Origin of the sequence: Traorella massiliensis (assembly GCF_900104665.1) — a bacterium.
GTDB classification, from domain to species: Bacteria; Bacillota_I; Bacilli_A; order Erysipelotrichales; family Erysipelotrichaceae; genus Traorella; species Traorella massiliensis.
Genome location: NZ_LT629967.1, coordinates 209,913 through 267,583, shown reverse-complemented (window position 1 = coordinate 267,583; position 57,671 = coordinate 209,913). Strand labels below are relative to the sequence as shown.

59 protein-coding genes, 1 pseudogene, 1 riboswitch and 2 other annotated features (1 of these 63 only partly in view) are annotated in these 57,671 nt (G+C 35.5%); of the genes and pseudogenes, 47 read left to right on the top strand and 13 right to left on the bottom strand.

Annotated features, from left to right (window positions below; translation table 11 throughout):
• The first annotated feature begins 120 nt into the window (after positions 1 to 120).
• From BQ5367_RS02430 to BQ5367_RS02415, 4 genes are all read left to right on the top strand, one after another.
• On the top strand, positions 121 to 474 hold the full coding sequence (locus BQ5367_RS02430; RefSeq protein WP_071440976.1) for an ArsR/SmtB family transcription factor: 354 nt from the start codon (positions 121 to 123) through the stop codon (positions 472 to 474).
• Between the two features lie 2 nt (positions 475 to 476).
• Positions 477 to 2,900, top strand: a complete 2,424-nt coding sequence (locus tag BQ5367_RS02425; RefSeq protein ID WP_071440975.1) for a heavy metal translocating P-type ATPase — start codon at positions 477 to 479, stop codon at positions 2,898 to 2,900.
• A 119-nt stretch (positions 2,901 to 3,019) separates the two neighbouring features.
• Positions 3,020 to 3,559 carry a rubrerythrin gene (gene rbr, locus BQ5367_RS02420; RefSeq protein WP_071440974.1) on the top strand — a complete coding sequence of 180 codons (540 nt, stop codon included), beginning with the start codon at positions 3,020 to 3,022 and terminating at the stop codon, positions 3,557 to 3,559.
• A gap of 143 nt (positions 3,560 to 3,702) precedes the next feature.
• Positions 3,703 to 5,199 (top strand): IMP dehydrogenase, encoded by a 1,497-nt coding sequence (locus tag BQ5367_RS02415; RefSeq protein ID WP_071440973.1) that lies wholly within the window; start codon positions 3,703 to 3,705, stop codon positions 5,197 to 5,199.
• 328 nt (positions 5,200 to 5,527) lie between these two features.
• Here BQ5367_RS02415 and BQ5367_RS02410 read toward each other — a convergent pair whose 3' ends face one another.
• The 4 genes from BQ5367_RS02410 to BQ5367_RS02395 all read right to left on the bottom strand — a co-directional run bounded on the left by BQ5367_RS02410 (position 5,528) and on the right by BQ5367_RS02395 (position 7,638).
• Positions 5,528 to 5,785, bottom strand: a complete 258-nt coding sequence (locus tag BQ5367_RS02410; protein WP_055157184.1) for a hypothetical protein — start codon at positions 5,783 to 5,785, stop codon at positions 5,528 to 5,530.
• Between the two features lie 99 nt (positions 5,786 to 5,884).
• Entirely contained in the window at positions 5,885 to 6,088 is a 204-nt protein-coding gene (locus BQ5367_RS02405) for a helix-turn-helix transcriptional regulator (RefSeq protein ID WP_015527881.1), read from the bottom strand.
• Between the two features lie 3 nt (positions 6,089 to 6,091).
• Positions 6,092 to 6,733 carry a DUF3796 domain-containing protein gene (locus tag BQ5367_RS02400; protein ID WP_015527882.1) on the bottom strand — a complete coding sequence of 214 codons (642 nt, stop codon included), beginning with the start codon at positions 6,731 to 6,733 and terminating at the stop codon, positions 6,092 to 6,094.
• A 269-nt stretch (positions 6,734 to 7,002) separates the two neighbouring features.
• Entirely contained in the window at positions 7,003 to 7,638 is a 636-nt protein-coding gene (locus BQ5367_RS02395; protein ID WP_055304083.1) for a helix-turn-helix domain-containing protein, read from the bottom strand.
• A 495-nt stretch (positions 7,639 to 8,133) separates the two neighbouring features.
• Here BQ5367_RS02395 and BQ5367_RS02390 point away from each other — a divergent pair, with 495 nt between their 5' ends.
• The 20 genes from BQ5367_RS02390 (at position 8,134) to BQ5367_RS02295 (ending at position 27,606) form a co-directional block, all read left to right on the top strand.
• On the top strand, positions 8,134 to 9,195 hold the full coding sequence (locus tag BQ5367_RS02390; protein WP_259317195.1) for a replication initiation factor domain-containing protein: 1,062 nt from the start codon (positions 8,134 to 8,136) through the stop codon (positions 9,193 to 9,195).
• Positions 9,195 to 9,398, top strand: a complete 204-nt coding sequence (locus BQ5367_RS02385; protein WP_002610247.1) for an excisionase — start codon at positions 9,195 to 9,197, stop codon at positions 9,396 to 9,398. Before BQ5367_RS02390 ends, BQ5367_RS02385 begins: the two co-directional genes overlap by 1 nt.
• 78 nt (positions 9,399 to 9,476) lie before the next feature.
• Entirely contained in the window at positions 9,477 to 10,670 is a 1,194-nt protein-coding gene (locus BQ5367_RS02380; RefSeq protein ID WP_009243571.1) for a site-specific integrase, read from the top strand.
• 285 nt (positions 10,671 to 10,955) lie between these two features.
• Entirely contained in the window at positions 10,956 to 12,161 is a 1,206-nt protein-coding gene (locus BQ5367_RS02375; protein ID WP_071440972.1) for an ABC transporter substrate-binding protein, read from the top strand.
• A gap of 66 nt (positions 12,162 to 12,227) precedes the next feature.
• Positions 12,228 to 14,027 carry an ABC transporter permease gene (locus BQ5367_RS02370; RefSeq protein WP_071440971.1) on the top strand — a complete coding sequence of 600 codons (1,800 nt, stop codon included), beginning with the start codon at positions 12,228 to 12,230 and terminating at the stop codon, positions 14,025 to 14,027.
• A gap of 1 nt (position 14,028) precedes the next feature.
• Positions 14,029 to 15,147 (top strand): ABC transporter ATP-binding protein, encoded by a 1,119-nt coding sequence (locus tag BQ5367_RS02365; RefSeq protein ID WP_071440970.1) that lies wholly within the window; start codon positions 14,029 to 14,031, stop codon positions 15,145 to 15,147.
• The gene (locus BQ5367_RS02360; RefSeq protein ID WP_071440969.1) at positions 15,147 to 15,788 is read left to right on the top strand and encodes a DUF624 domain-containing protein; all 642 of its coding nucleotides are present in this window, start codon (positions 15,147 to 15,149) and stop codon (positions 15,786 to 15,788) included. Before BQ5367_RS02365 ends, BQ5367_RS02360 begins: the two co-directional genes overlap by 1 nt.
• A gap of 58 nt (positions 15,789 to 15,846) precedes the next feature.
• Entirely contained in the window at positions 15,847 to 16,095 is a 249-nt protein-coding gene (locus BQ5367_RS02355) for a hypothetical protein (RefSeq protein WP_071440968.1), read from the top strand.
• A gap of 11 nt (positions 16,096 to 16,106) precedes the next feature.
• Positions 16,107 to 16,637, top strand: coding sequence for an SOS response-associated peptidase family protein (locus tag BQ5367_RS02350; RefSeq protein ID WP_071440967.1), 531 nt, complete (start codon positions 16,107 to 16,109; stop codon positions 16,635 to 16,637).
• A 53-nt stretch (positions 16,638 to 16,690) separates the two neighbouring features.
• Complete coding sequence (locus BQ5367_RS02345; protein ID WP_071440966.1) at positions 16,691 to 17,773, top strand: pyridoxal phosphate-dependent aminotransferase; 1,083 nt, start codon at positions 16,691 to 16,693, stop codon at positions 17,771 to 17,773.
• Positions 17,770 to 18,411, top strand: a complete 642-nt coding sequence (locus BQ5367_RS02340) for a diaminopimelate epimerase (protein WP_071440965.1) — start codon at positions 17,770 to 17,772, stop codon at positions 18,409 to 18,411. The genes BQ5367_RS02345 and BQ5367_RS02340 overlap by 4 nt, the downstream gene beginning before the upstream one ends.
• Positions 18,345 to 19,055, top strand: a complete 711-nt coding sequence (locus BQ5367_RS02335; protein ID WP_235858720.1) for a DapH/DapD/GlmU-related protein — start codon at positions 18,345 to 18,347, stop codon at positions 19,053 to 19,055. Before BQ5367_RS02340 ends, BQ5367_RS02335 begins: the two co-directional genes overlap by 67 nt.
• Before the next feature lie 113 nt (positions 19,056 to 19,168).
• Positions 19,169 to 20,464 (top strand): adenylosuccinate lyase, encoded by a 1,296-nt coding sequence (gene purB, locus BQ5367_RS02330; protein WP_071440964.1) that lies wholly within the window; start codon positions 19,169 to 19,171, stop codon positions 20,462 to 20,464.
• Positions 20,465 to 20,525: 61 nt separating this feature from the next.
• On the top strand, positions 20,526 to 22,196 hold the full coding sequence (locus BQ5367_RS02325) for a formate--tetrahydrofolate ligase (protein WP_071440963.1): 1,671 nt from the start codon (positions 20,526 to 20,528) through the stop codon (positions 22,194 to 22,196).
• Positions 22,197 to 22,316: 120 nt separating this feature from the next.
• Positions 22,317 to 23,192, top strand: a complete 876-nt coding sequence (locus BQ5367_RS02320) for an AAA family ATPase (RefSeq protein WP_071440962.1) — start codon at positions 22,317 to 22,319, stop codon at positions 23,190 to 23,192.
• Between the two features lie 139 nt (positions 23,193 to 23,331).
• Entirely contained in the window at positions 23,332 to 24,867 is a 1,536-nt protein-coding gene (locus BQ5367_RS02315; RefSeq protein WP_071440961.1) for a BglG family transcription antiterminator, read from the top strand.
• Positions 24,861 to 25,319, top strand: a complete 459-nt coding sequence (locus tag BQ5367_RS02310) for a PTS sugar transporter subunit IIA (protein WP_071440960.1) — start codon at positions 24,861 to 24,863, stop codon at positions 25,317 to 25,319. The genes BQ5367_RS02315 and BQ5367_RS02310 overlap by 7 nt, the downstream gene beginning before the upstream one ends.
• 1 nt (position 25,320) lies before the next feature.
• Positions 25,321 to 25,635, top strand: coding sequence for a PTS fructose transporter subunit IIB (locus BQ5367_RS02305; RefSeq protein WP_071440959.1), 315 nt, complete (start codon positions 25,321 to 25,323; stop codon positions 25,633 to 25,635).
• A 9-nt stretch (positions 25,636 to 25,644) separates the two neighbouring features.
• Positions 25,645 to 26,742: a PTS fructose transporter subunit IIC gene (locus BQ5367_RS02300; protein WP_071440958.1), complete on the top strand. Its 1,098-nt coding sequence runs from the start codon at positions 25,645 to 25,647 to the stop codon at positions 26,740 to 26,742.
• Positions 26,743 to 26,745: 3 nt separating this feature from the next.
• Positions 26,746 to 27,606 carry a ketose-bisphosphate aldolase gene (locus BQ5367_RS02295; RefSeq protein WP_071440957.1) on the top strand — a complete coding sequence of 287 codons (861 nt, stop codon included), beginning with the start codon at positions 26,746 to 26,748 and terminating at the stop codon, positions 27,604 to 27,606.
• 423 nt (positions 27,607 to 28,029) lie between these two features.
• Here the strand turns inward: BQ5367_RS02295 and BQ5367_RS02290 are convergent, their stop codons facing one another.
• Entirely contained in the window at positions 28,030 to 28,458 is a 429-nt protein-coding gene (locus tag BQ5367_RS02290; RefSeq protein ID WP_071440956.1) for a hypothetical protein, read from the bottom strand.
• An 8-nt stretch (positions 28,459 to 28,466) separates the two neighbouring features.
• Positions 28,467 to 29,033 (bottom strand): folate family ECF transporter S component, encoded by a 567-nt coding sequence (locus BQ5367_RS02285; protein ID WP_071440955.1) that lies wholly within the window; start codon positions 29,031 to 29,033, stop codon positions 28,467 to 28,469.
• Between the two features lie 58 nt (positions 29,034 to 29,091).
• Positions 29,092 to 29,189: riboswitch (THF riboswitch) on the bottom strand.
• A gap of 157 nt (positions 29,190 to 29,346) precedes the next feature.
• On the opposite strand from BQ5367_RS02285, the gene BQ5367_RS02280 reads away from it, so the two are divergent.
• The 6 genes from BQ5367_RS02280 (at position 29,347) to BQ5367_RS02255 (ending at position 35,127) form a co-directional block, all read left to right on the top strand.
• Positions 29,347 to 30,924: a hypothetical protein gene (locus BQ5367_RS02280; RefSeq protein WP_071440954.1), complete on the top strand. Its 1,578-nt coding sequence runs from the start codon at positions 29,347 to 29,349 to the stop codon at positions 30,922 to 30,924.
• 112 nt (positions 30,925 to 31,036) lie between these two features.
• Positions 31,037 to 31,891: a DegV family protein gene (locus BQ5367_RS02275; protein WP_071440953.1), complete on the top strand. Its 855-nt coding sequence runs from the start codon at positions 31,037 to 31,039 to the stop codon at positions 31,889 to 31,891.
• Positions 31,892 to 31,924: 33 nt separating this feature from the next.
• Positions 31,925 to 32,169: a binding site (T-box leader), on the top strand.
• Between the two features lie 54 nt (positions 32,170 to 32,223).
• Positions 32,224 to 33,027 carry a MetQ/NlpA family ABC transporter substrate-binding protein gene (locus tag BQ5367_RS02270; RefSeq protein ID WP_071440952.1) on the top strand — a complete coding sequence of 268 codons (804 nt, stop codon included), beginning with the start codon at positions 32,224 to 32,226 and terminating at the stop codon, positions 33,025 to 33,027.
• 1 nt (position 33,028) lies between these two features.
• Positions 33,029 to 33,520: a peptide-methionine (S)-S-oxide reductase MsrA gene (gene msrA / locus BQ5367_RS02265; protein WP_071440951.1), complete on the top strand. Its 492-nt coding sequence runs from the start codon at positions 33,029 to 33,031 to the stop codon at positions 33,518 to 33,520.
• 4 nt (positions 33,521 to 33,524) lie between these two features.
• A complete protein-coding gene (locus BQ5367_RS02260) occupies positions 33,525 to 34,499 on the top strand; it encodes a methionine ABC transporter ATP-binding protein (protein ID WP_071440950.1) in 975 nt (324 codons plus the stop codon).
• Complete coding sequence (locus BQ5367_RS02255; protein WP_071440949.1) at positions 34,492 to 35,127, top strand: methionine ABC transporter permease; 636 nt, start codon at positions 34,492 to 34,494, stop codon at positions 35,125 to 35,127. Before BQ5367_RS02260 ends, BQ5367_RS02255 begins: the two co-directional genes overlap by 8 nt.
• Positions 35,128 to 35,262: 135 nt before the next feature.
• Here the strand turns inward: BQ5367_RS02255 and BQ5367_RS02250 are convergent, their stop codons facing one another.
• Both BQ5367_RS02250 and BQ5367_RS02245 read right to left on the bottom strand, forming a co-directional pair.
• Complete coding sequence (locus BQ5367_RS02250; RefSeq protein WP_071440948.1) at positions 35,263 to 36,615, bottom strand: ISL3 family transposase; 1,353 nt, start codon at positions 36,613 to 36,615, stop codon at positions 35,263 to 35,265.
• Positions 36,616 to 36,740: 125 nt separating this feature from the next.
• Positions 36,741 to 38,171, bottom strand: coding sequence for a spore germination protein (locus BQ5367_RS02245; RefSeq protein ID WP_071440947.1), 1,431 nt, complete (start codon positions 38,169 to 38,171; stop codon positions 36,741 to 36,743).
• A gap of 298 nt (positions 38,172 to 38,469) precedes the next feature.
• Here BQ5367_RS02245 and BQ5367_RS02240 point away from each other — a divergent pair, with 298 nt between their 5' ends.
• A complete protein-coding gene (locus BQ5367_RS02240; RefSeq protein ID WP_071440946.1) occupies positions 38,470 to 39,102 on the top strand; it encodes an ATP-binding protein in 633 nt (210 codons plus the stop codon).
• Positions 39,103 to 39,128: 26 nt separating this feature from the next.
• Here the strand turns inward: BQ5367_RS02240 and BQ5367_RS02235 are convergent, their stop codons facing one another.
• From BQ5367_RS02235 to BQ5367_RS02225, 3 genes are read right to left on the bottom strand one after another with little or no spacing between them, the layout of a single operon-like run.
• Entirely contained in the window at positions 39,129 to 39,896 is a 768-nt protein-coding gene (locus BQ5367_RS02235; RefSeq protein WP_071440945.1) for a TatD family hydrolase, read from the bottom strand.
• Positions 39,897 to 39,898: 2 nt separating this feature from the next.
• Complete coding sequence (mnmE, locus tag BQ5367_RS02230) at positions 39,899 to 41,227, bottom strand: tRNA uridine-5-carboxymethylaminomethyl(34) synthesis GTPase MnmE (protein ID WP_071440944.1); 1,329 nt, start codon at positions 41,225 to 41,227, stop codon at positions 39,899 to 39,901.
• Positions 41,228 to 41,284: 57 nt separating this feature from the next.
• Positions 41,285 to 42,799: a bifunctional metallophosphatase/5'-nucleotidase gene (locus BQ5367_RS02225; protein ID WP_071440943.1), complete on the bottom strand. Its 1,515-nt coding sequence runs from the start codon at positions 42,797 to 42,799 to the stop codon at positions 41,285 to 41,287.
• Positions 42,800 to 42,912: 113 nt separating this feature from the next.
• Between BQ5367_RS02225 and BQ5367_RS02220 the strand changes: the two genes are divergently transcribed.
• The 16 genes from BQ5367_RS02220 (at position 42,913) to BQ5367_RS02145 (ending at position 55,658) form a co-directional block, all read left to right on the top strand.
• A complete protein-coding gene (locus BQ5367_RS02220) occupies positions 42,913 to 43,686 on the top strand; it encodes an inositol monophosphatase family protein (RefSeq protein ID WP_083383135.1) in 774 nt (257 codons plus the stop codon).
• 2 nt (positions 43,687 to 43,688) lie between these two features.
• The gene (locus BQ5367_RS02215) at positions 43,689 to 44,210 is read left to right on the top strand and encodes a DUF5662 family protein (RefSeq protein WP_071440942.1); all 522 of its coding nucleotides are present in this window, start codon (positions 43,689 to 43,691) and stop codon (positions 44,208 to 44,210) included.
• A 7-nt stretch (positions 44,211 to 44,217) separates the two neighbouring features.
• Complete coding sequence (locus BQ5367_RS02210) at positions 44,218 to 44,787, top strand: ECF transporter S component (RefSeq protein WP_071440941.1); 570 nt, start codon at positions 44,218 to 44,220, stop codon at positions 44,785 to 44,787.
• Between the two features lie 207 nt (positions 44,788 to 44,994).
• Complete coding sequence (locus BQ5367_RS02205) at positions 44,995 to 45,591, top strand: uridine kinase family protein (protein WP_083383134.1); 597 nt, start codon at positions 44,995 to 44,997, stop codon at positions 45,589 to 45,591.
• A gap of 17 nt (positions 45,592 to 45,608) precedes the next feature.
• Entirely contained in the window at positions 45,609 to 46,481 is an 873-nt protein-coding gene (locus BQ5367_RS02200) for a DUF362 domain-containing protein (protein ID WP_071440940.1), read from the top strand.
• A gap of 228 nt (positions 46,482 to 46,709) precedes the next feature.
• Complete coding sequence (locus BQ5367_RS02195) at positions 46,710 to 47,528, top strand: 3D domain-containing protein (protein ID WP_071440939.1); 819 nt, start codon at positions 46,710 to 46,712, stop codon at positions 47,526 to 47,528.
• Positions 47,529 to 47,580: 52 nt separating this feature from the next.
• On the top strand, positions 47,581 to 48,117 hold the full coding sequence (rnmV, locus tag BQ5367_RS02190) for a ribonuclease M5 (protein WP_071440938.1): 537 nt from the start codon (positions 47,581 to 47,583) through the stop codon (positions 48,115 to 48,117).
• The gene (rsmA, locus tag BQ5367_RS02185; RefSeq protein WP_071440937.1) at positions 48,114 to 48,980 is read left to right on the top strand and encodes a 16S rRNA (adenine(1518)-N(6)/adenine(1519)-N(6))-dimethyltransferase RsmA; all 867 of its coding nucleotides are present in this window, start codon (positions 48,114 to 48,116) and stop codon (positions 48,978 to 48,980) included. Before rnmV ends, rsmA begins: the two co-directional genes overlap by 4 nt.
• On the top strand, positions 48,952 to 49,788 hold the full coding sequence (gene ispE / locus BQ5367_RS02180) for a 4-(cytidine 5'-diphospho)-2-C-methyl-D-erythritol kinase (RefSeq protein WP_071440936.1): 837 nt from the start codon (positions 48,952 to 48,954) through the stop codon (positions 49,786 to 49,788). The genes rsmA and ispE overlap by 29 nt, the downstream gene beginning before the upstream one ends.
• Positions 49,789 to 49,877: 89 nt before the next feature.
• The gene (locus BQ5367_RS02175) at positions 49,878 to 50,531 is read left to right on the top strand and encodes a DapH/DapD/GlmU-related protein (protein ID WP_071440935.1); all 654 of its coding nucleotides are present in this window, start codon (positions 49,878 to 49,880) and stop codon (positions 50,529 to 50,531) included.
• Positions 50,532 to 50,544: 13 nt separating this feature from the next.
• Positions 50,545 to 51,504 (top strand): ribose-phosphate diphosphokinase, encoded by a 960-nt coding sequence (locus BQ5367_RS02170; RefSeq protein ID WP_071440934.1) that lies wholly within the window; start codon positions 50,545 to 50,547, stop codon positions 51,502 to 51,504.
• On the top strand, positions 51,501 to 51,899 hold the full coding sequence (locus BQ5367_RS02165) for a DUF1622 domain-containing protein (RefSeq protein ID WP_071440933.1): 399 nt from the start codon (positions 51,501 to 51,503) through the stop codon (positions 51,897 to 51,899). Before BQ5367_RS02170 ends, BQ5367_RS02165 begins: the two co-directional genes overlap by 4 nt.
• 118 nt (positions 51,900 to 52,017) lie before the next feature.
• Positions 52,018 to 52,220 (top strand) — a binding site (T-box leader).
• 112 nt (positions 52,221 to 52,332) lie between these two features.
• Positions 52,333 to 53,085, top strand: a complete 753-nt coding sequence (locus tag BQ5367_RS02160) for a transporter substrate-binding domain-containing protein (protein ID WP_071440932.1) — start codon at positions 52,333 to 52,335, stop codon at positions 53,083 to 53,085.
• A 26-nt stretch (positions 53,086 to 53,111) separates the two neighbouring features.
• Positions 53,112 to 53,813 carry an amino acid ABC transporter permease gene (locus tag BQ5367_RS02155; RefSeq protein ID WP_071440931.1) on the top strand — a complete coding sequence of 234 codons (702 nt, stop codon included), beginning with the start codon at positions 53,112 to 53,114 and terminating at the stop codon, positions 53,811 to 53,813.
• Positions 53,806 to 54,534 carry an amino acid ABC transporter ATP-binding protein gene (locus BQ5367_RS02150; RefSeq protein ID WP_071440930.1) on the top strand — a complete coding sequence of 243 codons (729 nt, stop codon included), beginning with the start codon at positions 53,806 to 53,808 and terminating at the stop codon, positions 54,532 to 54,534. Before BQ5367_RS02155 ends, BQ5367_RS02150 begins: the two co-directional genes overlap by 8 nt.
• Entirely contained in the window at positions 54,534 to 55,658 is a 1,125-nt protein-coding gene (locus tag BQ5367_RS02145; RefSeq protein ID WP_071440929.1) for an aminotransferase class I/II-fold pyridoxal phosphate-dependent enzyme, read from the top strand. Before BQ5367_RS02150 ends, BQ5367_RS02145 begins: the two co-directional genes overlap by 1 nt.
• Before the next feature lie 103 nt (positions 55,659 to 55,761).
• On the opposite strand, the pseudogene BQ5367_RS13620 reads toward BQ5367_RS02145, so the two are convergent.
• Positions 55,762 to 56,405: pseudogene (locus tag BQ5367_RS13620) on the bottom strand (DUF4143 domain-containing protein).
• 736 nt (positions 56,406 to 57,141) lie between these two features.
• On the bottom strand, positions 57,142 to 57,671 hold the 3' end of the coding sequence (locus tag BQ5367_RS02135) for a UvrD-helicase domain-containing protein (RefSeq protein WP_071440928.1). The gene runs 2,653 nt beyond the window's last position; 530 of the gene's 3,183 nt are visible here — the last part of the coding sequence; its start codon lies off the right edge, out of view; it ends in the stop codon at positions 57,142 to 57,144.

Below are 57,671 nucleotides of genomic sequence, written 5' to 3'. Positions count from 1 at the left end.
TGTTAAATTTACATAAAATTTCACATTATTTCAGAAATTTTCATTGAAATAAAACTTGACATAATGAGAATCTTTACATATTATATATATGAACAAATGTTCATATGAAAGGGTGTTAATATGGAAATTGAAAAATGTGAAATAACAGTTATCCATGAGGATGTTGTAAATAAGGTGAAAAAAGAGATGCCGGATGAAGAGAAATTAGTCGCAACGGCAGAACTTTTGAAAGTGTTTGGAGATCCGACAAGAATCAAGATCATTTGTGCACTTTTAAAAGCTGAAATGTGTGTTTGTGATCTATCTGCTTTATTAGATGTGTCTCAGTCAGCGGTTTCTCATCAGCTCAAAACACTAAAACAAGCTCGTCTTGTTAAATATCGCAGAGATGGCAAGGTCATCTATTATTCATTAGATGATGATCATATCGGAAGAATTTTTGAAGCTGGATATGAGCATGTGATGGAGGATTAATTATGGAAAAGAAATATATTCTTGAAGGGCTGGATTGTCCAAATTGTGCTATGAAAATTGAAAGAGCGTTAAATAAGCATGAAGATGTGGAAAATGCCAGTGTGAATGCTGCAACATTAGGATGCACGATTCACTATAAATCATATACAGAAGATATAGAAAAAGAACTTATTCATTTAATTGAAGATTTAGAAGAAGTTCATGTCGTAAAAAAAGATGGTCATATACATCATGAAAAAGCTTGTACATGTGAACATGAACACCACCATGACCATAGTTGCTGTAAACATGAGCATCATCATGAACACGAATGTTGTAATCATGATCATCATGAACATCGTAAAGAAGTTATGCGAGTTCAGCCGGCAGGTAAAGACTTAAAAAAATTGAAATGGAAAATTGAAGGGTTAGATTGTGCTAATTGTGCCATGAAAGTTGAAGATGCCGTAAATGAGGTGGAAGGAGTTGCATACGCTTCGTTGAATTTCACTACAAAAACATTACTGTTTTATGTGAAAAAAAATGCTGATGAAAATCATATCAAAGAAAAAGTCAGAAAAGCAATTCTTGATGCAGAAGAAGTTGAAATCATTGAAGGAAATGAGAAAAAAGAGAAAAAGAAGAATTATCAGGCTTATATTTTGGGTACAGGGATTGTCGTATTTGTTTTAAGTTTACAATTTGATTGGCAGATAGGAATTATCCTTTCTTACATTATGGTTGGCTATAGCGTCATCGTAAAGGCGTTGAAAAATATTCGGCGTGGTGAAATATTTGATGAAAATTTCTTAATGCTGATTGCAACCATCGGTGCCCTTGTTGTCGGTGAATATTTAGAAGCAGTAGCCGTTATGCTGTTTTATCAGCTGGGTGAATATTTTCAAAATAAAGCAGTTGAAAGATCAAGAAATTCAATTGCTGATTTAATGAATATCAAAGCAGAAATTGCTCATTTAAAAACTAATGAACAAATAAGTGATGTAGACCCTGAAGAAATTAAGATTAAAGATATCATCGTCGTGCAGCCTGGAGAAAGAGTTCCGTTAGATGGAGTTGTTTGTCAAGGGACAACAACCTTAGATACAAGTGCATTGACAGGTGAATCACTGCCAAGAGAAGTTAGCTTAGGAGATGAAGTGTTGGCAGGCTGCATCAATTTGCAGGGGGTCATTGAAATGAGAGTGACACATGAATTAAGTGAATCAACGGTCAGCAGAATTTTAGATATGGTAGAAAATGCTTCCAGTAAAAAAGCAAGAACAGAGCTGAAAATGACTCGTTTTGCAAGAGTGTATACACCTATTGTTGTTATTGCAGCCTTGGTTTTAGCAATCGTTCCTAACTTCTTTCAAACTCAGATCGGCTGGCAGGAATGGCTGCTTCGTGCATGTACCTTCCTTGTCATCTCATGTCCATGTGCCCTTGTTCTTTCTATTCCGTTAGGATATTTTGCGGGTATCGGAAGTGCTAGTAAAAAAGGAATATTAGTAAAGGGTGGAAATTATCTGGAAATTTTAAGTCAGATCGATACGATCGTCTTTGATAAGACAGGAACATTAACAAATGGTTCTTTTGAAGTAACAAATATTTATAGTGAAAAAGCTGATGAATGTTTACGTTTAGCAGCAATTGCGGAAAGCTATTCAACGCATCCGATTGCTCTTTCTATTCAAAAAGAATATGGAAAAGAAGTGGATAAAAATGAATTTAGAAATGTTGAAGAAATTGCAGGACATGGTATAAAAGGGGAATATCAGGGTAAGATATTACTTGCAGGAAATAAAAAGTTAATTGATCGTTTCCATGTTGCTTGTAAAGAAGAAGCGTCAACTGGAACACTTGTCTATATTGCTTATGATTCAAAGTATGTTGGTACGATTGAAATTAGTGATACATTAAAGCCAAATACGATCGAATCTTTGAGAAGCTTAAAAGAAAAAGGTATTAAAAAACTTGTCATGCTGACAGGGGACCGGCAGAAAACGGCACAAGCCATTGCCAATGAGTGTGGTATTGATGAGGTTCACTATGAACTGTTACCAACAGATAAGGTAGAGGAGCTGGAAAAGATCTTAAAATCAGCATCTGGTAAGGTAGCCTATGTTGGCGACGGTATCAATGATGCACCTGTATTAGCAAGAAGCGATCTAGGTATAGCTATGGGCGGACTTGGAAGTGAAGCTGCTGTAGAAGCCAGTGATCTGGTATTGATGAAGGATAATTTAAGTTCTTTGAGTCAGGGAATTGATCTAGCAAGATTTACGCAGAAGATCATGAATGAAAACATTGTCTTTATTTTAGGTATAAAAGCTATCATTTTAGGGTTAAGCATCTTTGGATATGCAAATATGTGGTTAGGCGTATTTGCTGATGTAGGCGTGAGCATCATAGCAGTCATCAATGCAATGAGAATTCTTAAAAAATGATAATGATTATCAAAATGAGTCTATTATTAAAGAAAAAATAAAATACTGATTGACAAAAAAGTAAGAAAAGATTATACTGGTGATGTATAAGACAAAAGTCTACAGAAAGGAAGTTAACAATGGAACTAAAAGGATCAAAAACAGAACAAAATTTAATGAGCGCATTTGCTGGTGAATCTCAGGCTAGAAATAAATACACATACTATGCCGAAAAAGCAAAAGAACAAGGTTTAAATCAGATTGCTGAATTATTCTTAGAAACAGCTAGAAATGAACAGGAACATGCTAAATTGTGGTTTAAAGCACTACATGGAGATAACATTCCTGAAACTGATGAAAACTTAAAAGATGCTGCAGCTGGTGAAAACTATGAGTGGACAGATATGTATGCTAAATTTGCTAAAGAAGCTAAAGAAGAAGGTTTCAATAAATTAGCATTCCAGTTTGAAGCAGTAGCTAAGATCGAAAAAGCTCATGAAGAAAGATGCTTAGCATTGCTTGCAAATGTTGAAAATAGCAAAGTGTTTAAGAAAGATGAAAAAGTAGTATGGCAGTGTGGTATCTGCGGTTACCGTGTAGAAAATGAAGTTGCTCCTGGTGTATGTCCTGTTTGTGGATATCCTCAGGCAGTATTTGCAAAAGCAAGCGATAACTACTAAAATGAAAAAGGCATGAAAATGCCTTTTTTCTTTTATGGTGAAAAATAATATAAGGCTTTATCGTAAAAGTAGAAAATTTGATTGATTTTTAAAGGGATTTGTGATAATTTTACAGATAATACAAGGAAGAGAGGTACAATTTTATGGCGAAAGTTTTAGAAGGTTTATCTCATACGTTTGGTGAATATCTTTTAATTCCCAATTTAACCACCAAAAAGAATATCGTTGCAAATGTGGATTTAAAAACACCGCTGGTGAAGTTTAAAAAAGGAGAACAACCAGCACTTAGTTTAAACATTCCGATGGTAAGTGCCATCATGCAGTCAGTATCAGATGATAAGATGGCTGTTGCTTTGGCGAAAAAAGGCGGCTGTGCTTTTATCTATGGTTCACAGACGATCGAACAGCAGGCTGAAATGGTACGACGTGTTAAGAATTATAAAGCAGGTTTTGTTATTAGCGATTCTAATATCACACCTGAGAATACATTAAAAGATGTATTAGATTTGTTAGCTAAAACAGGTCATTCAACAATGGCGGTTACCGAGGATGGTACACCGAATGGAAAATTGTTAGGAATCGTAACAAGCCGAGATTATCGTACAACACGAGATTCGTTGGATAAAAAAGTAAAAGACTTCATGACAAAATATCAGGATTTGGTAGTGGGGCATGATGGTATGACACTTACAGAAGCAAATGATTTGATTTGGGAAAAGAAACTGAATTCTTTGCCGATCGTTGATAAAGAACAGCATTTAAAATATATGGTATTCAGAAAAGACTATTCAAGTGATAAAGAAAATACAGATGCATTGCTTGATAGTGAAAAACGTTATATTGTTGGTGCTGGTATTAATTCAAGAGATTATGCACAGCGTGTTCCTGCACTTGTTGAAGCAGGGGTAGATGTTGTCTGCATCGATTCAAGTGAAGGTTTCTCTGAATGGCAGTATGACACAATTAAATGGGTAAGAGAGCATTATGGGGATACTGTAAAGATTGGTGCCGGAAATGTTGTTGATGGAGAAGGATTCAGATATCTTGCAGATGCTGGAGCTGACTTTGTAAAGATCGGTATCGGAGGCGGTTCCATTTGTATTACTCGTGAAGCCAAAGGAATTGGCCGTGGTCAAGCAAGTGCTGTTATGGATGTTGCGAAAGCGAGAGATGAATATTTTGAAGAGACAGGTGTCTATGTACCTATCTGTTCTGATGGTGGTATCGTACATGATTATCATATTACTTTAGCATTAGCGATGGGTGCAGACTTTGTCATGCTAGGAAGATATTTTGCTAGATTTGATGAGTCGCCAACAGCTAAAGTAAAAACAAGCAAAGGTTATATGAAAGAATACTGGGGAGAAGGAAGTAATCGTGCTAGAAACTGGGCACGTTATGACCTTGGAGGTAAACAGGAACTGACATTTGAAGAAGGTGTTGATTCTTATGTGCCTTATGCCGGTAAATTAGATGATGGTGTATCGATCACATTACATAAAATTAAATCAACGATGTGTAACTGTGGCGCATTAACTATTAAAGAATTTTATGAAACAGCACGTTTAACATTAGCTTCCAATGTATCTATCCAGGAAGGAAGCGCACATGACGTCGTGCTGAAAGATGATTTTAAATAGTTAAAGAAGTTGTCTTAAAGAAGCCAAAAAAAGGCTTCTTTTTTTGGTTATAATGTAAAATTTATGTAATGTTTATGTTAAATTTTATATCTAATTTGCGATTATCCGCATAAACACTATACTTTCAAGCACTTTGAAGTATAGAAAATTATTTAATTTACCACGAATTTACCACAATTGAATGAGCCTTGATATGACAATAAAATAGCACTAAAAAGACACCCTTTACACCTGAGTGGTGTCTTTTGTTAAAAAGCAGTCAATCCTAAGACTAACTGCTTTGTGTGTATGGATATAAAGTTGTCAAACTGGGATTGTATGTTGGAAATTATTCTACATCAATCACATCATCTTCACCTATTTCTATGAAAGTGGTGCTACTATCTGTTGAAACGTTTTTAGATACTGACATATTAAATATTATCAAGAGGATATTCAATAGCACAATTACTAGGAATATAACCCCAGCAATTTTCCAAATTTTTTTGCTACGCCTATTCTTAATTGCCATCTGTTCACTGATTTTTGCAAGTTGTTCTGCGATGACATCATTATCATCTTCATCAGGTATTGTTCCTCCAAGCAATACAAATTAACATTATAGTTGCATTACTCTTATATTGATGTAAAACTTAATATTCTATTGTTCCCAATATCACATAGAACCGAATTTACTACCACTATCTTATTTAAAAATGAAAATATCTTCTATCGGTGCATTGAGAACCCGTGAAATATCAATCGCCAGTTTTAGAGATGGATTGTATTGTGCTTTTTCCAACCTCATAATTGTTTCTCTACGAACCCCGACTTTTTCTGCCAGTTGTTCTTGTGTTAAACCTTGTGCTACACGATATACCTTTAAGTTGCACATGAAATCTTCTACCATGACTTATTCTCCTTTTTCGTAGCGGTATAATAAATAGTTGCTAAGAAAAATGACTAAAGCATAGATAAGTGAAACAGAAATGAGCATAAAAATTGCACACCATTCCACATTACGAGAAAACATTCCTATTGCCATAAGCCAAATGACTATAAAGAGAAGTTTAAATCCTACTTTATAGGCGTTTATTTCTGCTTTTCTTTTATTTTCTAAAAAAAGTTCATCTTCTAAAGTGTGAGAAAGTTTTCCTTCAAAGAAAAAGCCGAAAAAGCCAAAAAATATAAAGAATACAAAAGGATATATTTTCCCATATTCAAAATAAGTCCAAAAACCGCTAAAACCTAGAAATCCAAATATTCCACACAGTCCCCAATATGAAGATACTGTTCTTGAATAGTTTTTGTCTTTAAAATTTTTAGAAAAGGCGTTTTTAAAGAAGATAACTGTTACATATAAGACATAAATAGCTATCAAAGCACCGACTATCAACATTGGTATATCCTTTATGGAAAATACATAATTAGACATATCCATGTTTTTAACCCAGCGTGCGTCGTTAAATAATAAAGAGTAAATTATCCCTGCAATCAGTAATATTACACACCCTACTCCCATAAAGATAACTTGTTTCATTTGTTTTTTTGTCATAATCATCCCTCTTTTCAATGTGATGTTTTTGTATCTTTATAAGACAAATATATCACTTAATATAAATGGTGTCAACAAGAAAATGATACAAATACATCTCATATCGTTTTTATATAATTTACTACAAATCAGATTTTGTCCCTTTCTTCCTCTTGTCTGCCACAAACAGTAAAGGAAAAGCCCTGTCAAGAGCCTTGCCACCATTGGTGGTGCTTTGCACTCTTTACTGGGCTTTTTGTTTGCTGTATCTTCTACAAAGAGGAAAAGGGTTACTCGTCCTCATCATCAAAATCGTTATTTTTCAATACTTCCCGTAATAATTCCATATCTTCTTTTGAATTGGGGTTTATCATTTTTACGACTTGATAAGGTGTCCTATATTTATGTCCCTCTATGCTTTCACCGAACATATCCATGCTGTATAAATCATCATAGTGGTCTAACAGTTTTTGAAACTTCAAATGCTGGATAAATTCTTTGATTGGATAAAGGTCGGACGCTACAATGCTTTTTCCGTTGATGTAGTCGGTAATATATTCCCGTAACTTTTTCAACTCATATTCCAGCCATTCTTCTTCGCTGTCAAAGAAGTTGTCATAATGCCCATGTTTTAATTCTGCATTTAGTCGTTCTTCAATTCTTAAAAACTGGCAGACTTCCTTTTCGGCTTGATTAACATACTTCCATTCTCCCGACAGTAATTCATTTGGGGTTACACCCAGCACGTCCATTATCTTTTCTAATGTATCAAAGGTAGGATAATTCACACCACGTTCAATCTTGGAAAGGCTCTGCATATTGATACCGATTTTGTCCGCAAGTTCCTGTTGTTTCATTCCTCTGTATTTTCTTATGGTTTGTATGTTCTCTCCTAAGAAACTGATTTTCTTTTCATAATGCTCCATAACTTAGTATAACCGCTCCTTTCGTTGCTTTTTTTGACGTTTATAAGCATATCATACTTAATCTATATCCAAAAGTCAACAAAAACTTCTTGACAAGTAATTCTAATGGCGTTATTATCGTGTTAGATAGAGCGATTAAGCACGCTAGGGTCAATCACACGCTTGAGTAAGCATATAGAATAGATATTTTCACTTTGATAGCATGAATAGGCATGGACTATCAGACTGAAAATCGGGTTTCTGACTGGGCTGTTCCGTTTAGCCACGAGCCTTACAAGGCTCGTGAGCGTTAAGAACGGGGCAGACACAGGAAGAAAGGGAACGCCTTTAGGCGTTCGTAAAGGGCGTATATGTAACACCGCCCTGCGTATACATGTCATAGTACCTAGAAACTGTGATAAATAAAGGAAAAAACACAATTTTTACCCCGCAAAAAAACGGGGCATACGAAAGGAGAAATGCACTATAACTACACACAAAAATTTATCCGTTAAGATTGATTACATCAGCATTGTATTTGAAACGGCAACCGCTGAAGATGTAATCATGCACATTTTAGATTTACCGACTGACATTTTCAATGTTTATCCAGCAACGATAAAATTCAAGACTTATCAGGCACGCTGGCAGATTGGAGATATTTATGTATCGGGGGACGCAAGAAAGACAGAGGACAACCCACAGGGGCTAGGCTGTTATCTTGTTATGACTGGCAGAGGTTGTGATGATATTTTCCGTATTCTCGACAGTAGGAATTATACCTTTGGGGATATGTTCCGACGCTGTGAGCGAAGATACGGACTGGATAATTTCCATTTCACAAGACTTGATATTGCCATTGATGATAAGAACGAAAAGCCATTCTTTACCATAGAGCAGATAAAGAAGAAATGCGAAAAAGAGGAATTTATTTCTAATAGTGAGGGCTACCACTTTGACGAAAGCAAGTTTGATGATTTCGACACTGCAAAGACTGTTTATATTGGTGCTGGTAAATCGGGATTGTCCTACCGCTTTTATGACAAAGATAAGGAAGTCTGTTCAAAACATAATAAGACACTTGATGAAGTCGGCAGTTGGAAACGGACAGAAATGCAACTGCGAGATGATAAGGCTCATGCTTTTGCCATGACATTCAAAGACAGACCGCTGGAACTTGGGGAACTGGCTTTCGGGCTATTGGCAAACAACCTACGCTTTGTCGTGCCAAACAGAAATGAAAGTAATAAGAGCAGATGGAAAACGTGTCGGTTTTGGGAACGCTTTTTAGGGGCTATGGAAGTCTTAAAACTGCAAGTACCGAAACTACATAATTCTCTTGAGGAAACACAGCAATGGCTCACAGAGGGTGGCGTGATTTCCGCTGTGAAAAGTTTTTACTTCTTGGAAGAACATGACGCATTAGGTGGACTGGAAAAAGTGGGAACTATGCTTGATAAGGCAAGATACAGCAATTCCCTTTCCAGTAAACTAACCGCCCACTTACAGAGGATAGACCGCACCGATCTTATCCCCTATATCCAATATAACACGAAACATGGGAAAGGGGGTATCTGATGAATAACAACGATATTCCCGTATGGGAAAAATACACCCTTACCATTGAAGAAGCGTCAAAATATTTCCGTATCGGAGAAAACAAGTTAAGACGATTGGCAGAGGAAAACAAGGACGCTGGCTGGCTCATTATGAATGGCAACCGCATACAGATTAAACGCCGACAGTTTGAAAAGGTCATTGACAAATTGGACGCAATCTAATGCAAATGAGCCTTGTATGTGTTATGATGAATACAAGTCATATCAAGGCTCTTTCCAACAAGGAAAGGAGCAGACACCATGAAAGAAAAAAGACGGGATAGCAAAGGACGTATCCTGCATACTGGAGAGAGCCAACGAACAGACGGGAAATACTTATATAAATATGTGGACGCATTTGGAAACACAAAATATGTGTATGCTTGGAGATTGACACCCACAGACCCGACACCAAAGGGAAAACGGGAAAAACCCTCACTTCGTGAACTGGAACAGCAGATAAGACGGGATATTGAGGACGGTATCGACAGCACAGGCAAGAAAATGACGCTTTGCCAACTCTACGCCAAACAGAACACACAGAGGGCAAACGTGAAGAAGAGCACACAGAAACAACGGGAACAGCTCATGCGGTTATTGAAAGAGGACAAGTTAGGTGCTAGGAGCATTGATACGATAAAACCCTCTGACGCTAAGGAATGGGCGTTACGCATGAAAGACAAAGGCTTTTCCTATAACACCATTAACAACCATAAACGCTCGTTAAAAGCGTCATTCTATATCGCCATACAAGACGATTGTGTAAGGAAAAACCCTTTTGATTTCAAGTTAAGTGAAGTTATAGAAAATGATACCAAAGAGAAAGTCGCATTGACAGAGGAACAGGAACAAGCCCTACTCTCATTCATCAAGGCGGACAATGTGTATCACAAGTATTATGATGATGTGCTGATACTGTTAAAGACAGGACTTCGTATCTCGGAACTGTGCGGACTGACAGTAGCCGATATTGATTTCAAGAATGAAGTTGTGATTATCGACCACCAGTTATTAAAGAGCAAGGAACAGGGCTACTATATTGAAACGCCTAAGACAAAAAGCGGAGCAAGGCAAGTGCCATTAAGCAGAGAAACGATACAAGCATTTCAACGGGTTATGAAGAAACGCCCAAAGGCAGAACCATTTGTGATAGACGGACGGGGCAACTTTCTATTTGTAAATCATAAAGGCAAGCCCAAAGTTGCGATTGATTACAATATGCTTTTTGTCCGTATGGTAGAGAAATACAACAAGCACCATAAGGACAATCCCTTGCCACATATCACACCGCATACACTACGCCATACGTTCTGCACAAGGCTGGCAAGTAAGAACATGAACCCAAAAGATTTACAGTATATCATGGGACATTCAAATATCAGTATCACAATGAACTGGTATGCTCATGCGTCCATAGATACTGCAAAATCAGAGGTTCAGCGTCTAATCGCATAGAAGTATTTACCACGATTTTAACCACGCTTGATAGCGAAAATATAAGAAGATAGACCTAGATATGTGAGGTTTACAACAAAAGCAAAATGCCCGTAGAGCCGATAAAATAAGGCTTTACGGACATTTAAGAAGATATAAAAAGATAGTCAAAAAGACATATATAATTTAAGAAAAAATAAATAAAAAAAGTAAGTAATAATATGGTAAAAAAATTTAATTTCATTTAAAAAAATGAGTTATTATATTAGATGAAAGGGATTTCACAAGAAAAAAGGAGGCATATAAGTGAAAAAATTTCTTACAATGTTCTGCAGCCTGTGCTTATGCTTAGGTATGGCAACAGGATGCAGCTCAACAACAGATGACACCCCTACGGATGATACGAATGAAACAGGGGAAATCGACCAGACAACTTTTGAAGAATTGTTGGAAGCTGGCAAGGAAAACGGTAAAAAGGTTACGGTTTATTCCACTCATTCCGTTGTAGTCAGCGCTTGTGAAGCATTCAAAAACAAATTTGATCTGGATGTTGAATTTGAATGTACACAGATCGGGGATACAGATCAGATCACTCAGGTAGCAACTGAGGTTTCGACAGGGGCAGCCGGAGCCGATATCATCTTTATTCAGGATGGTGCTCGTGTTCTTACTGACTTAGTAGACGAAGGATATGTAGTTAACTGGTATAATCAAGAGATCTATGATGCTGTAGGTGAAGAACAGGCAGAGCCGTTGCTGGTTTGGGATTACTGTAATAAAGTATTCATTTATAATACTGATAATGTAGCTGAAGATGAAATTAATAATATCTGGTATGTAACGGATGAGAAATATGCCGGAACTGTCATGATGAAGGATCCTTTTACCGAAGGTGTTAATATGGACTTCCTGACAGTAGTTACTTCTGATGAAAATGCAGCTTTGCTTGAAGAAGCTTATAAGGAATACTATGGTGAAGATCTTGTATTAGATGATGATTGTCCGAATGCAGGTTATCAGTGGATCAAGATGCTTTATAATAACGGTTTGGTTGTTGGTACTTCTGATGGTGATATGGCACAGTCTATCGGTGCTGAAGGACAGACAAAACCATGGTCAGGTCTGATTACATTGAATAAATATGTAAAGAACTTAGAGATTGGTTACAAGTTAGGATATACTTCTGATGTAACTCCATTTGCAGGATTTATTTATCCGATCTATGGACTGCTGACATCAAATGCCGACAATCCTGAAATGGCAAAAGCATTCCTTTGCTGGCTATATACTGAAGATGGCTGGTTTGGTGATGGTGAAACAACATTGAACGATGGTTCTGTTTATGTTGGTATGACAGGGCGTCAGGGTGACTACAGTGCTAATACAAGCCTGGGAGTTGCTGATGGTGACCAGGAATTATCTGTTTGGAAAGATATCCTAATCGTTGAAGATCCTGAATATGCTGCTGAACATCGTGCAGATGTAGAAGATTTTATTAATTTGATCAAGTAGTTTTGAATCATAGAGAAGGGCTGTGGTGATACACTGCTGCCCTTGTCTTTTTTAGAGAGGTAAGATATGAAAAAGAAATTAAATCATTTAAAAACTTTTTTCAGTAAGCCTTATAATGTCCTGTTGCTGATATTTTTAGTAGTATTAGCCTATTTAGTGGTTGTTCCTTTATTTTCTATCGTTAAAGACACGTTTATTGTCCATTCAGCTGAAAAATCACGTGTTCATCAGGCGGTAGGATCCTTTACGCTTTATCACTGGAATCGGCTTTTTGTTAGTCAGTATAGTAATTCATTGCTGTATGAACCACTCATGCACAGCTTGATATGTGCTGTTTTCTCATGTATCGTATCCGTGCTGATCGGCGGAGGCTTTGCTTGGCTGGTAACTCGTACAGATATGAGATGGAAAAAGGTCATGACGAAATTGTTCATTTTCCCTTATATCATGCCTAGCTGGACATTAGCGCTTGCTTGGAAGAATTTTTTTAAGAATACTGCGGTTGGCGGTGCGATGGGAATCTTTACGGCCGCTACCGGAATTGAAACGGCGAACTGGTTCGCCTATGGAGCATTTCCGATCATTTTGGTGACCGGATTGCATTATGCACCGTTTGCCTATATTCTGATTGGCGGTGTATTAAGAAATATGGATGCCAATCTTGAAGAAGCGGCTGTAATCTTGAAAACAAATCGTTTGCGTATGTTTGCACGCATTACGATCCCAATGGTCATGCCGGCAGTCATGAGTACGATCATCTTGGTATTCTCAAGTGCGATGAGCTCATTTGCCGTACCACAGTTTTTAGGTCTTCCGGTTCGTTATTATGTATTGACGACAGAATTATATGCGGCTTTACAGGGAACGAATCCGGGTGTTGGTTATATCATTGCGATCCTGATGATCATTATCAGCGTTTTGATCATGATCGGTAATCAGTTGCTGATCGGTAAGCGTAAATCTTATGCAACGGTTACCGGAAAGAGTGCAAATGTATCCGTGTTCCATCTTAAGAAGGCCCGCAATATCATTTCCATTCTGGCAGGAGTTGTCGTATTATGTATGTCTGTCATACCGATGATATCATTCATGCTTCAATCAGTGATCATCGTGAAAGGTGATTATTCGCTTGCAAATATGACGTTGGATTTCTGGATCGGTATTTCAAAGGGTGGCAATGATATCATGGATAAAGCCGGTATCCTGATCAACAGCGATGTATGGAAAACACTTTTCAATAGTATCAAACTATCAGCGATCGTAGCTGTCGGTGCCGGAACTTTCGGCTTCCTTGCAGGATATTCGATCGTAAGAAGAAGAGGAAGCAAGCTGAGCCGTATTGTTGAGAATCTCACATTTATTCCATACCTGATTCCATCAATGGCATTTGCAGCTATCTATCTGTCAATGTTCTCCCAGAGCCACGGTATCATTCCTTCATTGTATGGAACATTTGCAATCCTGGCTTTGATCGGTACGGTGAAGTATTTGCCGATGGCTTCCAGATCAGGTGTCAATTCGATGCTGCAGCTTTCTCCGGAAATCGAAGAAGCCGGTATCATCCAAGGTATTCCATGGATCAAGCGTATGACCCGTATTATTGTTCCTATTGAAAAGTCAACGATCGTTTCGGGATATCTATTGCCATTTGTTTCAAGTATGCGTGAACTAAGCTTATATGTTATCTTAGTTACAGCAAATAATCGTGTGCTGACGACACTCTTGTTCATGTATGATGAAAAAGGATGGGATCAGTATTCCAATGCAATCAATCTTTTGATTATATTTGTTGTACTGCTTGTCAACTTTGGTGTTGAAAAGCTGACGGGTGCGTCAATCGAAAAAGGAGTAGGAGGAAGTAACTAATATGCCAACGATACGATTAGAGAATATCACAAAGAAATTCGGAAAAGATTCGATTGCTGTCAATCAGATGGATCTGGAAATCAAAGACGGTGAATTTGTTTCTTTATTAGGACCGAGTGGCTGTGGAAAAACAACGACGCTGCGTATGATCGCCGGTTTGGAAACGCCGACAGAGGGTGAAATCTATATTGATGGTGAACTGGTTTTTTCAGAAGAAAAAGGTGTCAATCTTTCACCGGATAAAAGAAATGTCGGTTTCTTGTTTCAAAATTATGCCTTATGGCCACATATGACCGTATATAAGAATATTTCATTCGGTCTTGAAAATATGAAATGGGAAAAAGCTAAAATTGATGCCCGTGTCAATGAAATTTGCGAAACGATGCGTATCAAAGAATATATGAATCGTTATCCTGCTGAGCTTTCCGGAGGTCAGCAGCAACGTGTCGCTATCGCAAGAACCTTAGCACCGAATCCAAGAATTTTATTGATGGATGAACCATTGTCAAATTTGGATGCTAAGCTGCGTAATGATATGCGTGCGGAATTGAAACGTTTGCATATGACAACAAAGGCAACCTTTGTTTATGTTACCCATGATCAATCAGAAGCCATGACCTTGAGCTCTAAGGTATGTCTAATGAAAGAGGGTGTTGTTCAACAGTATTGTCCGCCATTGGAATTGTATGGCGAACCGGCAAATCTCTTCTGTGCAGACTTTATGGGTAATCCTTCCATGAATTTTATCCAGTGCCATGGAAAAGCACATGAAAAGGGTATTGATTTAAATTGTAAACACTTTGCAGTACGTTTTACACCGAATCATCCGGTTGATTTAAGTGACGGTGAATATGTCTTAGGTATTCGTCCGGAATTTGTCGTCGTAGATGAGAAAGGTTCTATTGAAGGAAGAGTTATTTCATCATTGCCAAGTGGTATGGAAACGACACTTTCATTAGCTGTGAATGATGTGACATTCTCGGCTGTTGCCTTTGGAAGCATTGACTTTGCGATGGATTCGATCATTCATTTTGGTTTTTCAGGGGATCGCTATGTATTGTTTGATGCTAAATCAACAAAGATGATCACGTTGGGTTCACTGGAAGTATTGAGCGTATAATGAATACAACTGCCGATTCACTTTTTTGGAAATGGACATTAAGATTTATGGATATCATCCTGATGGGAACGCTTTGGCTTCTCACCAGCCTGCCTATTATTACGATCGGTGCCAGCAGCACGACCTTGAATATGTTAATGGGCAGGTATGTTACAGGGATAAAAGTAAATATTCTTAAGGACTATTTTCATGAATTTAAAAAGTGCTTCAAAAAAGCAACGATTATCTGGCTGATACATCTTGTGGTGTTTTTATTGCTTGCTCTCGATCTGATTTATTACTGGACAGGCAGTTCAACCTTTGATGTATTGGGAGCAGCTGTATTGGCCACATTATCAACGTTGATCGTATTTGAGTTTAATATGGTATTCATCATACTGTCCAGAAAACCGCATGCTAAGCTGAAAGAAATCATTTCAGAAGCTTTTGACTTATCCATGACATGTTTTCTGCAGGCTTTGTGCATTGCAATTTTAACGATTGGTCTTCCTATTTCCGCTTTCTTTTTGCTGCCGGAATTTCTTGTCATGATGCCGGGAATCATCTGTTATCTCAATTGGCAGATATTACCTAAGATGTTTGAGAAATATATGGTGAAAAAGACGGATAGAGAATATCATAAAAAACAAATTTCTAAATAAACAGGCAATGGAGTTTTGATTCATTGCCTGTTTCATGTATAATGAAGAGGGTGATCATATGGAAAGAATAACAAAAAAGAATGAAACAGGAATTGAAGTAAATAATATAGAAGAAGCCTTGGAAAGACTTTCGTTGTTTGAAGATTTTTATTTTGATCTCATCCGTCAGCAAGAAGAAATCAGCAGACAGATGAAAGAAATGCAGGAAAATGCACAGACAAGGCAATATCATTATCGTGAAATCAGTGCTCAGAAAGTAACGAATAATGTAATCATAAATATCTTAAAAAGGTATGGAATAAAATAAGAGGAAATGATATGTGTGGAAGATTTTTTATAAGGCTGGATGATTCAGAAATTGCCAGGAAAATTAAAGAGAGTCTCAAAGGAACTCAGTCATTTGAGTATGCTACAAATGAGGTTTTTCCTTCTCAGAAAGCAATCGTATTGATATTGAAAGATGATGAAATCATGGCTGATGTGAAAAAATGGGGAATTTCTGCTCGTTCACTTTTGATTAATGCACGTATAGAAACTTTACAAGAAAGAATCACTTATAAAAGAATTCTTCATCATCGATGTGCTATTATTGCGAATGGTTTTTATGAGTGGAATCATAAGAAAAAAATCTATATTACAAAAGAAAACGAACCTTATATTTATTTCGCAGGTTTATATAATGAGAATAATGAATTTGTGATTCTTACCGGAGAATCAGAAAATCAGATGAAACAAATACATTCAAGAACTCCTATTATTATGAATTATCAAGGAATGATTGATTATCTTCATTTTAAAGATATGCCTTCCGTTGATAATGAAAATTTGCATTTTAAATTATGTGAATAGTGAAAACTATTCATTTTTTAATATATAAAAACATAAATATAGATGAGGTGAATATGAATTCGCAGCTATTTAAAATAAAAAAAAGTCATATAAGAGATTTTCATGAAAAAGTAAAAAAAACAGAGAATGTACTAGATTTCACATTAGGTGATTCCAACGATCATGTAAATGATGAAATAAAAGAAGCAGCAATACAGTCACTTGAAAATAATGAAACACATTATAGTGAAAGCCAAGGCTTATATGAATTACGAGATATGCTTCGTTTAAAAGAAATGTATTATGATGTTCAGGAAATTTGTATTACAAGTGGTGCAACCCAGGGGCTTTTTGAAGTTATGATGGCTTTATTAAAAAAAGGAGATGGTTTGCTTATAGGAATTCCTGCCTATCCATCTTATATCTCTTTGTGTACATTGTTTGAATTGGATTTGCAGACATTTGTATTTGATGATGAATTTCAGATTAGTGAAAGTTCAATTAGAGCAGTAATTCAAGAAAATACAAAAGCCATACTCATTAATCACCCTCATAATCCTAGCGGCAGTGCACTTGATAGAAAATCCATTCAGACACTTCATCGTCTCAGTAAAGAATATGATTTATTACTGATATGGGATGCTACTTATTTTGAATGTAGTTCTTATCTTTCATTATATTGTTTATTACTGCACGAAAAAATAATTCAGATTCATAGCTTCTCTAAAAGTTCACTTATGTGTGGTTTTCGTGTTGGTTATGTATGTGCTCCACAGAATAAAATAAATGAGATAATAAAAGTACATCAGCTGATACAAAGCTGTTTGCCCGTTTTCACACAAAAAAGTGCTTTGGAAGCTCTGCATCATCCTTCTATGAACTATGATGAGCAGAAAACATATATCATACAACGATTACAAAATATGGGTGTAAAAGTAGTAAAAACCCAAGGCCCCTATTATGTCTTTTTTTCAATCGAAGATTTTCATATATCAAGTGAAGTATTCGCAGATCGTCTGCTTGAAGAAGTACATGTAGCAGTATTGCCCGGGAAATATTTTTATTATGAGAATCATATCCGTATGTCTTGCTGCATAGACTTAGTAAAATGTAAAGAAGGATGTGATCGCTTGGAAGCGTTTGTGAGAAGGTTATGAAGATTTATGAAGCTAATGGGAATCGTTTTATTTTAGGTAGTGAAGAAATTGATGTTGTTAAGATGTGTGAGGAATATAGATGTGATGGTTATTTAAAAATATTTTCTCATCGTATGAGCATTTTTAATGCTGATGGCAGTGAAGCCTTGTTATGTGTAAATGGGTTACATTGTTTTGCACATTATCTCTATGATGAAAATGAGAAATATGATGTATTTGCACTTGTAGTTCAAAATGAAATCTACAAGTGTGAGATAATCCAAAAAGAACCATTTATAAGTGTTGTGACTGTCAAGATACCTGTCATTTATCGAAATTTTGTAGATGTTGGGAATGAGCATATGATCTTACTGGATGAAAATATAGAAAATGCAGCTCAGTTGTGTAAACGATTTGATTGTAATATTTCTTATGTACGTATTATTAGTCAAAGTTGCATTGAAGTAAAAACATATGAACGAGGTGTAGGTTTTACACTGTCATGTGGTAGTGGCAATATAGCAAGCAGTTATTATTGTTATGTCAATGGATTATGTGATGCTCAAGTAAATATTTTGAATGAAGGGGGCGTATGCTTCATAGAAATAAAAGATCATGTGGAAATGAAGGCTATGAGCCGTTTTGTACAAGAAATATGAATATTATTCAAAAGATAAAAGAAAGTAAAAAAAAGACACTTGTTAGAGTATACTTAAATGAAGAATTTAAAGAATTAAAAAGTTATTCATACTCGGTTATTGGCGAATGGGGAAAAATTAAAGAGGTATTGACAAATCATAAGGTGAAAGATTATCAAGTAGAAACGATCTGTGTAAATAGTGCTTTATCACTTTTAGAACTGAAAGATATCGATGCCCGTATTGAATATGGGGCTATCATACGAGAAGGTGTAATAATTGGCAAAGAAGCGGTAATTTTAATGGGAGCCATCATTAATTCCGGCTGTATCATTGGTGAGCGAACGATGATTGATATGGGAGTTGTTGTAGGCGGTGGTGTCGTGATCAAAGAAAACTGTCATATCGGTGCTAATGCAGTGCTTGCGGGTATGGTCGAGCCTTATTGTGAACAGCCGGTCATCATTGAAAAGAATAGCTTTATAGGTGCAGGTGCAGTTGTTTTAGAAGGCGTGCATATTGGTGAGAATACAATCATCGGAGCCAACGCAGTCGTAACAGAAGATATTCCTGAAAACTGTGTTGCAGTAGGAATTCCTGCCAAAGTAATTAAAAGAAATCAAATAAAAAATAATATTATAGAAAATGATTTACGAGAAATTTAAGAGAACAGGGAGACTTGTTCTTTATTAATATTGATACTAAATTGCCCTGTTAACATTGTTTTTATATCCAAAATCAAGTAAAATAAAAGAGATATAAAAGAGGGTGGGAGTATATGTTAAATCGATATTCAAGAAAAGAAATGCGTGATATCTGGAGCGAAGAAAGCAAATTCGGTGCTTGGCTGAAAGTGGAGCTTCTGGCATGTGAAGCGTGGTCAGAGTTAGGTGAAATTCCAAAGGAAGATGTAGAAAAGCTATGGAAAAATGCAAAGTTTGATATTGATCGGATCTATGAGATCGAACAGCAGACAAGACATGATGTTGTGGCATTTACACGTTGTGTTTCGGAGTCATTAGGTGAAGAAAAGAAATGGGTTCATTATGGTCTGACAAGCACTGATGTGGTTGATACAGCATATGGTTATTTATATAAGAAGGCCAATGCGATTTTATTAGAGGATATTGAACGTTTCATGGCTATTTTAAAGAAAAAGGCCCTTCAGTATAAAATGACGCCAATGATGGGTAGAACACATGGTGTACATGCAGAAATTACTTCGTTTGGATTAGTGTTTGCCTTGTGGTATGAAGAAATGAAACGTAATTTAAAACGTTTCAAAGCTGCCTGTGAAGATATAGAAGCAGGTAAGATTTCAGGGGCGGTAGGAACTTTTGCCAACACACCGCCATTTGTACAGGACTATGTATGTGAAAAGCTAGGGATACAGTCTGCCAAGATTTCTACTCAAACGCTGCAAAGAGATCGCCATGCAGAATACTTTGCAACCTTAGCTTTGATAGGTACTTCACTTGAAAAAATGGCTACAGAAGTCAGACATTTACAGCGTACTGAAGTGCGTGAAGCAGAAGAGCATTTCAATCCTGGACAAAAAGGAAGCAGTGCAATGCCTCATAAACGCAATCCAATCGGTTCAGAAAATATTTGTGGATGTTCAAGAGTGCTAAGAGGTTATATGATGACTGCTTACGAAGATGTGCCACTGTGGCATGAAAGAGATATTTCACATTCTGCCGCAGAGAGGATCATTGCTCCGGATGCAACTGAACTTTTAGATTATATGTTGAATCGTTTTGGTAATATCTTAGATAATTTGACTGTGTTTGAGGATAATATGAAGGCAAATATCAATAAAACATATGGGGTAATCTATTCCCAAAGATTTATGTTAAAACTGATTGAAAAAGGTTTCTCAAGAGAAAAGGCATATGATCTAGTACAGCCAAATGCAATGAAGGCTTGGAATGAAAAAATCAGTTTCAAAGAATTAATGGAAAATAATCCTGAAGTAACAGCTCAATTAACACAAGAAGAAATTGATGACTGTTTTGATCCAATGCATCATTTAAAAAATGTAGATACGATTTTTAAAAGAGTCGGTATTGAATAGATCATGATATCATTCATGACATTATAATAAAGAAAAAAAGATAATAAAAACAGGAGGTAAAATGGCTAAGACAGATTTAGAAATCGCTCAGGAAGCTACGATGCTCCCCATTCAGGATGTAGCGAAAAAAGTGGGCATTCAAGAAGATGATATTGAATATTATGGAAAATATAAGGCAAAACTTTCTTTAGACCTTTTTAAAAAGAATAAAGAAAAAGAAGATGGAAAGCTGATTCTGGTAACTGCCATCAATCCAACAAAAGCGGGTGAAGGAAAATCAACAACGACTGTAGGGCTGGGTGATGGATTAAATCGCCTTGGAAAGAAAACGGTAATTGCTTTACGAGAACCATCTTTAGGACCTGTCTTTGGTTTAAAGGGTGGAGCTGCTGGAGGCGGCTATGCTCAAGTAGTGCCAATGGAAGATTTAAATTTGCATTTCACAGGGGATATGCATGCCATTACAACTTGTAACAATCTGATTAGTGCCTGTCTGGATAATCATATGCATCAAGGAAATGAATTGAATATTGACCCAGAAAGAGTTACCTGGAAAAGATGTCTGGATATGAATGACCGTACATTGCGTCAAATTGAAATAGGTCTAGGTCCTAAATCAAATGGTATTGAAAGAAAAGACGGGTTCAATATTACAGTTGCCAGCGAAGTAATGGCAGTATTATGTCTTTCCAGTTCACTTATGGATCTTAAAGAAAGACTTGGCAGGATGCTGATTGCTTATAATTATGATGGGGAACCTGTTTATGTCAAAGATTTAAAAATTGAAGGAGCTTTGGCATTGATCATGAAAGATGCAATTAAACCAAACCTTGTTCAAACACTTGAAAATAATCCGGCAATCGTACATGGTGGTCCTTTTGCTAATATTGCTCATGGATGCAACTCTCTTTTAGCAACTAAACTTGCATTAAAGCTTGGTGATTATGTTGTTACTGAGGCAGGTTTTGGTGCTGATCTAGGAGCTGAGAAATTCCTTGATATCAAATGCCGTTTTGGTAATTTAAAACCAAATGCTGTTGTCATCGTTGCGACGATTCGTGCATTGAAACAGCATGGCGGTGTAGAGTTTGAAAATCTGAAAGAAGAGAATGTAGAAGCTATGCTGGCTGGTTGTGCAAACCTTGAAAAGCATATTGATACGATTCAACAGTTTCATTTACCTTATATTGTTGCGATCAACGAATTTGCCAGTGATACACCTAAAGAAATTGAAGCACTTGAAAATTGGTGTAAAGAAAATAATCATCCAATGTCCTTATCACAAGTATGGGCTAAAGGAGGAGAAGGCGCTTTAGATTTAGCTCAAAAAGTAGCGGATATCTGTGAACAGGATAATGATTTTGCTCCTATCTATGATACGAGCGCTTCAATTGAGTCTAAGATCGAAACAATAGCTCAAAAGGTATATGGAGCCAAAGATGTTGTCTTTACAGAGGAAGCTCAAAAACAAATTCAGATTTATAACGAGCTGGGTTGGGATAAACTGCCAATCTGTATGGCCAAATGTCAAACTTCATTAAGTGATAATGCCAAGATTTATGGTGCACCTAAAGATTTCACGATCACTGTTAGAGAGCTTCGTCCATCCATAGGTGCTGGTTTCATAGTTGCTCTTACAGGAAATGTAATGACCATGCCAGGTCTGCCAAAACATCCGGCTGCCCTTGATATGGATATTGATGAAGAGGGTCATATCGTAGGTTTATTCTAATATTCAAAAATCCGTTGGTTCTACTGACGGATTTTCTTTTATAAAAAATGGTAAAAATTTACATATTGAAAAAATAAGCAGAGTAGAATAAGATAAATTTAAGAAGAAAAAGGAGTTTTTATGATTTTTTTAAAGTCTTTTCATTTATTGCCTGAAATGGAAGAATACTGGATGATATGCCAAAAGAAAAATATCTTTAATAGTTTATATCCTTTAAAAATATTTCCCGAAAAAGAATTTGAAGATATTGATTTTGAAACGATTACGATTTTTTATGGGGGTAATGGTTCTGGAAAAACAACACTATTAAATATCATTGCGGATAAACTAGAAGCATTAAGAAAAAATCATAATAAATTAGGAGAGCTTTTTGATCGATATGTATTACAATGTGACTATGAACTCTATCATAAAGAAATATGTAATGAAATCAAATTTATTTCAAGTGATGATGTTTTTGATTATTTATTAGATTTAAGGGCCATCAATTTCAATGTAAATCGAAGAAAAGATGAATTATCAGAAGAATATCTTAAATCTAAATATGATAAGAATATTGATGAAACATTAGAGCAGTATGAAATTTTAAAAAGAAAAACAGATGCAAGAAAGATGACTCAATCTAAATATATACGTTCACGTCTTGTCAACAATAATTTGATTCAACAGTCAAATGGTGAATCAGCTATTGATTTCTGGCAAAAAGAAATACAAGAAAAAGCTATTTATTTAATTGATGAACCAGAAAACAGTTTATCAGCAGAAAATCAGTTAAAACTAAAACATTTTATTGAAGAATCTGCTCGTTTCTATGATTGTCAATTTATTATATCTACTCATTCTCCATTTTTATTAAGTTTAGAGTATGCGAAAATATATGATTTAGATTCTGTACCTGTAAAATCAAGAAAATGGACAGAATTGCCGAATGTTAGAACCTATTATCAATTTTTCAAAGAGAAGGAAGAAGAATTCATGAATTCCTCTGAAAATTAAAAACTTATATTATACAAACGTGTCCACCTAAAAAGGACACGTTTGGTATTTTAAAATTGTCCACCAAATCAAGACAGAGTTTGGTATTTTCATAAAAAGGATAAAAAAATATAATGATAGTGAAGAAAGGAGTACCTATATGGGATTGAACGAAAGACAAATTCTGATCCTTCGTTATCTTCTATTAAAAAATGAAGCAGTTAATTATAGTGAATTATCTATGCATTGTGGCTGCTCCTCAAAAACAATTCAGAGAGATATAAAAAAAATAGAAGAAACAGGAAAGGATTTAGCTTTTGAAATTAAGCGAAATGGTCAAGGAATCTTACTTGAATGTAATTCAGAAGCGCGAAATCGATTAGATGAATTAGTATTTAGTACAGATTCTTTTAGAAGCAATGATTCTGTAGAAGACAGAAGAAACCGGATCTATCTAGATCTTTTACTGAATTCTCCTAATCCGACCAGTATTCGCTCACTTTCAGAAAAATATTTCGTTGGAAGCAGTTCTATTGTGAATGATCTCTCTGCAGTGGAGCAGCGGGCTCAAGCGAATGGACTCACTATGAAAAAAACTCGTGAAGGTACTTATCTTCAAGGAAATGAACTCTTGATTCGTAACGAAGTTGCCTATTTATTAAATGAGATTCAAGTAGGCGTTGCAGATGTGCAAACAGCACAGAGCCGGTTAAATAAAGAGACTAAGATGGTGCTCGAAGGTATTTATGGAAGTGACAGTCTTGCAAGTGTTGAACAGTGTGTTTCTTCAATTGAAGAATCCATTGATGTAATACTTAGCGATACTTACTATGTTAACATTGTGACCCATATTCTGATTGCAATGGAGCGCATGAAAAATAAAAGGTTTATTAATGAGAGCAATGTTATTTCTGAAAAAGATCGTAATGATGTCATTTTTCATAAGATAAAAAGGTGTGTAACTGACTTTTCTAATCAGACAGGCATCTACTTCCCTGAAAATGAAGTTGATTATATCTACACGCATTTTATGGGATGCGGCGTGGGTGAATTGCCTAGCCGAGAAGTGATTGCTCAGACGCTTCAGGCATCGAATCGGGAAGTGCTAAGCTTTTGTAATGAGCTTATCCAAAATATGGAGAAAGAAACATCCTATTCTTTCGCCAATGATTCTAATCTTTTTTATTCATTGCTGCTTCATGTAAATTCGATGATAACACGAATAAAATATAATGTTCGCATTATCTGTTTATTAAAAGAGAAAACAATTAAAGAATATCCAAAGATGTATGCGACTGTGAAGCAGGTAACACTGGAATTAAAGAAAAAATATTTTAAAGAAGGATTTATATCCGATGATGAAATATGTTATCTTTGTCTGTATTTTCAATTAGCATTGGAAGATAGAAAATCCCCTCGAAAAGTATTACTGATCTGTTCAACAGGTGTGGGAACTTCTCATATTCTGAAGAAAAGAGTACAAAAAGTCTTCCCTGATTTGGAAATTACAGATGTGATCTCACTAAGACAATTAGAAAAGAAAGATTTATCTGATATTGATTTAATTATAACAACGGTGAATATCACAAAAGAAATACAATGTCCATCCGTGTTAGTTTCAGTGCTTATGGATCAGAGGGATATTGATGAAGTAAAAAAAGCGATTGTAATTGAGAAAAAGGTGAGGGAATGTTAGATATTAAGGAAGTTTTATTTGACGAAAATGTCTGTTTGAATCTCAATGCAACAACCAAAGATGAAGCTATTTCAGAAATGACAAAGATGCTGTATCGAAATCAGGTTATTGAGGATCAAAAGACATTTATAAAAGAAATATACGAACGCGAGAGTGAAGGAATCACTGGTATTGGTGATGGTATTGCAATCCCTCATGGTCGTTCTAAAACGGTAAAGAAAACGGTGATTGCAGTTGGCAGATCTAATGAGGGAATTCGTGACTGGGAGACATTTGATAATAAACCAGTCAAATGTATCATTATGTTTGCTATTCGTGATGTAGATATGTCACAACATATCATGTTGCTCTCACATGTGGCGGAATTGTTGCTTGATGAAGATGTAATTCAAGTTTTGCACACTGCACAGACATCAAGTGAAATTGTCAATGTATTAAGAAAGGATCATTAATATGAATATAGTTGGAATTACGGCTTGCCCAACAGGGATTGCCCATACATATATTACAAAAAAGAAATTGATTCAGGCTGCTGAATCAAGAGGACATCATTGTCGTATTGAAACACAGGGGACTATTGGTGTAGAAGATGAATTGACACCACAGGAAATTGCGGATGCAGATGTAGTTATTTTAGCAGTTGATGTGAAAATTCATGGTGAAGAAAGATTTAAAGGGAAACCGGTCATTCGTATTACAACAGAAACTGTGATGCAGAATGCATTAGGTTTGATTCAAAAAGTGGAAAGTCTTATTCAAAAAAAATAGGAGGTAAATATGAAACAACAGTTAACGATGGTTAAAAAGCACGTCATGACGGGTATTTCATTCATGATCCCATTAGTTGTCGGTGCTGGTTTATGTATGGCAATTAGTATCATTATCGGAGGCCCAAATGTGTCTACAGCAGAAGGAACGTTTGCCTATACGGTCAATCGTATTGGAAGTTTGGGTATGACATTAGTTGTTCCGGTAATTACAGCAGCTATTGCTTACTCAATCTCAGATCGTCCAGGTGTTGCTCCGGGATTGATCATCGGTCTTATTTGTACTGAAATCAAAGCTGGTTTTATTGGAGGAATTGTCGGTGCTTTCCTTGTAGGATATTTTGTAAATTGGCTAAAAAAATTATTACGCAATGTTCCTGAGTCTATTAAAGGTTTAGTACCTATTTTACTTATTCCGCTTATATCAACTTTTGTTTGTGGATTGTTAATGTTCTATGTAGTAGGCCAGCCTATTGTTGCATTTATGGATGCACTTACGAATTTCTTAATGAGCATGCAAAGCGGATCTAAATTCGTCTTTGGTTTCTTAGTATCAGGACTTGCAGGAACAGATTTTGGAGGACCAATTAATAAATCAGTTTCATTATTTGCTAATGGATTAATGGTAGATGGTATTCTAGAACCTGAAGCATGCAAGTTATTGGGATGCATGATTCCACCGATGGGAATTATCGTTGCTTATATTTTAGCAAGAAAGAAATTTACAAAAGCTGAAAAAGAAGCTGTAAAAGCTTGTCTGCCAATGGGTATTTGTATGATTACTGAATGTGTGATTCCTTTGGCAATGAATGATTTATGGAGAGTTGTACTTTCTTCAGTTGTTGGCTGTGGTGTTGCAGGTGGTTTATCTATGCTGATGGGCGTTGGTGCTTCAGTGCCACATGGCGGATGGTTTGTTATCCCTACTTTCCAAAATCCAGTAGGTTATGTTATCTGTATGGTTGTTGGTTCTTTGATCATGGGAGTTTTACTGGCTGTATTGAAACGTCCTTTGAAGGAGGATGAAGATAGTCTGGATGGTTTGGGAACGAGCAGCGGAAAAGCTGCAGTTAATTTAGATGATATAAAAATTGAAGAGATAGGTTAACATATGCTATTGAATTTAAAAGATATATTAGATATAGCTGAGAAGCATGATTTTACAGTAGGTGCTTATAACGTAACAGAAAGTAGTATGTTTGAGGCAGTGGTCAAAACTGCGGAAGAATATTCATCGCCTGCTATTATTGCAGCAGCTGTAAATGAATTTGAATTTGCGGGTGAAGACTTCTATGCATATGTACAAAAAAGACTGATGAAAAGCAAGATTCCTTTTGTTTTACATTTAGATCATGCTAAGAGTTATGAAGATTGTGTTAGAGCCATTCAAGCAGGATTTACAAGTGTTATGATAGATGGGTCATTGCTTAGCTATGAAGAAAATATTAAAGTGACCAGAAAAGTCGTAGAAATGGCACATGCAGTGAATGTATCTGTAGAAGCAGAAATAGGTACGATAGGTGCTAATTCAAATTCAGAAGAAGATGGTGTTGAAGGGATAACTTATACTGATCCAAATGATGTGGCTGACTTTATAAGTCGAACACAGATTGATGCTTTGGCAATTGCAATAGGAACTGCACATGGACAATATCCAAAGGGTTATACCCCTCATTTAAATTTAGAATTACTGAAAGAAATACGTTCTTTAACAAAAACTCCTTTGGTTTTACATGGTGGAAGTAACAACCCTGACAGTGAGATAGAGGAAGGATGTCGGCTTGGATTAAGAAAAGTAAATATCTCTAGTGATTTCAAACTAGCTTATTATCGTAAATTAGAAAGCTATTTAAATGAAACACATGATTTCTATCCGGCTAAGATTTTACCACATGGAATGGAAGAAGTAAGACGAGTCGTATCACATAAAATGGATTTATTTCATTGCAAAGGCAAGGCGGGTCTTTATTAGGACAGAATATAATAGAAAGATGGTAGATATGAAAATTTCAAATCTATCATTTTTTTTCAGTTACATTGATATTGCTTATAAAGCAATGATATGTTAACTTCCAATACTTAAAATGTTTAAATGAATATTAGACAAGAAACGATTACTAAAAAGTGTGCATATGCAAAAAAGGGAGTGTATCGTAGAAATCAAAAGAGATGTTTATCAAAGCAGTTGTGATATGAGTTCAGAAGAGAAAGAAATTTAGTTCTTTATGTAATATTTCTGTTCGTTCGAAAAATTATAATCGTTAATGGAAATAAGAAACCATGGCATAATGATGAAGGTTTTGTAATCATGGGGATGAAATATTTTCTTTTAAATGCAGATAGTTTAGAATTGTAAGTAGTAAATTTGTATATAAAAACTGAGGCTATTAAAGCCTCATTCTTTTTCGTCATTGTTTTGGATATAATTTTGGATCGTTTCATCACTATAACTTAATAATTTCCCAAAACGATAAGCAATTTCGTAACGATACTTTTCATATTCCTTATTTTCAATAACTTTTACTTTTAATTTTTTTAATGTCCTATATTCTTCAATATCATTTTCATCTTTATAAAAAATGATATTGTAAGTGTTCTGATTCATAGATGCAGGAAATAAATCAGTAATCAAAGGATCATCATCCAAATAATAATGAATCTGATACTTGACACAAATATTTTCTGCGAAAGGAATATACTGATCCCGGATTTCTTTGGTAGATGATGGGTGTGATAAAGCAATTCGCTTTAATCCGGCTTTTACCATTTCACTAAAACAATCCATGACTCCACATTGATAAGAATATTCATCAATTTGTTTCATACATCCTCCTATGATAATACTGGAATGGCTCGTTTTGTTGCTTTTAATACTGTATATAATAAGAATACATCAATAGGGAACATTAAAATATTTTTAAGAATTCTTGCTTGTACAAGAACGATAAAGGCATTGCCATAAAGCATATGTAGCCATAATGGTGTTAAAAGCATATTAATTAGTAAGACAACAGTTAGTCTAGCCGCAATAACACGTTTTATAGTAAGATCTTTTTTATAAAAGAAGAGTCCATAAATAAAACCTGTTAGAAATTCATTTAATCCAAATAAAGGCATATAAGGTCCGCTGGGGTTTAAAAAATATTTGATATTATCACAAATAATACCTGCAAAACCTGCCATGATCGGTCCATATGTAAAAGCACAGGCAGCTAGTGCTAATGAAGAAAAACTGATTTCCAGCATTTTAGGAATGACAACGATCTTAAAATAGCCTAAGGCAGCATTCATAGCTACAAATAAGGAAGTACCTACTAATGTTTTAACGTTTTTAATGCCTTGTCCGCTTTGACGGATCAAATGAGGAATTGATTTAAATTCTGTCAGTAAGTTATCCATATAAAAACCTCCTTTTCTACCATTGTCATGAAAAAGAGGCATTCTGCGATTTTCATGCAACAGTGGGATGCGAGATATATATCGCAAGAAAATCTTTTCGCCTAACTGACAACTCCCCGTTCAGTTAATACTTAACGCATATATCTCTACTCTGCTAACAAAAGTATTATAAGATGTATAACTGCTGAAATCAATCTTTCAACTTAAATTTAATATATAAAATTTAATAAATTAAAAATAAGATGAATGACTATAGTGTCATGGAATATTTTTGTACATATGATATACTGGACTCATACGAGGAGTTATGAATATGAAAAACAAAAGATTTATTTATGGAATTGCTGGTTCGCTGATATTAGCAGCTGTACTTTTTTTTATTTTCCTACCGCCGATTAATCCGACAAGTATTACTTTTTGGATTTATTTGTGGGTATCGTTGATTCCATTATTGATTGCAGTGATTGCCAATATGACTAAAAAAACAAATGTGAAAAAGGAGCAGGGAATCTTAGGTGTTTTTGCTGCTTCGATTGCAATAGTATTAGTAATTATGTTTGTATGCAGTCCGATTTTTAATGCAAATGAATATGCACAGCGTATTGATTTGGTCGAAGCAGATTTTAGTGAAATTGATGAAGTCGATTTTACAAAGACAGCAATCATCGATCGTGATTCAACGATGGTTTTAGGTGATCGAACATTAGGTCAGCTTCCTGAACTTATAAGCCAGTTTGAGGTAAGTGATATTTATTCACAGATATCTTATCAGGATACGATCGTACGTGTAACACCGCTTGATTATAACGGTCTTATTAAGTATTTTTCTAATCATTCAGAGGGAATACCTGGATATATCATTGTCAATGCGACTACGGGAAAAAGCGATCTGGTAAAATTAGAAGATTTAGGCTTAAGTGGCATAAAATATAGTGAAAATGCTATTTTATTTGAAGATCGTGATCGTCATATGCGTTTGGCATATCCATTTGATATTTTTTATGAAACAAATTTTGAAATTGATGAAGAAGGAGTTCCTTATTGGATCACTTCAACAATTTCGTATAAAGGTATTGGTCAGAAGCCAGCCATTACAGGTGTAATTGCGATGAATGCGATTGATGGCAGTATGAATAAATATGCCATAGGAGAAATTCCAGAATGGATCGATCGTGTTTATGCCAGTGATCTGATCATCGAACAGGTAAACCAGTCAGGGGCTTATGTCCATGGATTCATTAATTCGATCATTGGTCAAAGAGATGTTTATCAGACAACTGAAGGATATAATTATATCGTGTTAAATGATGATATATGGTTATATACGGGTATTACATCAGTAAATAGTGATGAATCGAATATCGGCTTCGTATTAGTGAATCAGCGTACTCAAGAAGCAAAAATCATTATGAGCAGCGGTGCAGAAGAATTTTCAGCTATGAGCAGTGCAGAAGGAAAAGTCCAGCATTTGGGCTATACATCTACGTTCCCGTTGCTGATCAGTGTTGGCGGACGCCCTACTTACTTGGTTTCTCTCAAGGATAATGCAGGATTAGTAAAGATGTATGCTATGATTGATTGTGAAGATTACCAGCAAGTAGTTACCGTAGATAAGGATAAAGGTTTAGAATATCTAAAGAGTCAATATATTGCTGCTATGAATATTGTTGATACAGATAGATTGGAAGAGAAAGAAATTACAGTTTCATCTGTCTCTTATATTAATATTTCCGGAGATACTTATGCTTATATTATGGATCAGGAAGGAAATGTTTATAAAGGTCATATAACGATTAATGAAAAGTTATTGCCTTTTATCAAAGAAAATGATGTTTTAAAGGTAAAATATACGACAGGTGATGTTAACAGTATCATAGAAATCAATAAGTAAAAGATGCTATTTTGCATCTTTTTTTCACTTTTTTAACATTTATCCAAAATTGTATAAAATAGTGAATACCTAAACATTGAGAAGGGTTTGATGATATGTTAGCATATAAAATATGAAAAAATATGCGATACTAACAGATTCATCATGTGATATTGACGATAAAACAGCAAAAGAGCTAGGAATCTATGTTCTTCGAATGCCTCTTACGATTGATGAGGAAGAGTTTATAGAAGGAGTCGATATTGATTTAACCAGCATTAAGCAAGCAATGCTGGATGGGAAAATAGTGAAAACTTCTCAGGCTCAATTAGGTTCACTTATAAAAATGTATGATCATTTATTAGAGGAATATGATGAAATCATTCACATTCCTTTATCCTCAGGATTAAGCGGAATGTATCAGACCGCTCTTGTACAGTCACAAAATTATGAAGGAAGGATAACTGTCATTGATGCGAAATGTGTATGCTATCCATTAACAAAATTATGTTTAGACGTAAAAGAAATGCTTTGTGAAGGGAAAACACCTTCTGAAATAAAAGAAGCGATTGAAAGAGTACCTTCAATGATGGAAGCAATCATTATCCCAAGTGATCTTAACTATCTTAAAAGAGGTGGAAGAATTACACCGGCAGCCACTGCTTTATCCAGTCTTTTAAAAATTGTGCCTGTATTATCTTTAAAAGAGGGTATCATTGATGTTTTTGATAAAGTCAGAACGATGAAAAAAGCAATTGAAAAAGGCATTGATGAAGCAGTAAATGTAGAAGATGCTTCACAATATTATTGGATGATCATCTCTGATGACTGTGATGATATGGTGGATGAAGTTAAACAGAAATTAGAAGAGAGAACCCATCAAAAAGTAGAGAGACATCCTTTTGGAGCTGTAATCCTGTCTCATACAGATCCGGGGGTACTGGCATTTGGTAAGATGAAAAAATTAAAAAAGATTCTTGACAATTAAAATTTTGTGTTTTATTATGATACCAACAATACAATAAAGACGATGAAAAGAAAAGTAATTCATTGAAAGTCTAAAGAGAGTTCTTGGCTGGTGTGAAAGAACGATGGAAGATGAATGAAAATGGCCTTGGAGTTGCATACCGAACCAAAATGGTTAGGCTATGACGGGTTCACCCGTTACAGTGATAGAGTATAATCCTTATAGGACGTACTTGATGAGGAAATAATCGTGAGATTATTTTAAACTAAGGTGGTAACGCGAATACACTCGCCCTTATATAGGGCGAGTTTTTTATTGTATTGAGTAGTGAGTAAATAAAGGAGGAAATAGACATGAAAAAATTACTCAGCTTATTAGTTGCAGGAGCTTTATTAGCCGGCTGCTCAAACACAACAGATACGGAGGATAAAACGATTACGATCGGGGCTACGCAAGTACCACATGCGGAAATCTTAAATGATGTGGTAAAACCAGCTTTAGAAGCAGATGGATGGACAGTAGATGTAGTTGAATATACTGATTATGTACAGCCAAATACAGCTTTAGAAGAAGGAAGCCTGGATGCGAATTATTATCAGACATTAGATTATTTGGAAACACAAAATGAAGAAAGCGGCTTGCATCTTGTATCAGTAGCAGGTATCCATCTAGAACCAATGGGATGTTATTCTTCTAAATACAGCAGTGTAGATGAAATTCCTGATGGTGCGACCATTTCTATTCCAAATGATGCAAGTAATGGGTCAAGAGCCTTGAAGCTATTAGCAGCAAACGGGTTGATTACTTTAAGTGAAACAGATGGTTTATATGATACGACAATGATTGAAGAAAATCCACACAATTATGAAATCGTATCTTTAGAAGCTGCCCAGCTTCCAAGAAGCTTAGAAGATGTTGATGCTTCTGTTATCAATGTAAACTATGCTTTGCAAGCTGATTTAAATCCATTAGAAGATGCTTTATTTATTGAAGATGCAACATCAGAAGAAAGTGCTGATTATGTAAATTACTTGGTTGTAAAAGAAGGTAATGAAGATACTGAAAAAACAAAAGCTCTTATTGAAGCAATGACAAGTGATGAAGTAAAAGCTTATATTGAAGAAAATTACGATGGTTCAGTAATTGCAGCATTCTAATATGAAAACAATTTATTTAGCTGGCGGCTGTTTTTGGGGAATTCAAAAATACATGGATCAGTTTGACGGAATTATTGAAACAGTCGTCGGCTATGCCAATGGATATTTAAAAAATCCATCTTATGAAAATGTGAAGAGTCAGCAAAGTGGTCATGCGGAAACGGTGAAAGTAGTTTATGATGAGCAGGTTCTTTCATTAGAAAAAATTCTAAGAAAGTTTTTACTTGTCATTGATCCAACTTCACTTAATAAGCAAGGTGAAGATGAAGGCAGTTCCTATCGAAGCGGTATTTATTATACAGATGAAAACGATTTGGATATCATTGTTCAAGTGATTCAGGATGAACAGAAAAAATATGCTCATCCGATCGTTGTGGAAGTGAGGCCTTTAATATCTTTTTACAAAGCAGAAGATTATCATCAGAAATATCTGGATAAAAATCCAAAAGGATATTGTCATATAGATACCTGTTTTTTTAAGGATAAGGAGTAGTTTTATGATAGAGATAAAGAATCTGAGTAAAAATTTTGGTTCTCTGAATGTTTTAGATGATATTTCATTTGAAATTGAAAAGGGAGAAATTTATGGGATCATTGGACAAAGTGGTGCCGGAAAATCGACGCTTTTAAGATGTATCAATGGACTTGAAACTTTTGATAGCGGATCGATCATTGTTGATGGGAAAATCATCAATACACTGACAAAAAAAGAGCTTCAGCACGTACAAAAAGAAATGGGAATGGTCTTTCAAAATTTTAACTTGTTGAGCCGTTTAAATGTATATGACAATGTGGCTTTGCCTTTACAGTTTTGGGGGCAAAGAAAAAATAGTCCGGAAAACAAAGAAAAAATCATGAATTTATTACGTCTTGTTGGCTTAGAAGATAAGGTTAACAGTAAGCCGGCACAGCTTAGCGGGGGTCAGCAGCAACGTGTTGCCATTGCCCGTGCTTTGATTCTTGATCCAAAAGTATTGCTTTGTGATGAAGCGACCTCTGCACTTGACCCTGTTATTACAAAAGAGATCTTAGATCTGCTTTTAAAGATCAATAAAGAGATGGGGATTACCATTGTCGTTGTGACTCATCAGATGGAAGTAATTAAACAGATATGTACCAAAGTAGCTTTTATAAAAAATGGAAAAGTGGTAACTGTTGGCAAACCGGAAGAATTATTCGTTGCGCCAAATCCTGAAGTTCAGGCATTTGTTGGTGAAAGTGTAGAAATACTTCCAAAAGACGGTGTAAATGTAAAATTGTTCTTTGCGGATGAAAACTCAGAATCACATCTGATTACGACATTAGCAAGGAAGTTAGATATTGACTTTGATATCTGCCAAGGAAAACTGGAGAATTTCCGAGGTTCTATTTTAGGAAGTTTGATTATTAATATTCAAGAAGAAGATCGTGATAAGGTTTTTGCTTTTTTGAAGGAGCATCATATTATCTGGGAGGAATTACAGCATGAGTGAAATCTTAATAGAAGCAACGCTTGATACGATATATATGATCGTTGGTTCAACGTTTTTTTCAGTAATACTTGGTTTTATACCTGCGATTATCATGACTTTGACAGCAAGTGATGGTTTGCGTCCTAATAAAGTAGTCTATGGTATCTTTGATTTCCTAGTAAATACTTTTAGAAGCTTTCCTTTCGTAATTCTTCTAGTATTGGTAATGCCTTTGACAAGAGCAATTGTTGGTACAACTATCAAGCCTACAGCAGCTCTTGTTCCATTGACGATTGGAGCGATCCCCTTTGTCGCAAGAGTCATCGAATCAGCTTTTCGAGAAGTGGATCATGGACTGATCGAAGCGGCCCGTTCATTTGGTGCCAGTAATTTTCAGATTATTTATCGAGTCTATTTTAAAGAAGCTTTGCCATCGATTGTATCAGGTATTGTATTAACGATGATTTCATTGATTGGTTATAGTGCGATAGCTGGTACTTTAGGTGCAGGCGGATTAGGTGACGTTGCTATTCGTTTTGGATATCAGGGATTCAAAACAGAATATATGGTAGTTACTAGTATTGTTTTGATTATCATCGTCCAAATTATTCAAAGTATTGGTAATTTCTTTTATAAAAAGCTTTCTTAATCATGAATTATTTTGGCGCTTTAAAAAATAGCGGGGAAAAATAAAAAAACCTTTAAATATTAGCGGGGTGAATTTACCCCGCTGAAATTTTAAAGGAGCCTACTTTCATTCTAAAAATCAATCATTAATTAAAGGTTATTTATGTTTCCTATAGGTGCCTCTTTTGGCGCCTTTTCTTTTGACTTTTGTCTTCTTTTCAGTAATAGAGTAAGTTTCATATAGGTTCTGCGAATAAAGAAACTTGTTCCTTGCTCTCTCAAAATTAGTAAATCCGTTGGCATTGCTGATGATCTTTTTTATATAAGTATTCTTTCCTTCGATAGGTCCGTTTGATAAACGCCTTTCATCAATCCATACAAATGAATTTAGGATTTCCTCCTTCCAGCTTCGAAGAGTCCCCGCACATCCCTTCATTTCCTCAATGCCTGAATCGAGCATATCCTTGAAAAGTTTATTCAGCTCTTCTTCTTTTGTCTTCCGATTGGTGAAACGCTTCCTGTCGCTGCTGTTGAAGCGAATAAATCTTTCCTTTAGAAAATAAGCTGTTTTTAAATGGCTATCCATTTGAAGAAGCAGATCAGCCAGATCCCTTTCTGTGATGGAATAACCCAGAATCATATCCTTTTTCTTCTTTTCGAATTCCAGTTCATTTCGATTCTTCAGTAACAGCTCGTATCTGTTTTTCAGAAGGCTGTAGGAAAACATATCACCGTTTTCTTTCTTCCTGCGCATGATCCGTTTTCTCAGAGTGTTCAGTGCATCATTGACTCTTTTAGCAGCGTGGAACGGATCGATGCAGACAGCAGCATCGGGGAAATACACAGAGGCAATATCCCTGTAGTTGCGGTACATATCGATGATGATATACTTTACAGCTTTTCTTTCCTGCAAAGGGATGGAATAGAAATAGTCACTTAAATGTTGGACATGTCTGGATTCAAAAATATCGAGGATGACTTTCTTATGGAAATCCATCATGATGAAAGCATATTTATAGCGTGAGCGCCGGTTGAAATAGAATTCATCCCAGCACAGGATATCTGTTAAGTGTTTTCTTGGGATTTGGACATGTTTATCAAAGATATCGACAACCGTTCCGACCGAGAGTCCGTAAGTGGACGCAACAGAGGAAAACGTAGAGTTGTAAGGCTTCAGAGCTTCCAGCACGCTGATGATCGTGGAAGGAGCCACCGACTTGCGGGTGGAACCGAAAGGATGGTTTTCCACAAAAGACTTTCCACAGTGTTCGCATTTCAGACGTCTTCGCTTATAATAGACAATAGAATTGAAGCGAATAAAGATCTTCATGTGGAGCTTGCGGATCTTATAGTCCTTGATGGAACGAGTCAGAGAGCCGCAATTCGGACAGATATGGTCTTTGAGATTCAGAGTGATGAGGAAATCCTCATTATGAAAGGAAGAAACAGACTCAATGGAATCAATTTCTTCCTCTTTTAAATTTAAAGCATTAATGATAGAATGATTCATAGCTACCTCCTTTGATAAGAATGAAATAGACCAGTAAAATTCTATCAAAGCGAGGTAGTTTTTTTAACCCCATCTAAAATTTAAAGCGAGGAAAGTCTTATCCCACTCAAAATTTAAAGCAGGGATCATTTCCCACGATAATTTAATATACCATTATTTTTATCAATAGGAACTCTTATCAGGAGTTCCTTTAATTTTTTCATATTTAAAGGGATCAGTGGAAAGAGATAATTATGATGAAGGATCGCAGGTGTAAAATAAAGTGTCAAAACTATTAAGACAAGACCACTTATAAAACCAATAATATTAAATGCCCAAGTAAATATTAAAAGCAATATTCTCCAAAGTTTAAAAGCATAGCTTAATTCATAGGAAGGCTGGGTAAAGTTCGCAAGAGAAACAAAAGCCATATATAAAAGAACTTCCGGTACAAACCAATGTGCTTTAATAGCAAACTCTCCTAATACAAGAGCTCCAATGACTCCAAAAGAACCGCTAAGAGCACTAGGGGTATTTAAAGAAGCCAGTTTGATCGCATCAATTAAAAATTCAACGATCAAAAGCTGAATAATGATAGGGACGGCATTCATTTCCTGAACCTGAAGAAAGCTAAGCCATTCGGGAAATAACTGTGGATTTTGAATATAAAGATACCAAAGAGGGGTTAAAAATAGAGTACAAGCAAAAATGATCAAACGTACCCAACGTAAGTAAGTACCAATAAGCGGAGGAAAATAGAAATCATTAGCTTCCTGTAGAAAATCAAAAAAAGAAGTTGGAAGAATCATTGCAGCCGGAGAATTATCTACAAGAATTACTATTTTTCCTTCATAAATATTTGCACTTGCGACATCTGGACGTTCAGTATAGCGTATTCTAGGAAAAGGATTCCACCAGTTTTTTTGAATGAGACATTCTGCTAATGATTCCTGTGCTAATGATAATGATGGAATATCAATCGATGTAATCTGTGCTTTAAGATCTGATATGTTTTTTGGATCAGCTACATTCTTCATATAACAAAGTACTACATCGGTTTTTGATTTCGTACCAACAGAATGTATTTCTGTTTTTAAATGCTCATCTCGTATTCTTCTCCGTATGAGTGCGGTATTAAAAACCAGCGTTTCCACAAATGAATCACGACTACCTCTTAATACACGGTCATCTTCAGGCTCACTAATAGAACGGTTAGGATAGGTTCTTCCATCAATGCTGATGGCATAGTCATAACCATCTATCAGACAGAGGATGCTTCCTGAAAGAATCTGGGTAATGATCGTTTCAAAATCATTGATTAATTCAACTTCAGTATAAGGAATAGCTTTCTTTTCAAATACATTCATTCTAAAAGGAAAATCATCAGGAGTAAGTTTTAAAAGAAATTCAAATATTTTTTCAAAAATCTCATCTTTCACAAATCCATCAATAAAATAAAAAGTACACTCCCTATTGCCTAGAATAAAACTGCGATTACATACATCAAAATTGTTTTCAACATCTAGCTTATGATTTAAATACTCAACATTCAGCTGATAAGCTTCTTTTAGTTTCATGACTCACCTCATGAATAGTATGAAACAAAAGAGATAAATCATGAATGTAGATTTATATTTATGAATAATACTCTAAGAATTTATTAGAAAAAAATGTGTGCATACACAAAAAAGGAGAACAAAATGATAATTAATCGAGATTTATATATAAAAAAATGATAAGTTTAATGAACAATGGAAGAGTTAAGATTATTACGGGAATAAGAAGGTGTGGAAAATCTTTTTTATATATTAGGAAATTTCATTTTTTGATTGATAGAAAGATGATAAAAGAAAATGAAAAAGTTAAGTGTTATTTATGTTTATGATAGTATTATTAACCAAAGTAATGGCAAGCAATGTTGGAAATTTAACCAATCCCAATATTATAGCTGATACTTTTAGAACGAAAATGAAAGCAAATATTAGTAAAGATACTGTTTATTCATATCTAAAATATCTGGAAGATGCATTTATTATTACGAAAGTAGACCGAGTGGATGTGCGAAGAAGAAAACATATAGGAGCTACATATAAATATTATTTTGCTGATCCAGGGTTAAGAAATGCACGACTTGATTTCTTGCATCGAGATGATGGGCATGTGATGGAAAATATTATTTATAATGAGCTGATAAGAAGAGGTTATTCTGTACAAATTGGTGTTGTTGAGGTGTTTTCTAAAAACAATGAGAATAAAACAGTACGTTCAATTTTAGAGACAGACTTTGTAGTATTTTTAGGTAGTCAATACTACTATATCCAGTCTGCTTATAAAATGGATACAATAGAAAAAGAAGAACAAGAAAGAAAATCATTGATTCACATACATGATTCATTTAAAAAAATAATTATTACTCGAGAATCAGGTCCCGTTCGTAGAGATCAGTATGGAATCGTTTATATTGGTGTAGAACAATTCTTATTAGATGAGAATAGTTTAGATTTATAAAAAGCGAGTCATTTTGGATTGACTTGCTATTTTTTTGCTTTTTTAAATAAGGTATAGTAATTCTTTTCCATCTGTTTCATGAGCATATCAGCATCTATCTGTTTGATTTCACATACCTTTTCAAAGGTAATATGAGTATATGCAGGTTCATTTGGTTTCCCACGGAATGGATGAGGTGTTAGAAATGGTGAATCAGTTTCCACAAAGATTTTATCTAAAGGAACCCATTCACATACCTGTGGTGCATCTTTTGCGTTTTTAAAGGTCAATGGACCGGCAAAAGAAATGTAATAGCCAAGATTTACACAGATTTTTGCTGTTTCAAGACTTCCTGAAAAACAGTGCATGATACCGGTACAAGGGTATTTTTTGAGTATTTCAAGAGTATCCAATGTAGCATCACGCATATGAATCAGTATGGGTAAGTCAAGTTCATTGGCCAATTGTATTTGACGAATAAATAAATCTTTTTGGGCTTCTTTGTTGTCTTTAGTATAGTGATAATCTAAACCAATTTCACCTAAGGCAATCATATGTGGATCGTTAAGAATTTTTCTTAATTCTGATAAATCAGAATCTTCAAGACGATCGACATCTTCCGGATGATAACCAAAAGCACAATCAAATATATCATATTGATTGGCAATTTCAATGGCCTTTAAAGCTTCTTCTTTTGTACAACAAACACATAAGATCTTTGTTACATCATGCTTTAAGGCATTTGCGACAATTTCATCTATGCGATCTGCAAGGCCTTTATAAGTTACGTGTGCGTGTGTATCAATAATTCCCATAGTTATTTCCCCAAACAGAAGTTAGAGAAGAGCGTATCCAATAAATCATCTCTTGAAACTTCTCCTAATATTTCTTTTAATTGTGTATAAGCGTCCTGTAAATCAATTGTTACCATATCAAGTTCGATGCCATTTTCTAATGATTCAATGGCAGCATTCATCGAATTACGGGCTTTCATAAGACAACCGATCTGGCGTTCATTGTTTAAGATAGGATTTTGTATTGAAATGAGTTCCTGTTCATAATAGGATTCAATTTCATGAATCAGATCATCTAATTCACCTTTGGCAGCACTGATGGATAATCCCTCTTTTTCAGCAAGATCACTTTTGTTATAAACGATGATACGTTTTTTATCAGCCGTCATGTCTAATAATAATTGATCCTGTTCATCGATCTCACTTGTTGCATCTAAGACAACAATGACTAATTCTGCTTCCTCAATAGCTTTTTTTGATCTCTCAATACCAATTTTCTCAACCGTATCAAGAGTATCACGAATACCGGCTGTATCAATCAGATTAAGATGGATCTGACCTAATTGAATGTGTCCTTCCACAAGGTCTCGAGTCGTTCCGGCAATATCACTAACGATTGCTTTATCTTCTTCTAATAAGGCATTCAACAAAGAACTTTTGCCAACATTTGGCTTACCTACGATAGCGGTTTTAATACCGGCCTTTAAGAGCTGGCCACTTTCACTTTTCTTTAAGATTTCATTAATTTGATTCAGCCATGAAAGACTCATCGGTAAAACACGTTCATTTGTGAGCATCTCTACATCATCATATTCCGGATAATCAATATTCACTTCGATCACAGCAATAATATTTAATAAATCTTCAATGAGTGGATCCAGCAGTTTTTTTACACTGCCACGGATACCGGAAATGGCCATCTTTGCATTCGTAGAACTATTAGCACGAATCATGTCATTGACAGCTTCCGCTTGTGTAAGATCAATACGCCCATTTAAAAAGGCTCGCTGGGTAAATTCACCTGGATTCGCAAGGCGAGCACCACAGGCTAAAAGAATCGATAAAATCTTACGAGTGATATAAACGCCTCCATGACAATTGATTTCTACTAGATCTTCACGAGTATATGTTTTAGGTGCTTTAAAAACACTAATAAGTACTTCATCAAGAATTTCATGTGTATGAGGATCTTGAAATGTAGCATAGCGGATCGTATGGGAAGGACTTTTGGTTAGATCGATACTACAGCATTGATTCACGATTTCAATCGCATCATCACCACTTACACGTACAATGGAAATGGCCCCCTCACTTAATGCGGTAGAAATTGCCGCTATTGTATCATTCAGCATAATATCACCTCCATGATATTGTAGCATAAAAATATAATCACTGCATGAAAACAGTGATTATGGAATAATTTTAATATTATTTTGATGATTGATTTCAATTACAGGATGTTTTTCAATATATTGACGAAGACATTCCACCATATCTTCCTGATATGCCATCAAAGGTTCACAATCCTTGACCATAAAGAAATCACCACCACAGGCAGCTCGATAATTGCTCATGACCATCGTAAAGGAATCTTCATCTTTTACAGGAATTCCATGACGGGTAAGTGAAATGATACGGGAACCAACAGGCTTGGATACTTGAATCGTATATTCCACGCCATCGACCATATCATAATTATAATGGGCAGGTTTAGGTGCAAGAAAACGAGGGGCCACGCCGATCTTACCATCTGTGAGTTCAAAATATTCCGCACATTTTTCTAAGTATTCTTTGAGTGTCTTGCCATTCATACGAACAACACATAAAGTATTTGGGTATACATAAGTAGATACTAAATCACGCATCGTAATGGTTGAATTAAAGCCTGTCGCATCATTAAATAGCGCAACACTAGATAAATCAGCTTTTGTGAAATCAAGCTGTACCCTGTTAAGAAAAGATACTAGCGGATGTTTATGAAGACGGGCTTCAAATGCATCATGAACCAAAAGATCACCACTTGCCAGCTTACCTAAAGGCTGATCCAGATAGATTTGTGTTGCCTTTTCTTCCTCTTCGATCAGAGGATAAAGTGTTTCATCCGCTTCACAATCAGCACTAATTAATTTCGCAACTTTTTCATTCGTATCTAAGTCCCATTCTATATAAGCCAATTCCTTTGCGTTAAAAGCGGTCTGGGTCACACAGGTATCGTGACAAAACTGAGCAATTGAACGATGCTGATGACCGCTGATCATGACATCGATTCCTTCAATCTCACTACACATCTTATAACCAAGATTTTCACCTGTAAGATTTTCAGTAGGCATGCCACTTTCTAAATCTTTTTCAAAACCACCGTGATATACCACTAAGATACCTTTTACATCTTCATTCTTCTTGATCTTATCAGCCGTTTGTTTCAGTTTATCAAAAACATTCTCAAAAGTCATATCAACGATATTTTTAGGCTGTTCCCAATTGGGAATATATTGAGTCGTAAGTCCTACGATAGCAATACGATTGTTTTCATCAAATTCATGAATCACATATTCTTTCCCAAAACAAACACCCTTATCAAATAAATTACTTGTCAGACAAATGGCATTTGTATCATGGATATATTTCCATACATTCTCTTTTCCAAAATTAAATTCATGGTTACCAAGATTAATATAATCATAATTCATAGCATTGAAACATTTAGCCATTGGATGAATTTGATCTTCAAATTTTAAATGATGAACATAATCAAGTGGAGATCCTTCTAAGACATCACCATTATCTATCAATAACGTATGCTCATCTTTGTGGATCAAAGAAGATAATTTCATCAGTCCCATGTTCATTTCTTTATGATCACTGTAACGATATGGGGTAATCGTACCGTGAGTATCACTTGTCGCATAAATCTTAATTTTCATCCTGATTCTCCTAACAAGTATCATTATTCAATGAATTTGAAAACTTGTCAATGATAAATATAACTTGAAAAACTATAAAAAACTATTAAAATTATCTGTATGTGGAGGTAGATATGGATATTTTAAAAATTGCAAATGAAATAGAGAAAATTGCCAGAAATGCAGGGCAACTCATCCTTCATAAAGAAGAACTTGAAATTAAAGAAAAAAGTGATGCCGCCAATATCGTAACGAATATGGATATTGCGAGTCAGCATTATATCATAGAGGAATGTACGAAATTGATTCCATCGAGCTGTTTTTATGCAGAAGAAGAGGATCAGCGTGAACTTGGTGAAGAATATACCTGGGTCATTGATCCCATTGATGGTACGACTAATTATGCGTATGACTATAAACATTCCTGTATATCGATTGCTTTATTGTATAAGAAAAAAGGAATCATAGGAGTGATCTATGATCCTTATTTAGATGAATGCTTTGTTGGAATAGAAGGGAAGCAAAGTACTTGTAATGGAGTGTCGATTCAAGTGGCAGATCATGATGCTGCTCATGCACTTGTTTTATTTGGCAGTGCTCCTTATAATAAAGAACTTGCGGATATTACGTTTGACAATGCGAAAAAGCTGTATTTAAACTGTCGTGATGTACGTAGAAGCGGCAGTGCTGCTTTAGATATCTGTTATGTTGCCTGTGGCAGGGTAGATGCTTATTATGAGGAACGTCTTTCTCCATGGGACTATGCAGCAGGATATGTCATTGCGAAACAAGCACAGGTAGAGATGATGGGACTTAGAAATGAAGAACTTGATTTTACTAAACCTATCGGTGTTTTATTTGCCAGTCCAAGCTGTTTTAAAGATATTAGAAAGATGATAGGTGAGTAAAGATGAATCGCTTTATCGGACATTTAACAACGATTACACGTCATAAGATAAAAGTGGGCAAGCTATGCTTTAAATGTGGTTTATATAAACAAGGTCTTCTGCATGATCTATCAAAATATTCATGGGTTGAATTTTCCGCAGGAGTTAAATATTTTCAGGGAAATCGTTCACCTATCGATAAAGAAAAAGAGGTAGTCGGTTATTCTAAAGGGTGGTTACATCATAAAGGAAGAAATAAGCATCATTGGGAATATTGGATCGATTGCAATGGGGAAGGGGTATTTGGTACAAAGATACCTAATAAATATATTGTGGAGATGTTTTGTGATCGGGTTGCAGCCAGTATGATTTATTATCCAAATAACTATACGACAAGCAAACCACTTGAGTATTTTATGTTGAATCAGCATAACTACTGTATGAATGAAGAAAGTAAGCAGACGTTAAGAAATATGCTTGAGATGTATGCGCAAAAAGGACTTGATGAAACGGTTGCCTATATTAAAAAAGAAATATTGAAATGAGGAAAATATGAAAAAAAACACTAAAACATTAGCTCATATCGCTATTTTCGCAGCATTGAATTATGCGGTATTCAGCTATGGAAAAATTGATATTCCATTGACTGGCGGTTCATCGGTGGCCATTCATGTTGCCAATGCAGTGGTTGTTGTTTCAGCGCTGCTTTTAGGACCCGTAGAAGGTGGTATTGCCGGAGCTGTCGGACTTTCAATTGCTGATCTTTTAGATCCCCGTTATGTCACATCGGCTCCCAAAACTTTTCTCTTAAAATTCTGCATCGGATGGATTTCAGGAACATTGGCTAAAAAGATGCATGTTTCTAAAGAAAAGGATACAAAAAAAGCTGTTTTGAATACAGCTTTATGTGCTGCTGCCGGACTTGGATTCAATGTTATCTTTGACCCAATCATTGGTTATCTGTTTCAGCGTTTCATTTTAGGCCTTGAAGCGGATGCAGCAGCCATTTTCTTGACATGGAGTGGCGGTGTTACAGCTTTTAATGCCATAATCTGCATTTTTGTAGCAGTACTGCTTTATATGGCATTAAGAAAGCCATTGGCGAATATCAATAAGAATTAAAAAAGTTTCATTTGAGATATAAATGATTCTTTTTTTATGGTAAAAAGAGTGAAATGGTTAATGATTTTATTTATCTATAGCTGATTTATATTGATCGTCTATTAAAAAAATCTGAATAACGAATGAAATAAAAAGTTATATAAATTTATTGTAAAAATACTTGACTTGAAGTGAACTTTAGGTTTTATATTATTTAGAGGTGATGTCATGGCTGATGCAGAGATCATGAGTTCATTAGATGAATCGGTAGTGATGATTCAACATGAAATCGAACGTCAAAAGAAAGAAAATTCATTGCTGATCATTGCGATTGATGGAAGATGTGCTTCGGGCAAGACAACGTTAGCTGCCGCTTTAAGTAAAAAGATAGGCTGTGAGGTAATTCATATGGATGATTTTTTCTTACAGCCATATCAAAGAACAGCTAAGCGTTATCAAGAAGCTGGAGGTAATGTGGATCATGAACGTTTTGAAAAGGAAGTGCTGATACCATTGAGAAAATGTGGGGCATGTACCTTTCAGCGTTATGACTGTTCTTTGCAAAGGCTAAGTGAGGAAGTGAGCATTGATGCTCAGTCTGTTATCATCGTAGAAGGTTCTTATAGTCTTCATCCATGCCTATATTCTTATTATGATTTAAAGATATTTTTAGATATTGATAAAAAGAAACAGATGGATAGAATTAGAAAAAGGAATGGGGAAGATAGGCTTGAAATTTTTCTTTCGACTTGGATTCCGCTTGAAGAGAAATATTTTAGTGTTTGTCAGATCAAAGAAAAATGTGAGCTTTGTTTTCAGTTGTAAAGAAAGGAAGATGTAAAATGGAAAAAGCAAAGGTTTATTTTACAAGTGAAGTATCTAAAGATAGTCTGGTAAAGATGTATGAAGCATTGGGTGTAGAATTACCGGGAAAAGTAGCGGTAAAATTACATTCTGGAGAACATGGAAATAAAAATTATTTAAAGCCAGAGTTTGTAGAGGCATTGGTGAAACGAGTTAATGGAACTGTTGTTGAATGTAATACGGCTTATCCGGGAGAAAGAGATACAACAGAGAAGCATCGTCATTTGATGGATGAGCATGAATGGACGAAGTATTTTGATGTAGATATCATGGATAGCGAAGGGCCTGATATGGTATTAGATATTCCTAATGGACATCAGATCAAGAAAAACTATGTGGGCAAACATTTAGCAAATTATGATTCTATGTTAGTCTTATCTCATTTTAAAGGACATGCCATGGGAGGCTTTGGAGGAGCTTTAAAACAGTTATCGATTGGCTGTGCTTCTTCTTATGGTAAAGCTTATATTCATGGTGCTGGTGATCCTGAAAAAGATATGTGGAAGACTGATCAGTTACAGTTTGTTACTTCAATGGGAGATGCTGCCAGCAGTGTTCATAAATATTTTGATGGTAAGATCGTTTATGTTACAGCTATGGTGAACATTTCTGTTGACTGTGACTGTGATGGCAATGCTGCTCCACCATGTATGGAGAATATCGGTATTCTTTCAAGTACGGATCCAGTAGCCATTGATCAGGCTTGTATCGATATTATCTATAATAGTGAAGATAAGGGCAAGGAACAATTAATAGCTCGTATTGAAGAAAAATTAGGTGTAAATATCATTCGAGTAGCTGAAGAAAATGGTACAGGTACTCGTGAATATGAGTTAATCAATGTTGATTAAAGGATAGAAGAGGAGCGGTAAAGCTCCTTTTTTTATGTACCTGGAAATTTGCCAAAATATAAAAAAAGGAGTACAATAAGTTTTGTGAATGAAAAAATCCCATGAATTGCTTGATTAAAAGCCCTTTCATGAGGGAATACTAGCAATAAAAGGGATGAAAAATTGGAAAAAGTGGGAAAAAGCATTAAATGTATGTTATACTGTCTAACGTTTTAAAAAGGAGGTTTTATGGTTAAAAGAAACCAATTGATTAAAATATTAGTTGTTGCATCATTATTATGTGGATGCTCATCAACTTCAGCGTTTCATTCAGAAACTCTAGTATTAAAGCAAATAGAAACAGAAGACCAGACACTGGAATTATCGATGGAAACCATCAATGAAGTATGGGAAGTCGGTGAAATGCCAGAGATGGTATATGCAGAATATGAAGAAGGCATGGGAGGTATCAGCTGGATCGCTTCTTATGTAGAGGGAAAAAAAGCCACAGTTAGCGAGGATTATGTTGTTACTTATGACAGTGAAGGCAACGTGATTTCTAAGACTGCTATCATAGGCAGCCGTCAGGAAACAGAAGCGGTAGCACCTAAGATGCAATTTGGCGGAAGTGTTAGCGTGGGTAGTGAATTTTATCCAACGATGGTAACTTATGGTATCGACTGTGCAGGCTGTTATGTATCACCAGAAGGAACAGGTGGAACGAGTGCAGGTGTTACTGTTGGATATCATTCAGTCAGACAGGCCAATGGTGAAATGAGAGAGGGAATTAAGTATGGTGATTACTATATTGTTGCTGCTGATCCAAGCATACCTCTTTGTTCAGTATTGACGGTTTATGACCATGGTTTTTCAGGAGAAGGATTGACACCAGGAGTACCGTTTCAGGCAATCGTATTAGATCGTGGCGGTGCGATCAAGGGAAGTATTTTAGATTTATTTAAGGGTAGTCAAGGAAATACAAATATCAGCAATGACCGCAGTGCCAATACCAAGGTCGTTATTGAACGAGTAGGCGGCAGAAGCGGTTCGAATGCCTGTAAATATTAGAAAGCGTACGCTTTCTATTTTTATTAGGATAGAAATTTGTTAAAATAGAGATATGAAAATAAAGGAAATTATTATCGTTGAAGGAAAAAATGATACTCAAAAATTAAAACGCTATTTTGACTGTGATACGATTGAAACTCATGGCATGCATCTTTCAAAAAAGACGTTGGAAATGATTCAACAGGCTCAGAATAAAAGAGGTGTGATCATCTTTACAGATCCTGATGCACCTGGAGAGAAAATTCGCATGAAGATCAATCAGCATGTAGAAGGATGTAAGAATGCTTTTATTGATAAGAAGAAAGCAAGGACATCTAAAAAAGTAGGTATTGAACATGCAACTGAGGAAGATTTAAAAGAATCGCTGGAACATCTTTTAACTTATTCAGAGAATTTACAGCCTACTTTGTCATGGAGCGAATTTCTTGAATTGGGATGTACAGGAAGGGCAGACAGTTCACAGAAAAGAAGGAAGCTGGAAGAATATCTTCATATTGGGAAAAGTAATGGCAAGACACTTTATAAGCGTTTAAATATGCTTCAGTTAAATCAGCAGGAATGCTTAAAAATATTAGAGGAAGAAGAATGAAAGTAATAGCTACACCATCAAGGACAAAAGAAATATTAGATAAATTTGATTTATATGCGAAGAAAAATTATGGACAGAATTTTCTTGTAGAACCAGGCATCGTTTCTAAAATAGCCCGTAATGCAGTAATTAGCGATCATACTGTAGTTATTGAAATTGGTCCGGGTATTGGTGCTTTGACACAGATGTTAAGCCAGTTTGCGAAAAAGGTCATTGCTTATGAAATTGATGAAAGGTTGCCTGAAGTATTGGCATATTCACTTGAAGATTGTGATAATGTCGAAGTTGTCCTTCAGGATTTTATGCAGGTTGATCTACAAAACCTTGTAAAGCAATATCCAAATGATGATGTCGTCATTGCGGCAAATCTTCCTTATTACATTACAACACCGATCCTTTTTAAGATATTTGAATCAGAAGCAGATATCAAAAGAATTACAGTTATGATGCAGAAAGAGGTAGCTGATCGTTTTGCTGCTAATGTCAATACGAAAGATTATAATGCATTAAGTGTCATTACACAGTATTTGACTCATGTAAAACAAGTGGTGAAGGTACCACGTAATGTGTTTAATCCAAAGCCCAATGTAGATAGCAGCGTCTTACAGTTTGAATTCAAGAAGAAAGATCTTTCTGTGAATGAAAAACTATTTTTCGCAATGGTCAAGGCTTGTTTTAAACAACGCCGGAAAACGATCTTAAATAATTTTGGTGAATGGCTAAAAGATAAAGAAAAGGCTAAAGAATATTTGAATGATGCTGGTATATCTGAGAGTCAACGAGCAGAAAGCTGTTCTTTAGATGATTTTTTGAGATTGTACAGGAGGATTGAACATGAGGACATTTGCTTATGCGAAAATTAATGCTTGTCTAAATGTCGTTGGCAAAAGAGAAGATGGTTACCATGAATTGGAAATGATCATGCTGCCATTAACGCTTTGTGACGATATTTCGATACGTTTTGCGAAAGCAGACTGGTATACATGGAATCTGAAGTATCGCATCAATGGTAAAAATACGATCGTAAAAGCGGTGAATTGCATGAGAGAAGCATATGGCATTCAAGAACATTTTCGTATTCATGTGCACAAACGTATTCCTACACAGGCAGGGTTAGCTGGTGGAAGTGCTGATGCTGCAGCAATTATGCTGGCGATTCGTGATCTATGTCATATTGATGCTGATAATGAGGAAATAGCACAATTATCAAAGCAAGTGGGTGCTGATGTACCTTTTTGTGTTATGTGTCAGCCAAGTGTTGTAAAGGGTATTGGTGAAATTATTGAACCATTTAAGATGAATTGTGATTTTGATGTTTTGCTTTTAAAACCTTATAAGGGTGTTTCCACAAAAGAATGCTTTGCATCAATTGATTTTAATACTTGTATCCATCCGGACATTGATAAAGTGAAACGCTGTCTTATTGAAAATGATTTTGATGCGCTTTCTTCGTGCGTTGCCAACACCCTTGAACAGCCTGCAAGTCAATTAGTTAAAGAAATTGGATATGCAAGAGAATATTTACAGAAAAAAGGCTTTGAAGTTGTTTGTATGTCTGGCAGTGGATCTACTGTATTTGCTTTAACAAGAAAACCTGATTTAATTGATCAAGTTATGCGTGATACAAATTATAATGGCTGGTTTCGGTATAAATGTAAGGTTTTAGGATAAGATGTTGAAATTATATCATGAAAAGACTTTAAAAGAGAGTGAAATTTGGGTAAAATAGAAGTGATATAAAAAAAGGAGAAAAAATTAAAATGGCAAGTGCAGATATTCAGCGGCTTATCGATCAGAAAGTAGAGTTCATCGATGCACAAAGAGTAAGCATTGGTGAAGATGTTGAAATCGGAGAGGGAAGCGTTATTTATCCTAATGTGACTTTATTAGGTCATACGAAAATTGGAAAAAATTGCAAGATTCTTCCTAATTGTTTTTTTGAAAATGCAACCATTGGCGACAACGTTACCATTGATTCTACAAAAATTTCAGACAGTGAAGTAATGGAAAATTCTACTGTAGGACCATTTGCTCATCTAAGAAATCACACAGTAGTACATGAGAATTGCCGTATTGGAAATTTCGTAGAATTTAAAAACTGCGACTTTGGCAACGGCAGTAAATGTGCTCATTTGACGTATCTTGGGGATTGTGAAGTAGGTGAACATGTTAATATTGGCTGTGGTGTTGTAACGGTCAATTATGATGGGAAAAATAAATTTAGAACTAAAATTGGCGATCATGCTTTTATTGGCAGTAATGTTAATATTATCGCACCTGTAACGATTGGTCATCATGCGTTATTGGCGGCAGGTTCTACGATTACTGAAGATGTTGAAGATGGCGCAATGGGAATTGCCAGAAGCCGTCAGACGAATAAAGAAAATTTTGGCACAAAATATTTAAATAAATAAGGGGGACTCATTTATGATAAAGGATACAGTTATTTTTGCTTTAACTTCCAGCGTTGATTTAGCGAACGAAATTGCTCAGCAATTGGGCATCCCTCTGGGTAATTGTGATGTTCGTCACTTTGCGGACGGCGAAATTCTCGTGCAGCTTGGTGAATCTGTACGTGGTAAGAGAGTTTATATTGTTCAATCTACATGCAATCCGGTTAGTAGTAATTTAATGGAACTTTTAATAGCTATTGATGCATGTAAACGAGCTAGTGCTGCTTTTATTACAGCTGTTATACCTTATTTTGGCTATGCTCGTCAGGATCGCAAAGCACGTCCACGCCAGCCGATTACTAGTAAGCTTGTTGCTTCTCTTTTAGAAAGAGCAGGTGCAAATCGTGTTATTACGATGGATCTTCATGCAACGCAAATCCAAGGATTCTTTGATATTCCAGCAGATGATATCGCATGTTTGCCGATTATCGCAGAGTATTTCCAAAATAAGAATTTGGATCAGATCGTTGTTGTTTCACCGGATCATGGCGGTACTACACGTGCAAGGGCACTTGCAGAACGTCTTCATGCACCATTGGCTATTATTGATAAGCGTCGTCCACGCCCAAATGTAGCGGAAGCAATGAATATCATTGGTGATGTGGAAGGAAAATCTGTTATTATTATTGATGATATCGTAGATACAGCAGGAACACTGATTGCTGGTATAGATTTATTATATAAACAAGGTGCAAAAGAGGTTTATGCTTGCTGTACACATGGTGTTTTATCGGGACCGGCAATCGAGAGATTGAAAAATTCAAATATCGTGGAATTTGTTTGTACAAATACGATTCCTCAGGCAGCAAAGAAAGCTCAGTTAGAAAAAATGACAGTTTTATCAGTTGGTAAACTTTTAGGTTTGATTATTAAGGGAATGGAGGAGAACCGTTCAGTAAGTGAAGTTCTTCAATCCTATAACAGTAAATCATGATAAGCTTGCTATTATTAGCTGAAACGAGTCAGGAAAGTGTTGCTTTCTTTGAGCACATCGTACAGATTATCGTGCCTGAAATTACAGGAATCATTGAATTGATGGGGATTATAGTCATCATCGTAGGTTCGATAAAATCATTTTATATGTATGGACGAAGTATTTTGAAACATGTGCATTATCCTATCAAACTTTCTCTAGGAAACTCATTGGCATTAGGTTTGGAGTTTAAGATGGGAGCGGAAATTTTAAAAACTGTGACGATTCGTACAATTGATGAAATCATGATTTTAGGGGCGATTATCGTTCTTAGAGCTCTTCTTTCAGTTTTGATTCATTATGAAGTAAAAAATGAAAAAGAACATAATCAAGATATAACCGATATTGAATATTAGCACTTGAAAGAGTGCTTTTATTATGAAATAAAATGAAACAAAATGACATAAATTTACAAAAATGTGTAAAAAAATTATTTTTTTCTTGACAATTGGTTTTTATTCGATTAATATGTTGTCAACATCGATGAAAAAGAGTAGTAGTTTTTGGAAAGTTATAGAGAGTCAGTGGCTGGTGAAAACTGATACTGGAAGGAAATGAAACGAGCTTTGGAGATGTTGCTGTATGAAAGTAAGGCAACTGTGTACTCGCATTAAGAGTTGAGAGGTCGACCAATTTGTCGGCAAATGAGGTGGCACCGCGCTATAAGCGTCTTCATAATGAAGACGCTTTTTTATTTTAGGAGGTAATTATGAGGAAACGACGACGATATTTTTTGTTGACTGTAGAAAATATATTATTTTATGAAAGGAAAGAAAGAGGTAAAGAAAAATGAAAAAAATGTTTAAAATAGCTGCTGTAGCAGCAATGGTATTAGGATGTAGTGCGTGTTCAAATACACAAGAAGAAACTACTTGGGAAGATCAGCTGATTGAAGAAAATAAACTTATTGTAGGTATCTCACCGGATTATCCGCCTTATGAAAGTTTGGAAAACGGAGAAATGGTTGGCTTTGATGTTGATATGATGGCAGAATTAGAAAAATATTTAGGTGTTGAAGTTGAATTCGAACAGATGACTTTTTCTACGATTGTTGATGCAGTGAATCTGGGTCAGGTAGATGTGGGTGTTTCTGGTTTTACCTATGATCCAGAAAGACAGGTATTGTTTTCAGATCCTTATTTAGAATCTGCTCAGGTCATTTTAACAAAAAATGATTCAGGTATTGAATCAGCGGCAGATTTAAATGGCAAAGTGGTAGGAGCTCAGTTAGGAACAACAGGGGCAGATGCAGCCGCAGAAATTGAAGGAGCGACAGTAGAATTGAATCAGGATGCGAATATTTTAGTTGAAGCATTAAAGGCAGGCCAGATGGATGCAGTTGTCATTGATATTTTGGTAGCTCAGAATTATGAAGCGAGTGATTCATCATTGGTTGTTCTGGAAGAGCCATTGATTGATGAAGAAAATGGTATCATTTGTTCAACAAGCAATGAACTATTGATGGAAGCTTTAAATGATGCGATTGCACAATTTAAAGACAGTGATGCATATGAAGAATTAAAAACAAAATGGGGGATGTAAGCAAATAAGATAAGAGAGGAAAAAATATGGATATACAGGAATACTTTGGAAAGTGTCTGGAAATTGCCAGTAATCCCGAAAATTATAAGACACTGTTGATTGGGGCAGTTTATTCATTGATCGTAGCTTCAATTGCATGGTTGATGGGAATCGTCTTAGGAATTATTGGGGCTTCCCTTAAATTGAATAAGAATAAATTTCTTCGCTTTTTAGGAAACTGCTATGTAGAACTGATAAGAGGAACACCAATGCTGCTTCAGATTTTATTTTTCTATCTGATCATGCCAACACTTATTACTTTGATTACAGGAAACGCTTTTCGTGTCAATAAATTTGTTGTAGGTACGATTGCGATTGGTATTAATTCAGGAGCTTATTCAACAGAATTGATACGTTCAGGAATTATTGGAATTGATGCAGGACAGTGGGAAGCGTCCATGTCATTAAACCTCTCACATTGGGATATGATGCGCTATGTTATTTTACCGCAGGCTTTTAAACAAGTAGTACCTCCGATGGTTTCTGAGTATATCACCCTGATCAAAGATTCTTCTTTGCTTTCTACGATCGGAGCAGTAGAGCTGCTTTACAGTGCACAGATCATGGGAGCTAATTACTATAATTATCTTTTTCCTTTAATGATGGCGGGTGTTTTCTATTTAGTTATGACATTTGTGATTTCATCAATTGCGAAAAAAGTTGAAAGGAGACTGGCAGAAAGTGATTAAGACAGAACACATTTCAAAAACATTTCAAAATGTAAAGGCATTAGATGATGTATCCTTTCAAATTCGCAAGGGAGAAATCGTTTGTCTGATTGGACCTAGCGGATCAGGAAAAAGTACGTTATGCCGGTGTATCAACGGATTAGAAATTCCTGAGTCAGGCAATATTTATATAGAAGGAAAGCTTGTTGATTATAGAGATGAAATGCAGGCTAAAGAGGCTCGCTCCAAAACAGGATTTGTTTTCCAGCACTTTAATCTTTTTCCACATATGAATGTGATGGATAATATGATTCTTGCTCCTATGAAGACATTGCATATGAGCAAAGAAGAAGCTATCGCAAAAGCAAAAGAGCTTTTACAGCGTGTTGGCTTAGCAGATAAAGAAGATGCATATCCAAAAAAATTATCCGGAGGACAGAAGCAGCGTGCAGCGATTGCCCGTTCATTGATGATGAATCCTCAAATCATGCTTTTTGATGAACCTACAAGTGCTCTTGATCCGGAAATGGTCATGGAAGTCTTAGAGGTCATGAAACAGCTGGCTGGTGAGGGGATGACGATGGTGGTAGTTACACATGAAATGGGTTTTGCGAAGGAAATTGCAAATCGTATTGTTTTTTTAGAAGATGGTAAGATCATTGAGGAAAATACCCCAGACTTGTTCTTTTCACAGCCACAGACGAAACGTGCTCAGGATTTCTTAAGAAAGGTACTTTACTAATGAAAATTCGCCCATTTAAAGTAGAAATATGGATGAATGAGCATGAAAATGAGGGCCTCTATAATCTGACAGAATCTTGTGTATCACCTTTAAAAATGGGTGAATTATTAGATCTTTTGAATATTAAAGAAAAGTATTTAGATACTTTTTTGGATATGAAACTTGACTATGGAGATATTAATGGCAGTGATGAATTGAAAAAGCAGATCTGTCAGTTATATGATACTGTGGAACCATGTAATATTGCTATTGCTCAAGGAGCTATCAATGCCAATGAAATGGCCATCATGGAACTGATTGAACCTAATGATGAAATCATCACATTTACACCTGGATATCAACAGATATCTTCACTTGCAGAAAGTTTAGGGGCTAACATCATTGAATTAAAGCTGTATGAAGATAAAGGATGGCAGATGGATTTTGATGAATTAGAAAGAGTCATCACAGAAAAAACAAAAGCGATCTGTGTAACTTTGCCTAATAATCCGACAGGAACGATGTTAAGTGGTGAACAGGCCGTACAATTAGTTGAATTAGCTGAAAAATATGATTTATATTTATTTGTAGATGAAGTTTATCGAGGGCTTTGTGTTGATGATTTTTGTTATCAGGGAAGTTTTTATGGTTTATATGATAAAGCGATCATTACTTCTGGTTTAAGTAAGGCTTATGGATTACCGGCTCTAAGATTAGGATGGATCATAGGTCCTAAAGATTTTATCGATAGGATCATTAACCGCCGTGATTATCATATCATTTCAATTCCTAAAATGAATGATCTTTTAGCAGTTGAGGTTTTGAAACAAAAAGAAAAGGTACTGTCTAGAAATTATGATATTTGTATGAAAAACAGAGCTTTTCTCAAAGAATGGATCAAAGAAGAAAAACATATTACAAATACGTTTACCTCAGGAACGACGCAGTTGATTCGCTATGATATGAAAATACCAAGTGAAGAGTTATCTTTGCGTGTCCAGAAAGAAGAAGGAATCTTCTTTGTTCCTGGAAGCTGCTTTGATTGTGAATATCATCTTCGTCTTGGCGGAGGTATCGATCCAATAATCTTTCAAAAAGGATTAAAAACCTTTTCAAAATGGTTAAGACAATTTGATGATATCTAGTAATAAAAAAACTTGATCGAGAATCTATTGAATATAGTATGTATTTAGAATAATATAAGTTATAAAAAGGTGAAACTCGATTTCACCTTTTTTAAACATCCGATTAATCTTTTAAACATCCGATTGGAATTACTAAGACTCCATCATCTCTACGATACCCATATTCTGTTCCAGTAAGTACAATTTTTAAATCTGGTAAACGAATAGGTACTTGCCTTTCTATTTTATTATGGTCATTTATTAGTTTCTCGATTTCACAAAGATGACGTGCACCGTCATCAATTTCATTCGCTCCTAATTTGATTTCTATCAATGCATACCTTCCATCTTCTAAATGTAGTACTGCATCAGCTTCTAGTCCATATCGGTCATGATAATAGGAGACTTTGCCATTACATTTAGAAGAATAAATAATTAAATCTCTGATACATAATGACTCAAATAGAAAACCCAGTGTCTTAAAATCTAAATTAAAATATTCAGGACTAAGACCTAATGCTGCTACAGCAATTGATGGATCAATAAAATTAATTTTATTGTAGCACGAATAGCAGATTTTGATCGGATTGAGGGACACCATGGATGAATATTTTCAATAATATAAAGTTTTTCTAAAGCACTCTCATAATCAAAAAAAGTTGATTTTGAGATTGAACAAGTTGCTTCAACATCTGCTAGTATTGTACTTTTTTTTGCTAATGTACATATATTTCTAGCATATGATCTTAATATTGTTTCTGACCACATAGGATTTCGTTTGACATCAGCAATGTTAGAAATATCTACTGTATATGTCTGTTTGAATAAATCCTTGGCAATTTCTAGTTGAGATTGTTTCGTTTTATTGTTAATAGCTCTTGGCCATCCTCCCCTGCAAATTGCGAAAATTATATCGTCTAGGTCTATATAGGACTGGCATCCATCAAATTGGTCAGGATGATTAAATAGATCAATCAAAGATACGCTTCCATTTGATTCTAGACTTTCATACAAACTCATAGGATACATTTTTAAGGTAGAAATTCTTTGGGTTCCCATATGAGGTGTGTTCACATTTTGTGATGTTGAACCTGTTAATATGTATAAGCCATTTTCTTGACGATCATCAATGGACTTTCTAATAGCCCCCCCAAATTTTAGGTGCATCTTGCCATTCATCGAATAATCTTGGAGTTTCACCTATAAGTAGCCTAGATGGTTGGTTGTTTGCGACTGCTAGTAAGTTATCGCGAACATCTTCATCTTGAAATTCAACGATGCTTTTTGCTTTCTGCTTAGCTGTAGTAGTTTTCCCACAGCCCTTTAGCCAACAATTAAAGCAGCACCAAAACTTTCTAATTTAAGATCTAACTATGCATCTACGATCCTATTTTTATATTCCACAATAATCTCACCATCTTTCTATTGTTATCATACTATTTTGTGTAATTTTACTAGACCAATTTGTGGGATTTTATTGAACTGTTTTGTGATGGAAATCACCTCATAAAGGGCGATTTGATATTTCAATCATCTTGGCCAATGAAAAAGAATATATATAGGCTTGGATCTTTTTATCTTTAAAAAGAATCTGGCAAGCATTTTTATAAGCCATAAGCTGAGAAGTATAGCGTTCGATCAATACTTTTTCCTCCCTCACCTCATCAGTTTTAAAATCAATGAGCGTAATCTTATCACCAATAGATAAAAAGTCCATATATCCATGTAATACAGTATTTCCATCTTGTACGAGGAATGGATATTCATGATATATTTTAGTATTTTGAAGTGATCGTAAAATGTCATTTTGATTTAATTTCATTAAATCTGAAAATATCTTTTCATCAATCTCAAGATGATATTGAGAAGATATTTCACGAATCATTGCTTTATTCCATTGTTTATTCGGCAGATGTTCCAAATAGGCATGATAAGTTGTACCACGTTTGGCAGCATCTTTTTTATTGAAATTTAAAGGACGAACTTCAAAATCAAGACTCTCTGTTTCACTGGGTGAAAGAAGTTCAATGACTT

What these genes read in the sequence shown, in the direction of transcription:
- BQ5367_RS02430 (WP_071440976.1), top strand. Translation starts at nt 121, where the DNA reads ATGGAAATTGAAAAATGTGAAATAACAGTTATCCATGAGGATGTTGTA.
- BQ5367_RS02425 (WP_071440975.1), top strand. Translation starts at nt 477, where the DNA reads ATGGAAAAGAAATATATTCTTGAAGGGCTGGATTGTCCAAATTGTGCT.
- rbr (WP_071440974.1), top strand. Translation starts at nt 3,020, where the DNA reads ATGGAACTAAAAGGATCAAAAACAGAACAAAATTTAATGAGCGCATTT.
- BQ5367_RS02415 (WP_071440973.1), top strand. Translation starts at nt 3,703, where the DNA reads ATGGCGAAAGTTTTAGAAGGTTTATCTCATACGTTTGGTGAATATCTT.
- BQ5367_RS02405 (WP_015527881.1), bottom strand. Translation starts at nt 6,088, where the DNA reads ATGGTAGAAGATTTCATGTGCAACTTAAAGGTATATCGTGTAGCACAA.
- BQ5367_RS02400 (WP_015527882.1), bottom strand. Translation starts at nt 6,733, where the DNA reads ATGACAAAAAAACAAATGAAACAAGTTATCTTTATGGGAGTAGGGTGT.
- BQ5367_RS02395 (WP_055304083.1), bottom strand. Translation starts at nt 7,638, where the DNA reads ATGGAGCATTATGAAAAGAAAATCAGTTTCTTAGGAGAGAACATACAA.
- BQ5367_RS02385 (WP_002610247.1), top strand. Translation starts at nt 9,195, where the DNA reads ATGAATAACAACGATATTCCCGTATGGGAAAAATACACCCTTACCATT.
- BQ5367_RS02380 (WP_009243571.1), top strand. Translation starts at nt 9,477, where the DNA reads ATGAAAGAAAAAAGACGGGATAGCAAAGGACGTATCCTGCATACTGGA.
- BQ5367_RS02370 (WP_071440971.1), top strand. Translation starts at nt 12,228, where the DNA reads ATGAAAAAGAAATTAAATCATTTAAAAACTTTTTTCAGTAAGCCTTAT.
- BQ5367_RS02365 (WP_071440970.1), top strand. Translation starts at nt 14,029, where the DNA reads ATGCCAACGATACGATTAGAGAATATCACAAAGAAATTCGGAAAAGAT.
- BQ5367_RS02360 (WP_071440969.1), top strand. Translation starts at nt 15,147, where the DNA reads ATGAATACAACTGCCGATTCACTTTTTTGGAAATGGACATTAAGATTT.
- BQ5367_RS02355 (WP_071440968.1), top strand. Translation starts at nt 15,847, where the DNA reads ATGGAAAGAATAACAAAAAAGAATGAAACAGGAATTGAAGTAAATAAT.
- BQ5367_RS02350 (WP_071440967.1), top strand. Translation starts at nt 16,107, where the DNA reads ATGTGTGGAAGATTTTTTATAAGGCTGGATGATTCAGAAATTGCCAGG.
- BQ5367_RS02345 (WP_071440966.1), top strand. Translation starts at nt 16,691, where the DNA reads ATGAATTCGCAGCTATTTAAAATAAAAAAAAGTCATATAAGAGATTTT.
- BQ5367_RS02340 (WP_071440965.1), top strand. Translation starts at nt 17,770, where the DNA reads ATGAAGATTTATGAAGCTAATGGGAATCGTTTTATTTTAGGTAGTGAA.
- BQ5367_RS02335 (WP_235858720.1), top strand. Translation starts at nt 18,345, where the DNA reads ATGCTTCATAGAAATAAAAGATCATGTGGAAATGAAGGCTATGAGCCG.
- purB (WP_071440964.1), top strand. Translation starts at nt 19,169, where the DNA reads ATGTTAAATCGATATTCAAGAAAAGAAATGCGTGATATCTGGAGCGAA.
- BQ5367_RS02325 (WP_071440963.1), top strand. Translation starts at nt 20,526, where the DNA reads ATGGCTAAGACAGATTTAGAAATCGCTCAGGAAGCTACGATGCTCCCC.
- BQ5367_RS02320 (WP_071440962.1), top strand. Translation starts at nt 22,317, where the DNA reads ATGATTTTTTTAAAGTCTTTTCATTTATTGCCTGAAATGGAAGAATAC.
- BQ5367_RS02315 (WP_071440961.1), top strand. Translation starts at nt 23,332, where the DNA reads ATGGGATTGAACGAAAGACAAATTCTGATCCTTCGTTATCTTCTATTA.
- BQ5367_RS02310 (WP_071440960.1), top strand. Translation starts at nt 24,861, where the DNA reads ATGTTAGATATTAAGGAAGTTTTATTTGACGAAAATGTCTGTTTGAAT.
- BQ5367_RS02305 (WP_071440959.1), top strand. Translation starts at nt 25,321, where the DNA reads ATGAATATAGTTGGAATTACGGCTTGCCCAACAGGGATTGCCCATACA.
- BQ5367_RS02300 (WP_071440958.1), top strand. Translation starts at nt 25,645, where the DNA reads ATGAAACAACAGTTAACGATGGTTAAAAAGCACGTCATGACGGGTATT.
- BQ5367_RS02295 (WP_071440957.1), top strand. Translation starts at nt 26,746, where the DNA reads ATGCTATTGAATTTAAAAGATATATTAGATATAGCTGAGAAGCATGAT.
- BQ5367_RS02290 (WP_071440956.1), bottom strand. Translation starts at nt 28,458, where the DNA reads ATGAAACAAATTGATGAATATTCTTATCAATGTGGAGTCATGGATTGT.
- BQ5367_RS02285 (WP_071440955.1), bottom strand. Translation starts at nt 29,033, where the DNA reads ATGGATAACTTACTGACAGAATTTAAATCAATTCCTCATTTGATCCGT.
- BQ5367_RS02280 (WP_071440954.1), top strand. Translation starts at nt 29,347, where the DNA reads ATGAAAAACAAAAGATTTATTTATGGAATTGCTGGTTCGCTGATATTA.
- BQ5367_RS02275 (WP_071440953.1), top strand. Translation starts at nt 31,037, where the DNA reads ATGAAAAAATATGCGATACTAACAGATTCATCATGTGATATTGACGAT.
- BQ5367_RS02270 (WP_071440952.1), top strand. Translation starts at nt 32,224, where the DNA reads ATGAAAAAATTACTCAGCTTATTAGTTGCAGGAGCTTTATTAGCCGGC.
- msrA (WP_071440951.1), top strand. Translation starts at nt 33,029, where the DNA reads ATGAAAACAATTTATTTAGCTGGCGGCTGTTTTTGGGGAATTCAAAAA.
- BQ5367_RS02260 (WP_071440950.1), top strand. Translation starts at nt 33,525, where the DNA reads ATGATAGAGATAAAGAATCTGAGTAAAAATTTTGGTTCTCTGAATGTT.
- BQ5367_RS02255 (WP_071440949.1), top strand. Translation starts at nt 34,492, where the DNA reads ATGAGTGAAATCTTAATAGAAGCAACGCTTGATACGATATATATGATC.
- BQ5367_RS02250 (WP_071440948.1), bottom strand. Translation starts at nt 36,615, where the DNA reads ATGAATCATTCTATCATTAATGCTTTAAATTTAAAAGAGGAAGAAATT.
- BQ5367_RS02245 (WP_071440947.1), bottom strand. Translation starts at nt 38,171, where the DNA reads ATGAAACTAAAAGAAGCTTATCAGCTGAATGTTGAGTATTTAAATCAT.
- BQ5367_RS02240 (WP_071440946.1), top strand. Translation starts at nt 38,470, where the DNA reads ATGTTTATGATAGTATTATTAACCAAAGTAATGGCAAGCAATGTTGGA.
- BQ5367_RS02235 (WP_071440945.1), bottom strand. Translation starts at nt 39,896, where the DNA reads ATGGGAATTATTGATACACACGCACACGTAACTTATAAAGGCCTTGCA.
- mnmE (WP_071440944.1), bottom strand. Translation starts at nt 41,227, where the DNA reads ATGCTGAATGATACAATAGCGGCAATTTCTACCGCATTAAGTGAGGGG.
- BQ5367_RS02225 (WP_071440943.1), bottom strand. Translation starts at nt 42,799, where the DNA reads ATGAAAATTAAGATTTATGCGACAAGTGATACTCACGGTACGATTACC.
- BQ5367_RS02220 (WP_083383135.1), top strand. Translation starts at nt 42,913, where the DNA reads ATGGATATTTTAAAAATTGCAAATGAAATAGAGAAAATTGCCAGAAAT.
- BQ5367_RS02215 (WP_071440942.1), top strand. Translation starts at nt 43,689, where the DNA reads ATGAATCGCTTTATCGGACATTTAACAACGATTACACGTCATAAGATA.
- BQ5367_RS02210 (WP_071440941.1), top strand. Translation starts at nt 44,218, where the DNA reads ATGAAAAAAAACACTAAAACATTAGCTCATATCGCTATTTTCGCAGCA.
- BQ5367_RS02205 (WP_083383134.1), top strand. Translation starts at nt 44,995, where the DNA reads ATGGCTGATGCAGAGATCATGAGTTCATTAGATGAATCGGTAGTGATG.
- BQ5367_RS02200 (WP_071440940.1), top strand. Translation starts at nt 45,609, where the DNA reads ATGGAAAAAGCAAAGGTTTATTTTACAAGTGAAGTATCTAAAGATAGT.
- BQ5367_RS02195 (WP_071440939.1), top strand. Translation starts at nt 46,710, where the DNA reads ATGGTTAAAAGAAACCAATTGATTAAAATATTAGTTGTTGCATCATTA.
- rnmV (WP_071440938.1), top strand. Translation starts at nt 47,581, where the DNA reads ATGAAAATAAAGGAAATTATTATCGTTGAAGGAAAAAATGATACTCAA.
- rsmA (WP_071440937.1), top strand. Translation starts at nt 48,114, where the DNA reads ATGAAAGTAATAGCTACACCATCAAGGACAAAAGAAATATTAGATAAA.
- ispE (WP_071440936.1), top strand. Translation starts at nt 48,952, where the DNA reads ATGAGGACATTTGCTTATGCGAAAATTAATGCTTGTCTAAATGTCGTT.
- BQ5367_RS02175 (WP_071440935.1), top strand. Translation starts at nt 49,878, where the DNA reads ATGGCAAGTGCAGATATTCAGCGGCTTATCGATCAGAAAGTAGAGTTC.
- BQ5367_RS02170 (WP_071440934.1), top strand. Translation starts at nt 50,545, where the DNA reads ATGATAAAGGATACAGTTATTTTTGCTTTAACTTCCAGCGTTGATTTA.
- BQ5367_RS02165 (WP_071440933.1), top strand. Translation starts at nt 51,501, where the DNA reads ATGATAAGCTTGCTATTATTAGCTGAAACGAGTCAGGAAAGTGTTGCT.
- BQ5367_RS02160 (WP_071440932.1), top strand. Translation starts at nt 52,333, where the DNA reads ATGAAAAAAATGTTTAAAATAGCTGCTGTAGCAGCAATGGTATTAGGA.
- BQ5367_RS02155 (WP_071440931.1), top strand. Translation starts at nt 53,112, where the DNA reads ATGGATATACAGGAATACTTTGGAAAGTGTCTGGAAATTGCCAGTAAT.
- BQ5367_RS02145 (WP_071440929.1), top strand. Translation starts at nt 54,534, where the DNA reads ATGAAAATTCGCCCATTTAAAGTAGAAATATGGATGAATGAGCATGAA.